The sequence below is a fragment of the Synechococcus sp. CBW1004 genome, from assembly GCF_015840715.1.
Classification (GTDB): Bacteria; Cyanobacteriota; Cyanobacteriia; order PCC-6307; family Cyanobiaceae; genus Cyanobium.
Genome location: NZ_CP060397.1, coordinates 1,912,493 through 1,969,921 on the forward strand (window position 1 = coordinate 1,912,493; position 57,429 = coordinate 1,969,921).

Here is a 57,429-nt window from a genome sequence, read left to right on the forward strand (position 1 = left end):
CTCCTCCAGCTGATCCGTACGGATTGGAAATGGGACGGCAACAACCCAAGGGACCGGATCGTGCTGTTCACCGGCCGGCGTGAAACCCAGCGCTTCCTCATAGAGCACCTGGCCTGCGACCTGGGCCTGCCCAAGGGCGCCGTGGTGGGCCTCGATGGCGCCATGCCCGATGTGGACCAGACGCGGGTGGTGGAGCAGTTCGCCCAGGAGAAGGAGGCGGTGCGCATCCTGGTGGCCACCGAGGTGGCATCAGAAGGCCTGAACCTGCACTACCTCAGCCACCGTTTGGTGCATGTCGACATCCCCTGGTCGCTGATGACGCTGCAGCAGCGCAACGGCCGGATCGACCGCTATGGCCAGCCGCAGCAACCCCAGATCCGCTACCTGCTCAGTTGCTCCCGCGCCGAAGGCATGGGCGATGCCGAGAAGGTGCTGCGGCTGCTCAAGCGCAAGGACGAGCAGGCCCAGCAGAACATCGGCGACCCCGCGGTGTTCCTCGGCGTCTACGACGCTGTTGGCGAGGAGGAGGAGATCAGCCGGGCGTTTGAGAGCGGCACGGTGGACGCGCTGGAGCAGCGCATGGAGGCCAACGCCCGCCCCTATCTGGAGCAGGGCAGTGGGGACAGTCTGTTTGAGGAACTGTTCGGCAGCGACCCATCAGGCGATGGCGGCCCCACCGCCGGAGCCGACGCCTCTTCTCCGACGCCCCTGCAGGTGCAACAGCGTCAGCCGTTCAGCCTGTTCCCCAGCCTCTGGAGCTACGTCGACACGGCCCTGGAAGGGGTGGCCGAGCTGATGGAGCGCCGTGGCGAGAAGCTGGATGTGCGGCTCTTCCCCGAGCAGCAGCGCCTGGAGATCACGCCGCCGAACGATCTCCAGCGTCGCTACGACCGCTACCCGCGCGAGCTGCAGCCAGCGCGGGGTCAGCGTCTGGCGCTCTCCACCGAAGTTGCCGCGCTGCAGCGGGCGCTGGAGCAGAGCCGAAGGCAGGACAGCAGCCGCCCAGAACTGGAATACCTCTGGGATCTGCATCCGCTGGTGGACTGGCTGGCGGATCGCGGCCAGATCACCTTCCCGCGGCACTGCGCACCGGTGCTGCAGCTCAGCGACGGCCTGGATCCCGGTGAGGTGGTGATGGTGTTTCAGGGCACGATCCCCAACCAGAAGGGGGTGCCGGTGGTGCAGGAGTGGGTCGCCGTGCGCTTCGCCGGCAGCGGCCTGAAGGTGGCAGGGGTGGAGCCGTTTGAGGCGGTGGCCGAGCGGTTGCAGCTGGGTCGGAGGCCCTACGCCAATCCCGATGCGGCGGTACCCACGCACCTGGCCCAGCAGCTGCCCACGGCGGTGGAGCAGGCTCATGCCTACCTGCGGTCGTGCGGTGACCGCTGGACCGCCCGCATGCAACCGGAGCTGGAGGCCCAGCGCGAGCGCCTGAAGCGATTGCGAGGCCGGCAGGAGGAGCAGCTGCAGCTGAGCTTCGCGGCCGACCAGCGGCCGCTGCAGATCAAGGAGAAGCGGCGGTTGGCCCGGCAGAAGGCGATCGACGGGCGCTTCGACGACCACGAACGCTTCGTGGCCGAGGTGATGACGATCGAACCCGCCCCCTACCTGAAGGTGGTGGCGGTGCTGCACCGGGAGGCTGCCTGAGATGGCGAATGCTTCAAGACACGGCAGCAAACACCTCATCCTCGTTGCGCCAGCCGGCCGCCTCGCCGAACGGCAGGGCCTGGCGCCGCAGCCCTTCAAAGCGCATCAGCCGGAGCTGCCTGCGGAGCGCGTCCCGCACGATCTCGCTGCGGCTGCGGCCGGTTTCAGCGCAGACGGCCTCCAACAGCTGCGCCGTGGGGTCATCCAATGGGATCTTGAGCGAGCGGCGTTTCATGGGAACCATTCTCCGGCAAGTAGCCAGCCCGCCGCCAGGATGAACGGCATGAAGCGCCTTGCAGGCAGGACGGCGCAGATGGGCCGGATCATGCCGATTCCGGATTAGGATCCGCCTGATCGATGGGAAAGGTTGAATGCTTCTCGCTACCCAATCTCAATCTCATTTTTTACAGCAACGATCACCTGCCAGCCCACTTTCATGTGATCGGCAGCAAGTGGGAGATCAAAGTCTACATAGAAACAACCACCAGGTCTTCGCTCCACTACAGCATTAAATGGTCACGTCTCAGACGAAAGACGCCAAGCGCCAAAAGCCTCAGGGCGATCGCCGCCAAGGTGTGCGATCACCGGCTGCAGTTGCTCGAGGAGTGGGAGAGGAAGGTGCTGTGCGAGCTCTGACAGTCTTTTATTCACCCAACGCGCTTGCCTCTCGCCAGAATCTCGAGAGCATCACTGGAGACTGGCGGCTCGTCTCACCGGAAAAAGGCCAGCAAGGATCAAGTCGTTCCAAAGGGTTTTATCTGACCACCATGGACGATCTGATCGCCGACCTGGTGGAACGGAATCTGTTGGCGCGAACAGGGCTCAACAAAGCCTATAAGGGCATTTTGATTCATTCATCCAAAGCAACTTCCGGGCAGAAAGATCGGCTGTTCTCGCTGTTGAGTTGCTCGCCAGGTAATGGACCCACCACGCCATGGCTTGCAAGCAACAGCATCCGGGTGATCCGCCGGGTGCTGGAGGCCCAGCGTCATGGTCATGGGGATGCAGTGATTGCCACAGCGTTTGTCGAAGGTCGGGTGCTCGTCGTACAGGACGCCAACCTGACCATGCATGTGATCGCTGCTGATGAGCATCCGCTGCTGAGGGAATTGAGCAGCGATCAACTCGCCGCTTTCACGATTGATTCCGCCGGCTCCGGCCTGCACTGGCCAGCGCTCGATCTGGATCTTGACCTGGACGGATTACGTGCTCGTCCCACAGAGGCGCAGGCTGTTCATCGCCGCCGGCGTGGGGTTGCCTTGCAGCAGTGGCTGGACATCCATCCCGAAGCCACGGCGCAGATGGGCAAGGAGCTGAGGCAGGCGGTCGATCAGGTCGTCGAAGGAAAGACTGACCTCAAGTCGCAGCTTGCTCGTGAACTGGCTGAGGCCTGCGCTCTGCCTCCATCGGAACTGCTCGATCAGCTGGCTGAACTGCAGCGCAACCCCTGACCCATGGCCCTCCCCGGCATCAGCAACGCCAACGAGTTCTATTCCGCGCACTACCTCGAGAGCGTGCTGACGAACGACATCAAGAAGGTGCGCGAGCGCTGGACCGAAGATGCCAGGGCCCAGCTGGAGGCCGATCCAACCGCCGAGGTGAGCACCCCCGATGCGGCCTTCAAGGCCCTGCGCAAACCCTGGCAGAAACTGCGGGAAGCGGAGCTGGGCATCAGCGCTGATCCCGCCGAGCGGTTGCGGCTGCAGCGGCAGCTGTTCTTCCAGCCGCTGTGCGAGGCCCTGGGCTACGCCTACGCCCCCAAGGCCGAGCCGGTGCTGATCGGCGGCGAGGCGTATCAGATTCCGCTGCTGGCGGAGGTGAACAACGCCAAGGGTGAACCCTGGCTGTGGGTGGTGGAGTGCTTCAACCCCGGCGATGAACCGGCTGATCCGCTGGAGCTCACGATTGCCACCGGCTGGGCCTGCCAGATCGACGATCCGTCGCTGGGCACGGTGCTCACCGACGCTGACGGGCAAGGCACCGAGAGCTGGGAGGAGCTGATCAGCGAGCGGATCTTCGCGCAGGACATCCCGCCGCGCTGGGTGCTGGCGGTGAGCCGCGACCAGTTGCTGCTGATCGACCGGCAGAAGTGGGCGGCCTCACGGCTGCTGCGCTTTGAGCTGAACACGCTGCTGGGTGAGATCAACCCCGATGCCCTGCTGGCGGCGGCCACCCTGTTGCACCGCGAGCACACCTGTCCCACGGGCGGCGGCACGCCGCTGCTCGATGAGCTGGATGAGAACAGTCACAAGCACGCCTATGAGGTGAGCGGCGACCTCAAATACGCCCTGCGCCGCTCGATCGAACTGCTGGGCAATGAGGTGGTGGCGTTCATCAAGGCCCAGAAGAAGGGCGTGTTTGAGGAGCGGCTGGATCCGGAGCAGCTGACGCTGGAGCTGCTGCGCTTCATGTACCGGCTGCTGTTCCTGTTCTTCATCGAAAGCCGCCACCAGGAGCTGGGCTACGCGCCGATGGGCAATGACGTTTTCCGGCTCGGCTACAGCCTCGAAAGCCTGCGCGATCTCGACACAGCCGAACTGGCCAGCGAGGAAGACCGCGAAGGCACCTACATCAGCGAGTCGCTGGATCGGCTGTTCCAGATGATCTGGGAAGGGTTCCCGAAGCAGGGCGATCTGGAGGCGGTGCAACCGCAGCTGGAGGGGGAGAAGCCCGAGTTCGACACCTTCCGGATCGTGCCGCTGCGCTCCCACCTGTTCGACCCCGAGCGGCTGCCGATCCTCAACGGCCTGCTGAAAGACGAGAAGGGCCGGCCGCGCTGGCCGAAGGTGCGCTTCCGCAATCAGGTGCTGCGCGAGGTGATCGAGCTGATGTCCCTCACCCGCGAGGGCAAGGGCAAACGGCGCGGCCGGGTGAGCTACGGGCAGCTGGGCATCAACCAGCTGGGGGCGGTGTATGAGGCGCTGCTCAGCTTCACCGGCTTCTTCGTGGAGGAGGAGAAAGGGCTCTATGAGGTGCAGCCCGCCCCGAAGAAGGCCAAAGCCACCGCCAGCGATGACGACGAGCAGGAGGCCGACGACAGCGACAACGAAGACGACGACACCACCGCTGCAGGTGGCCGTGCCACCGGCCAGCAGCACGACGAACTGGAGGTGGGCCACTTCGTGACCGCCGAGCAGCTCAAGGCCTACAAGGCCGAGGAGATCGTGCCCGATCCGGCCACCGGCAAACCGAAGCACTACGAGCGTGGCAGCTTCATCTATCGCCTGGCCGGCCGCAACCGGCAGAAGAGCGCCAGCTACTACACCCCGGAGGTGCTCACCAGCTGCCAGATCAAATACACGCTCAAGGAGGCGCTGGTGGGCAAGAGCGCGGCCGACATACTCCAGCTCAAGCTGCTGGAGATGGCGATGGGATCGGCCGCCTATCTCAATGAGCTGGTGAACCAGCTGGCCCAGGCCTACCTGGAGCGACGCCAGCAGGAAACCGGCAAGAGCATCCCCCATGAGCGCTACGCCACCGAACTGCAGAAGGTGAAGATGCGCCTGGCCGATCAGAACGTGTTCGGTGTGGACCTCAACCCGGTGGCGGTGGAGCTGGCCGAGGTGAGCCTCTGGCTCAACAGCATCTTTGCGCCGGAACAGGGGCGGGCGTTCGTGCCCTGGTTCAGCCAGCAGCTGCAGTGCGGCAACTCGCTGATCGGCGCCAGGCGGCAGATCTATCGCGTGAGCCAGCTGCCCACTGGCACGGGCCGCAAAGCCAAACCCACCAAGGGGCAGGGCCCCAAGCTCTGGCATGAACACGCCCCCGAGGAGCTGGCCTGGGATGCGCCGCTACCGGACGACGCGATCTTTCATTTCCTGCTGCCCGATCCGGGCATGGCGGCGTACTCCGACAAGGTGATCAAGGAGCTGGAGCCCGAGGCGATCGAGCGCTGCAAGCGCTGGAACAAGGCCTTCGTGGGCGAAGCCTTCACAGAAGCCCAGATCGACCACCTACTGCGGCTCAGCCGCCTGGTGGATTCGCTCTGGCAGGAGTGGGCCCAGCAACAGAGCCAGCTGCGCCAGCGCACCACCGATCCCTTGCCGGTGTGGCCAGACAGTGCGGCCGAGGGAGCGGAGGATGTTGCCTGGACTCCACTGCGCCTGAAAGACCGAATCCAGGAGCAAGAGGTGCTGGGCCAAGGCGTGGCCAACACCAATGCACGCCTGCGGCTCAAGTGGGCGATGGACTACTGGTGTGCCCTGTGGTTCTGGCCGATCCGCCAGGCCGAGTCGCTGCCCAGCCGCGACACCTGGCTGGTGGAACTGAGCATGATCCTGGGCGACCTGGAACAGGGGATCACACCGGAGCTGGGCCAGGGCAATCTGTTTGCCGACACCCAACCCAGGCAGCTGGCCGTGGATTTCTCCGACCGCCACGGCTTTGTGGATGTGGAGAAGCTCAAGGCGGAGTTCAAACGGCTGCGCCAGGTGGAAGCGGTGGCCGAGCGGATCCGGCCGCTGCACTGGGATCTGGAATTTGCTGATCTACTCAAAGGCGGCGGCTTCGATCTGATCGTGGGCAACCCGCCCTGGCTGAAGGTGGAGTGGGAGGAGAAGGGAGTGATCGGCGACGCCGACCCGATGGTGCTGATCCGCAAGGTGAGCGCCAGCGAACTGGCGAAGCGTCGCAGCGAGGCCTTCAGCCAACATCCGAAGTTGCAGGCGGCCTATCTCGAGGAATTTGAAGCCCAGAACGGCAGCCAGGCGTTTCTGAATGCGGTGCAGAACTATCCGCTGCTGAAGGGGAGCCAGACCAATCTGTTCAAGTGCTTCCTGCCCCAAGCCTGGCGGATTGCATCAGCCCAGGGTGTTCAGGGATTCCTTCATCCGGAGGGTGTTTACGACGATCCGAAGGGTGGGGCCCTGCGAGACATCCTGTATGGACGCTTGCGCAATCACTTCCAGTTTCAGAATGAGTTCCAGCTTTTTACCGGCACGAATGACCACGGGCGATTGAGGTTTGGCCTCAATATCTATGGAAGTATTCGAAACCCGAGCTTCATTCATGTCAGCAACTTATTCACTCCACTGACCGTTGATCGCTGCTTTGAGCATGATGGTTTGGGAATAGCAGGAGGCATTAAAAATGAAGAAGGCAAATGGAATGTTGCTGGCCACCGCCAGCGGCTAATTCCTATTGGAGAGCAAGCCCTTGGCTTGTTTGCACAGCTCTACGACGAACCTGGCACGCCCGCCCGCCAGGCCCGCTTGCCAGCACTGCATTCTCAGCAACTACAAAGCGTGCTGGAGAAGTTTGCGGCAGCACCAAAGCGGTTGGGTGATCTTCAGGGTGAGTACATCGCGCTGGAGATGTGGCACGAAACTAATGCTCAAAAAGACGGCACCATCCGCCGCGACACCAGCTTTCCGGCAGATCCCACCGAGCTGGTGCTATCAGGCCCCCACTTCTATGTGGGGCGGCCTTTTAACAAGACACCTCGAAGATCCTGCACTGCGAATAGTCATTACGACTGCCTCGATCTCACCACCCTGCGCGACGACTACCTACCCCGCACCAACTACCGGCCAGATGTATCGCCCTCCGAATACCGGGCTCGCACGCCACGGGTGCCGTGGGGGGAGAAGAAGCCGGTGACGGAAATCTATGGCCTGACAGGCAGGCGGATGTTGAGCCAGTCTGGAGAAAGGACACTAATTACAGCCCTTCAGCCAGCCGCCTCAGCACATATTAATACAGCTATTACATACTACCTGTCCAATGAGAAGCAACTCCTGTCTCTTGCAGCTTGTTGCAGCTCGATCCCTTTTGACTTCTTCATCAAGTCAACAGGTAAGGGCGATTTTTATGAGTCAACGGCAAGAGTCTTGCCATTGCTCGATCTACCCGTAGGTCCGACCCTACGAATCCTCGCCCTCAACTGCCTCACTACCCACTACGCCGATCTCTGGAGCGAGTGCTGGGACGAATCCTTCCAACAGCAACGCTGGGCCAAAGACGATCCCCACCTGCCCAACAGCTTCTTCCACAATCTCACCCCCACCTGGCAACGCGATTGCGCCCTGCGCACCGACTACGCCCGCCGCCAGGCTCTGGTGGAGATCGATGTGCTGGTGGCCCAGGCCCTCGGCCTCACCCTCGATGAACTGATCACCATCTACCGCGTGCAGTTCCCGGTGATGCAGCAATACGAACGCGACACCTGGTACGACCAGAACGGGCGGATTGTGTTCACCGCCAGCAAGGGGCTGACTGGCGTCGGCTTCCCGCGGAAGGGCACAGGCCGTGGCGCCAACAAGACCACCGGGTGGGAGGACATCCAGGGCATGCCCTCTGGCACGGTCAGCCGCACGATCGTGGATGACACGCTGCCCGGGGGCCCGGTGGAGCGCACGATCACCTATGAGGCGCCGTGGACGCTATGCGACAGGGTTCAGGATTATCGTGTTGCTTGGGAGTTCTTCGAAAACGAGGGCGAACGAGAATGATCATTGGATATACCCCTCAACAAGCTCACCAAAGTCTCACTTGCCTGCCATACAACCACAAGCACGGGTTGCTTAGGCGCAATTAGTTCTTGACATTCCCTTTTCGGGTCCCCGACTAGCGATGACGGGACTGTAAGGAGTGTTATAGATGCCTGCATTACGTGGGCCAATCCAATGCCGTATGCTCTAGTGCACTTTCGGGAGCTGTTTAAAAGTTGATAGATCTTCGCGTTGATGCGGTTACCTGCAATGGTCGGATGCCTGCTACGGAACAATGATCACAACAGCAAGCGGCCAGACCGCATAACGGATACCCTCTGCAATATCCTCATCAGAAGGCGTTCGGAGCTGTGATACAAGCTCACTTTCAATCAATGGAAGATCAGTGCGGATGGGCACTTGTTGTGGATCCTTCACCCTGCTGCAGGAATTCAATGCACGAATCAACTGGGCCTTCTTCGCTCCAAGCAGCTCAACTGGTGCAGTGTTGGCTCCCACAATGTAAAGCCTCAGCTCAACAGAATTCTCGGACCAGCGACCCGCCTGATTTCTAAGTTTCTGACGAAGCAGGACGAGACAGCTCACGACATCCAGGCCTGCAATATCAAGTTCAAGGTTTGGAGTGCGATTCACATAAGCGATTCCAACTGAGCGCTGAGGTGTAAGGGCTTCGCGTAAATTACGCTGTACCCATCCGAGATTTAAGCCGAGGTTGGCTGCCGCGACACCATCAGAGCCTGCGGCGGGTAATCCTCCAGTATCGCCACAGGCGTAGAGTGTGTCATGAGCAAAGATGGTGCCGACATCCTCTTCCACAGCAATAATCTCGTCGTTTGAGAATTCAAAGGAGGAGAATGTTGCACCAGGTCCATCTGTGGCGCCGCAGTATTTCACAAGAAACGCTCCCAGGTCGGCCCAATGAGCTTCACCAGGATTCGCAGATCGGATGAGCTCTGCTTGGCGGCGATACTTATCATCAAAGCTGCTCCATGTTTGGAATCCTTCGCTCACAAGCCTTCCGATTTCTTCGGCTCCGGGTGAGCCTGTATCAAGAGGCCCAGAAAGGTCACCTAAAATGGCTTCCAACTCCTTTGGGGGCACAAGAGACATAACTCGACTAAACAGTGTTTCAAACTGATCCGGATCAAGGTGACGGGCGACAATTGCCAACTTTTCTCTTGCAATACGATACATATCAATTTCCCGGCTACCAGCTGCAACAACAGTTTCTACGACAATCGTCTTGCGCGATCCAAATCGATGCACACGACCAATCCGCTGCTCCAGTTCCATTGGATTCCAGGGCACATCAAGATGGATGAGATGCCTGGCACGCTGCATATTGAGACCTTCACCACCAGCTTTGGAAGAGACAAGAAAACGCGGGCCACAATCTGACTGGAAGCGCGCAACCTGCGAGGTACGATCAGAATCAGTCTGGCTACCAATAATCATCGCTGGCTTGACTCCATAGCGCTTTTCCAGAAAGGACGCTACGACAGTCACTGTTTCAACTGGTTGTGCGAATAGCACAACCTTTTCTCCCTCAAAGCGATCAATTAGGTCACAGACCGCCTCCCACTTGGCCTGCGATGAGCCGCTTTGAATCAACTCAACCCCTTGATCAAGAAGTTGGGCCAAGAGCACGGGATCAGGCCGCCATTCGTCACAATCCCACTCCTCTTCATCCTCCTCGCTAATCTCATTGAGTACAGCATTGCCCACTTGCTTGACAAGTCGAGCGAACAACTCTGGTAGTGGCTCATCATTTGCGCCTCCTCTGTAGGGCCTGAGGACCTCAAGAGCAAGTGCCAGAGAAGGGGTCTCTAATGTCCAATGAAGCCGTCTGATGGCAAGCCTTACCAGAAAGCCAAGGCCTGCCTGGACGCTAGAGGCTGCCCATTGAAGCGCCTGACCCTTGGCCCATCCTGCAGCGCGTAGCCTTACGCCATTCAACCCATCAATGTCGTAGAGCTGCCCAACAAGCGAGTACCAATGCTCATATCGTTCACCCAGTTCAACGACTACAGGTTTACGGATATCGCGAGATGGGAAGAGTGGCGCTCCCCGCCAGTCGCGGACGCGGTCCTTGGTTCTGAAGATGATCCGGCCAGCTGCTCCTTGGACGTCTTTACCATCGTCAGAGAGGAGCCTCAGAATATTTCGGAATCTTGTTTCACTACCTTGATGAGGAGTGCCACTCATCAGAATAAGCCGACCTTCTTCAGGCTGAGCCTTCACGAGCTGGCTAACTAGCTTAAAGGATTGGTTTGGCTTCCCCCCAGATGGACTCCAGTCAGAAAGATGATGACACTCGTCAACGATCAACACATCCCAAGGTCCGCTTTTAACGACTTTTTCGAGGTTCTCCCCGAATACAGCCTTGTGTAGACTGGCAATCACAACTCGATCATCTTCAATCCGGGCATCAGATAAAGGACCAGACACCCACATGCGGGCATCGATCTCCAACTTGTCTCGGAACTCACGAGTGACATTGCTAACCAGACGTGCTGGAGCCAGATATAAGACTCTGCCATGAGAGTCTCTATCTAATAGCTGTCGGATAATCAGACCAGCCTCAATGGTCTTCCCGAGCCCCACCTCGTCACCAATGAGAACTTTCTTGAGATCTGGTCGGTTTAGAATGTGCTGGACCAGGCTCACCTGATGCATAAGTGTGGCGGCTTTTCTGGCTTCCAGTCGCCGCTGTGGATCTTCTGCTACAAGAAATGCTGCATAGACTCTGGCCAAGGTACGTGTGGAGAGTGACAACCAATTATCTCCTTCTGCCAGCTCCCGTCGTGATAATGCAGCAGCTGGCGTTGGGAGTGGCTTAACTCGACGTTTGTCAATATTTGTCTCCACCAGTCGGGGCTGTGAGTCGGCTTCACAGAGTCGTCTGGGAATGCCAACCAAGTCATAGGCAACAAAACCAAAATCATCTACTGTTCTCAACAGAGCTCGATGATGGCCGGAATACTCGAAAAGCATGGATCCCCCTATGCAGCTATTTGTTCTATTGCTCTATCACTCGACCTATCAGGAAAGCTATCGATGACCGCGCGAACCTCAGTCAACACTGTGCGACGCTTCTGCGAATCGGAACGACGGATGCGTGCCTCATGGCTCTCCACGATCAAGTCAGCGGTATCCTGTAAGGGGTCGCCACCCTTACTTAATTCTTGCTGGACTTCCTTGCGGACACGAGATGCATTCTCTTGAAGGATGCGAATGGCTGGTTCCTTTGCCGCCAACGTCGCTTCGCGAGCCAAATCTGAGAATAAGTCAAGAATCCGCATCTTTACTCCAGGTCCAATATCGTAACCCCTTTGGACGAACTGTTCGCATGAGTTCTTGATGGGCTCTCGTATTGTCTTGGATAACTCAGATTTGACAGTCTGACGCAATTCGTCGATCGCTTCTCTGCCGACTGTCTTGATCTGCTTGGCCAAAGCGGCGATACGATCCTGCTGTGCCTGTAGAAGTTGCTTTTTGATCGTTGCACCGCCATACTCACTGGCCCAGACACAAAGTTCCTGGACCAGTTGAACAGTGTCATTCGCAAGATCAGTCGTTCGGGATCGAATGCTACGCAACAGCTTCTGGCCCCATACTGCTGCCATTGGTTCAAGAAAGTAACCAGTAATATCATCGGGAAGGTTAAGGTTTCGACTTCCATAAAACGTCCCTCCCCTACGAACAGCAGCTCGCAAGGTACCCCAGTGCGCACCGCGCAGGCTATTTAGATAGGTGCTCACGTCCTTCTCTGCAGCCATCTGTGCCTCAAGAACTAATGCCTCGATTTTCGCCTGAACAGTCTCGTCAAGAAAGTTGCGAAAGGCAGCCGCGCGAGCGCGGTATTCCTCCTTCTTTGCGGTTAGGACAGGTGTAAGAGCTATTTCAAGTCTTTCAGCTTCCTCGGCCGCACGGTCCTCCTGCTGCCAACTAGCCTCGATCAGCTGCATTTCACTCATGAGAGTCGTCGTTAGCCGCTGCGTCAGATCTTCGATGGCGAGACTCCTTCTCTCTGCCTCTTGTTGTGCTAGCTTCTCCAGCGAGGCTTGGAGTTGTGGAATCCCAGTCTGCTCAGGAGTTGCGAGAAATGGGCGATCATCCTCGTCATCTAGCAATATCTTTCGGAGCTCAGGTGCGGAGACGGGATGAATCTCTAGTGACTCGATGATGCTATTCCGTGCTTGACTGCGTGCGGCATTGACTGACTCATTAGATGAATCTTCAATTCTGTCAAGCTGTTCCACAATCTGAGCCTTCATCCGAGGCTTAAACTCTTCCACAAGCTGTGTAAAGACCTCCTTCTTCCGCGGACGGCTTGCTCCCTCTTCTAGATTCGTAATTTGTTGTTGCCACTCTGATTGGGTGACATCGTCTACACGTGTCACAGCAATTAACATTGAGCAAGCGTCACTATCCGGATCGTCCGCCGCGCCGACCAACCGCTGCCAATAGCCACTGGTCCTAAGTAACTCCATTGTGGACTCCGTCGGGCCAGCTCGGTCTACAGTCACGATGACAGCTCGGGCCTTATCTCGCACATATGACTTGGTCACATCTCTGTAAGAGTCCTGGGCAATACCAATACCGGGCAGATCCACAAGGACGACACCAGACTTCAGCAGGTCCGAGGGCCAACCAACTTCAATGCGTTCAATCAATGGTGACAGGAAGCCAGCTGCATGCGCTGTCATATCCTCCTGAAAATCTCGTGAATCACTCCCTTCACTGCGTTCATAAGTTCGATCTTGACGTGATGGATCCATAATCAGTCGAATCCGGTCAATGCGCGCTCGATCTTCGGCATCGATCGCTGAGCCCCATTTGGGTTCGTAATCGCAGGCAAGCCTGAGAGCATCAACAAGATATTCCAGTTCACGACTAGAAAACTGATTGCCACAAATAATATTTTTGGCTTGCTTGATATAACCCTCAAGAGCGTCTACGGGTGCAGGCTCGCCCTCTCCGGTAGAGAGCTCCACGCCTGCTTGAGCCTGCTGACGAACTTCTTCAAGATCGTCTTTGGCCAGCTGCTCAGCCAGGTCAGAGACGGCAACATCTGATTCTTGTTCATTGACTTCATCTCTAGTTCGCTCTACATTTTTCTTGGCTGCACGCCGTTGGGATTGTAGGCGTGTCTCAAGCGCAAATGCAAGTCTCCAAAGATTTAGCTTGGGATGATAGGTTACATGGAAACGCTTTTCCTTGCTATAGCGAACTTCCGTCGCTTGGGCCGTTAGCGGGCCGATACCGCCTGCTGGCAGAATCTGGCTAGATCCAGCAGCAAGCGCATTGAGTAACGTGCTTTTGCCAACACCCGAGTTTCCAAGGAAGCACACAGTGACTTCTTCGTCTGATAGTAGCAATCGACTGAGTCGCTGCTGATCAGCTTGTACAGCTTCTAACCTTTCGGGTGCATGCTTCTGAAAAAACGGTCGTGCCGCTTCTTCGTACCATTTCAATAGCTCGTTTGGAGTCATACTTGCCTTGAAATCAGATTTGGTTTAAGGATGTCGGAGCGATTTGCAGCAATGTCTTATCAACCATTTAACAGCGTACCTTCTCATGGATCTCGTATTGCATGCTACCAACTAGTGCGCTGTTGCCTCGGCCGGTGCGCACCACCAAGAACAGGCGTCCAATCATCAGGCCTTCGTTCCTGGTGAGCCGTATCTGAGCGAGAGCATCAGCTAAAGCGGCTTTACAGCCCTGGGATGGCTCGGATTGGCCGAAGTTCAGAGGTCGGAAACGACTGGCACGATTGACCCAGGCGCAGGCTGTGAGCTGCGCATCGCAACCGGGCTTAACACTCCGACAATGATGCAGAAACTGCATAGCCAAGCATCCATGCCGCCCATCTCCCTGTCCCTAGCCTGAGCACGCAGTTCGGTAGCGGTCCTTGCTCCCCTCCGTTGTTGCCAGCGAGCTGGAGCAGGTGGCAGCCGACGCCATCCGCACCGCCTTTCACCCCACTACGCCAGGGTTCGCTGGGCTGATCGATCGCTTCCTGGCCGATCGCGAGCAGCTGCTCAAGGGGCCCTACGTGTCGGTTGCCCTGCCCTTTCACCAGGGAACAGGGCGCGACTGGTTCCCTCAGATCCCGCTGCCCTTCCCGCCCTACCGGCACCAGGAGAAGGCCTTTCAGCGGCTCATGCCCGGCAGCCCCGTCAACACCCTGGTGGCCACGGGCACCGGCTCCGGAAAAACCGAGGCCTTTCTCCTGCCCCTGCTGGAGCACTGCCGCCAGCAGCAGGCCCCTGGCACCCGCGGCATCAAGGCGATCCTCATCTACCCGATGAACGCCCTGGCCACCGACCAGGCCCGGCGCATCGCTGATCTGATCCACACCACTCCTGCTCTGGCCGGCCTGCGTGCTGGTCTCTACATCGGCTCCAGCGATGATGAGCAAACGGCGGCGATGACCGCCACCAGCGTGATCACCGATAAGGAGGCTCTGCAGAAGGCTCCGCCTGACATCCTGCTCACCAACTACAAGCAGCTCGACTACCTGCTGATCCAGCCCCATGTTCAGAGCTTGTGGGAGCACAACGGGCGTCTTCCGGATGGCAGCAGCACCCTCCGCTATCTGGTGGTGGATGAGTTCCACACCTTCGATGGCGCCCAGGGCACCGACCTCGCCTGCCTGATCCGCCGCCTCCGCGATCGCCTGCAATGCCCTGGTGAGGATCTGGTCTGCGTCGGCACCTCCGCCACCCTCGGCGGCCCCGAATCACGCGAGGCGATGCTCGACTACGCCGGCCAGATCTTCGCCAGCCGGTTTGAGTCCACCGCCTTGATCGAGGAAGAGCGCCTCAGCCCGGAGGAATTTTTCTCCGGCCACACCGCCTACGGCCAGGAGGGCCTGCGCGTCTTACCCCTGCCTGGTCTCGAGGCGATCGACCAGCTGGATCCTGATCCTGCCTCCACTGCAGAGGCCTACCTCACCGTCCAGGCGGCGCTCTGGCTTGGCGATGGCTTGGCCCCGCCACCGGATGGCAACGTCAACGACGACAAGTGGCGGCTGGCGCTGGGGCTGCAGCTCGGCACCCTGCCCGCTGTGCACAACCTGGTGCGCCAGGCCGAGGGCACCTGTTCGGTTGAGGAGCTGCTGGAGCGCTTCTCGCGCCAGCTCGGCCTGGGCGATCGGTATCCCCGCCGCTACCGCGTGCTGCTGCTCGAAAGCCTCCTGGCCTTGATCGCCCATGCCCGCCGCAGCACCACCAGGCTCGATGGCACCCCGGTGGTGGTGCCTTGGCTCAACCTGCGCGTGCAGCTCTGGCTGCGGGAGCTCAAACGCATGGTGGCCTCGGTGGAGGCCGAACCGCAGCTGCGCCATTCCGATGATCTGGCTGGCAGCGACGCGAGCCCCCACCTGCCGGTGGTGCACTGCCGCGATTGCGGCGCCACCGCCTGGACCTCCACCGTGCTCCATTCCGGCAGCAACCGGCTGGATCGGGCCAACAACCTGCAGAGCTTCTACAAGGCCTTCTTCTCCGGTGCCCCCGAGCTTCGTTTCCTGTTCCCCCAGGGCAAAGCGGCCGAGACGATCAGCCATCAGTTCTGCGCCTCCTGCCTGTCGTTCCACCCCGCCAAAGACCTGGCGAACGCCACACCTACCGGTGCTTCTCCGCTCTGCCCCGCCTGTCAGAGCCGCGAGCTGCTGCCGGTCGACATCCCCGATTGCTCCACCGTCGATGACAACAACCACCCGCGCGTCAGCCGCGACTGCCCCTACTGCAATGCCCAACAGGGCCTGCTGCTGATCGGTTCCTCCGCCGCCAACCTCTCCAGCACCTGGAGCGCCTCGCTGTTCGCCTCCGCCTTCAACAGCGACAAGAAGTTGCTGGCCTTCTCCGATTCGGTGCAGGACGCCGCTCATCGTGCCGGCTTCATTGCCGCCCGCGCCTACCGCACCACCTTCCGCACCGCCCTCACCCGCACGCTGCAGCAGGCGGGCGCTCCGCTTCCCCTCAATCAGCTGCAGGAGCGACTGATCAGCGACTGGCAGCAGCGCTTCCCCAACCCCGTCGACTTCGCCGCCACCTTCATCCCCCACGATCTGGAGTGGCTCAGGGAGTGGGATGCCCTGCAGCAGCAGCTCACCCCCAGCCTGGAGGCAGAAGGCACCTTGATGCGGTTCCTCGCCGATCGGCTGCGCTGGGAGGTGGCCAGCGAGTTCGGATATCGGGCCCGGCTGGGTTCCTCGGTGGAGCAGGCAGGTGCTCTGGCCGCCGCGATCGATCCCGCTGCCGTGAGCCGGTTGCTGCCGGGCCTGCTCCGTGGTTTGCAGAACGAGATCGAACCGCTGCGCGGTCTGCGTCTCCATCCACTCCAGCAGCTGGTGGTGGGGCTGCTCCAGCATCTGCGCCAGCGCGGTGGGCTGGCTCTCCCCGAGCTGGTGGGGCGGGAGGGCAAGACCAGCGAGTACCTCGAGAGTGGCGGGGAGAACACCTACCCCTTCAACCAGATCCCCTACCTGCCAGGCATCGGCCGCAATTCCACCCGGCCGATCTTTCTCACGAGCTTCCGCGGCAAGGGTCGCTTCGAGCAACTGGTGCGCGACAGCGGTAGGCCCACCTGGTGCCAGCACTGGCTGCAGCGCACCCTCTTCCCAGGCGCCGCTGCCGACAACGGGGCGTGGCTTGATGCCGAGCAGCAGAAAGAGACCCTCAACGCTGTTGTCGAGGCGTTGTGCGAGGCCGGCTTGCTGCAGCAGCTCAGCGGCGGGCGCGGGGAGCGCATCTGGGCCATTCCTCCTGCTGCCATCCACGTGAGCCATGAGGCCCACCCCGTGCGCTGCGAGCACTGCGGCGACATGCACAGCGTGCCCAGCGAGCAGCTCAGCCTCTGGGATGGCCTGCCATGCCAGGTGCGCCACTGCCCCGGCAGCTACCGCCACAATCCCGGCGATGGTTCGCCCCTCTGGGGTCTTCCTCTCTACCGACGCCTCTACAGGCGCGGCGACGTGCATCGCATCGTGGCGCGCGAGCACACCGGTCTCCTGGAGCGCCCGGATCGGGAACGGCTTGAAACCCAGTTCATCCGCGGGCAGTACCGCAGCGATCCCAACCTGCTGTCGGCCACCTCCACCCTGGAGATGGGCATCAACATCGGCGATCTCTCCTCGGTGTTGCTCGCCTCAGTGCCGCCGGAGCCGGCCAACTACCTGCAGCGCATCGGCCGTGCCGGTCGCCGCGACGGCAACGCCATCGTCGGCACCTTGGTCAACGGCACCGCCCACGACCTCTATTTCTTCTCCGATCCCCGAGCGATGCTGCAGGGGCAGGTGAATCCGCCCGGCTGCTATCTCGATGCGGCGTACATCCTGCGTCGACAGCTGCTGGCCTACAGCCTCGATCGCTGGGTCGCGAGCGGTCTCGATGCCCTGGCGCTGCCGCGCAAGCTGAAACCAGTGCTCGATGGGGTGGAGCAGGCTGCCGCCGGCCAGCCAGCGGACGTCTTCCCCACCACCTGGCTGGGTTGGGTGCAGGCCCACCAGAATGCGTTGGTCGAGCGATTCTGCGGACTGTTCGGCGAAGAACTGCTCCCGGCGACGCGCTCCGATCTGCGCGGCTTCCTGCTCAGCCCGGTGGATGCCGGCAGCGCCGAAGCCCTCACGGCTCCTTTCGCAGCGGAGTTGCTCGCCCGCTTGCGCGATCTGGTGGCGGAGCGCAAGCGGCTGCGCGCCCTCGCCACCCAGCTGCGCACGCGCTTCAACAAGCTCTGCGAGCGGCCTGAGGACGGTCTCACCCCCGATGAACGGGACGCCAAGGAGGCGATCTATCGCGAGATGCGCGCCTACAACCAGCTGCGCAAGGACCTCGACGGCCGCCCCCTACTGGCGATGCTCACCGATGAGGGCTTCCTGCCCAACTACGCCTTCCCGGAAGCCGGTGTCACGCTTAAGTCTGTGCTCTGGCGCAAACTGCCAGGCCGTTCCGGGGATGGCCGCCGCAGCGAGGAACTGCCAACCCTCTCCTACGAACGCCCCGCAAACGTGGCCATCCGCGAGCTGGTGCCCGACGGTCAGTTCTATGCCCAGGGGCGCCGCGTCAAGGTCGACCAGGTGGATCCGAACCTCAACAAACCGGAGCGCTGGCGCTTCTGCCCCGCCTGCTCCCACGCCAGCTGCGAGACCGACGACGATTTCAGCCGCAAGCAATGCCCCCGTTGCGGCAACAGCGGCTACAGCGACCAGGGGCAGGTGAAGGAGATGGCCAAGTTACGTCAGGTGCAGGCCACCACGGAAGATGCCCGCAGCCGTTTCGGCGATGACACCGACGAGCGCAATCCGCTGTTTTTCCACCGCGAGCTGCTGATCCTTCCCGATCACAGCCGCCGCGAAATCTCGCTGGCCATCGACGATGAGGAGTTCCCCTTCGGCGCCGAATACCTGGCGAGCACCACCTTCCGGGAGATCAACTTCGGTGAGCAGGCGGCCGTCGGTGCCACCCATGCGATCGCCGGCAAGGCGCTCAAGGTGAAGGGTTTTGAGCTCTGCCGCCACTGCGGCAAGGTGCAGCGGGGGCCCGTCAGCTCACGCAATCACACCTGGGGCTGCCGCTATCGCGACAAACCCGACGATGCCCAGCTGCGACAGCTGCTGTTCATGTACCGGGAGTTCAGCTCCGAGGCCCTGCGCTTCCTGCTCCCCGGCGCCAGCTTCTGGGATGAGGCGGGCCAGCCGTCGTTTGTGGGCGCCCTGCACCTGGGTCTGCGTCAGCGCTTCGGCGGCAAGGTGGATCACCTGCAGTCCGCCCTTGGCGAGGAACCCCAGCCCAGCAGCCAGCAGCGCAAGACCTTCCTCTACCTCTTTGATTCAGTGCCGGGAGGCACCGGCTACGTCCGTCAGCTGATCGAGGACGGCGGCCAGGATCTGCGGGCTGTGTTCGAGCAGTCCCTTAAGGCCCTGCAAGCCTGCTCCTGCAGCGACGGCTGCTACCGCTGCATTTTCATGTATCGGCAGCGCTTCGATCGCCAGCGCACAAGCAAGCGCCGTGCCATCGAGCAACTGCAGTCGATCCTGCGCCGCTGGCAGGATCTTCAGCCCAGTGAGCGCAGCCTCTCGGAGGTGGTGATCAACACCCGCGCCGAAAGCGAACTGGAACTGCGCTTCATCGAGAAACTGCGCGAGGGCAAAGGAGCGCCAGCGGGCGTCAGCGTGACCCTGCGCGATGACTTCATCAAGGGCAACAAGGGCTACCTGCTCACCTTCAGCCATGGCATGGGCCCCAACGGCAGCCCAGCCGTGGTGAGCTGGAAGGTGGAATTGCAGGTGCCGCTCGGAGAGGCCGAGGGGGTGCGCAGCTTCTCCCGCGCCGACTTCCTGCTCACCCCAACCGCCGGCGGTAAACCCATCGCCATCTACACCGATGGCTGGGAATTTCACCGCAGCCGGCTGGCCGCCGACGCGGAGCAACGCATGGCCCTGCAGCGCAGCGGCCGCTACCTGTTCTGGAGCCTCAGCTGGGATGACGTGGTGGAGGCGCCGCCGACGGCTCAGACGCCGCTGGAACCCAACAGCCTGGCCGTGGGGATGGTGCCTGCCTTCGCCACCAAGTCGGAAACCTTCCTGGCTTGCTGGTGGCCGCAGCAGCTGCTCGACAGCCTGGCAACCCCGCCGCTGCTGATGCCACGCCAGGCCCAGCTGGCCAGCAGCCTGGAGCTGCTGATGGCCTATCTGGCCAATCCCTCTGAACCCCTTTGGCAAGGGATGGCCCAGCAGTTCTGCCTGGCCCAGGCTTCCCCTCTGGCGATCGAGTCGCCTGAGCTCATGGCGGCTGCCGATACCCTCCAGCTCGGGGCCCATGTGCAGGAGTGGCAGGGCACAGGCTCATCGCGGCGGGTGGGTCAGCAGCTCACGCCCGCCCCCAGCCTCCAGATCCACAACCTGGTCGACATGGGCCTCCATGAGCGGCGCCATCCCGCCGCCAGCTTCCGGGCCGTTCATTTCGATCCCGGGGCAGGCGGCAGTGAGAAACAACAGCAGGCGGCCTGGCGGGAGTGGCTGCGTCAGGGCAACCTCTTCCAGTTCCTGCCCCATCTGCTGGTCTCCACCCCCGGCTGGGGCGGCAGCGAGGAGCCAGCTGTGGTGGACCCGCCACAGGTGTGGGTGGCACCTGATGCTTCATCGCCAGGCGAGGACATCTCAGGCATGGCAAGCCCTGCTGCCGAGGAACGTCATCGGGCCTGGCAGGAGCTGGGCCGCTTCGCACCTCCCGAACTGCAGCCGCTGCTGGAGGCCCTGGAAGCAGCCTGGGCCGATACCGATCGGCCCCTGCCTGAGCAGGCCTTTGAGCTGGAGGGCTCCCGCGGCGACGTGCTCGCCCAGGCGGAATTGGCCTGGGTCGATCAACGTCTGGCGGTCGTGTGCGATCCCGTTGATGCGGAAGCCTTCACAGCTGCGGGCTGGCGCTGCTGGTCGGTGCAGGATCCTCCTGCCGCCACAGCCGCTGCCCTGAGGGAGGCCCTTCCACTCTCCTGATCCACGTCCAACCCACTCAGCCACCGCCTGACCCGCCAGCCATCACCGCCAGTCTTCACCGCCTCCTCCCCGGACCTGACATGAGCGAGCCCTGCCTCACCGTTGCCCTCTCCAACGACTTCTTCAAGGCGTTCGGGCGGTTGCCGGAGAAGGCGCGCGGCAAGGTGGCCACCTTCATTTCCAAGTTCCGTGCCAATCCCCGCAGTCCGGGGCTCAACTACGAGCGCATCGAAGGCGGTAAGGATCCCTTCATCCGCTCGATCCGGGTGGATCAGGACATCCGCTGCATCGTGCGCGCGCCTGACGAAGGCGACACCTACGTGTTGCTCTGGATCGACAAGCACGACGACGCCTACCAATGGGCGCGCCGCCGCACCTGCCATGTGAACCGTGTCTCCGGTGCCCTGCAGGTGGTGGATGTGGAGGCCGCCGAAATGGCTGTTGGCGATGCCATTGCCGCCGCCGTCAGCGAGGCACTCGCCAATCAGACCCCGCCGTCTCAGGCCTCTGGCATAGCGACTCCCGTCACGACCCAGATCCAAGACAAGGCTCCATCGCTGTTCGCCCACTGCGACGACGACCAGTTGATGCTGCTGGGGGTTCCAGAAGCCCTACTGCCTGCCGTACGGGCTGTCAGCAGCGAAGAGGCTCTGACCCGCCTGATCGAGTGGGTGCCCCAGGACTGCGTCGATGGACTGATCCTGCTCGCAGACGGCAAGCCAATCGAGACCGTGATTGAGGAGCTGGAACGCCAGCGGCCGACAGCCATCGATCCCAGCGATGTGGCCGCGGCCCTCGACACCCCGGAGAGCAAGGCTGAATTTCTGGTCATCACCGATGACGACGTGCTGGAAGCGATGCTCTCGGCGCCGCTGGAGCGCTGGCGCGTGTTCCTCCATCCCAGTCAGCGCCGACTCGTCGAAAGGAACTGGAGTGGTGCAGTACGGGTGCTCGGTGGTGCTGGCACCGGCAAGACGGTGGTGGCCATGCACCGGGCCCGCTGGCTTGCTCAGCAACAGATTCGCTCGAGCACTCCCGGCCGGGTGTTGTTCACCACCTTCACCCGCAACCTGGCCACCGACATCCGCGCCAACCTCACCAAGATCTGCAGCCCCGAGGAACTTCAGCGCATCGAGGTGATTCACCTCGATGGCTGGGTGATGAACTTCCTCAAGAACCAGGGCCTGCAGGTGCGGGTGTTCAACGAGGAGGCTCGTGACAGCGCATGGAGCCTGGCTTTGGATGTGGCCGAAACGTCGCTGGGATTCGACAAGCGCTTCTACCAGGAAGAGTGGAAAGACGTGGTGCTCGCTCAGGGCTGCCGCAGCCGCGACGACTACCTGATGGCACGGCGGGTGGGCCGCGGCACCCGCCTGAATCGCCAGCAGCGCGCCCAGATCTGGCCCGTCTTCGATGCGCTGCGCGCCGAATTCCGCCAGCGAGGGCTGTGGGAGCCGGAGGAGGCCAAACAGATCGCCGCCGACCTGCTGAACCGCGGCGATCAGCCGCCGCTGTTTGCCGCCGTGGTGGTGGACGAAGCCCAGGATCTTGATCTGGCCTCCTTCTCGCTGCTCAGGGCCCTGGTGGGTGAGCCCCGCGCCAACGATCTGTTCATCGTCGGTGATCCCCACCAACGGATCTATGGCAAGCCGGTGGTGCTCAGCCGCTGCGGCATCGACATCCGCGGTCGCGCCAGGAAGCTGCGGATCAACTACCGCACCACGGAGGAAACCCGTGCCTGGGCCACAGCCGTCCTGCACGGCCTTGACTTCGATGACCTTGATGGCGGCAGCGATCCCAGCAGCGACTACCGCTCCCTGCTCTATGGCGATGCCCCGCTAGTGCGGGGATTCGAGGATCCCGCGGAAGAGCAGGGCTTCCTGGTGAGCACCCTGCGCCAGCTGCGGGAGGAGCAGCAATCTCTCGCCTCCACCTGCGTCTCAGCCCGAACCAACAAAGCGGTTGAGAAGCTCAATGGCCTGCTGCAGGCTGAGGGATTCGTCACCCGGGTGATCAACGCCGATGAGTCGGATGACCCCAGCGACCCGGCCCTGCGACTGGCCACGATGCACCGCGTCAAGGGCCTGGAGTTCGACCAGGTGTTCCTGCCAGGGCTGACGGCCGACCAGATCCCCCTCAGGCGCATCCTCGATGGCTGCCCAGACCAGCTCTCCAAGGAACTGTTCGAGCAGCAGGAACGCTCACTCCTGCACGTCGCCGCCACCCGTGCCAAGAAGCGGGTGGTGGTGAGCTTCAGCGGTCAGCCATCACCGTTCATCGGCGCCAGCTGATCCGCATCTCCACAGCCATGTCCTCAAGCTTGCCCCACTCCCCGGAAGTCGCCGCTGATGCAGCCCGCAGGATTGCCCTACAGATGCTCGAGGAGCGCGGCCGCGGCGCCGTGCTGGTGGGCGTGGCCCGCGTGGATGCAGCTCTGGAGCATCTGCTGCAGGCCGTGATGACCCCAGGCCCCCTCAAAGGCGATGGCCTGTTCCTGCCCGATCGCCCCTTGGGATCCCTTGGCGCCAAGGTGGCTCTGGCCTCCCGGCTGGGGCTGATCGATGCGCCTGTCGAGCAGGCCCTCTCCACCCTGCGCCGGCTCCGCAATGCCTTCGCGCACACAGCTGAATCGGCCTCACTCAGTGATCCGGTGCACAGCGCCCGCCTGGCCGAGATCTACACCGAAGCGCGAGCCAATTCGCTCTGGGCTCCTCTTGAGTCCGTGCTCAATGCCCAGGAACCTGCGCACCAGGGGCCCCTGGATCCGGCTCTGCGCGACTACATCCTGCTGATCACTGTCCTGGTTGCTTTCCTGGAGGCCGCGGCCCAGCAGCTGCAGCCCTATCGGCCGCCGGTGGTGATGGGATTTGCGGGTGTGCTGGCGGGTGATCGCGAGGATCGCGTCGACGACTGAGCGACTGGCGCTTCTACGCCCTCAATCCGACCTCGCGTGCGCGCGAGAACTGAATGCCGCATCCCTGACCCCTCACTCTTTCCCCCCTCTTTGGGGGACCCCCTTCAAAAAACCTCACCCCACCCCTTTTTCCGGGGGCCATGGTGAGCAGTCGCACCGCAGTCTCTGACTGCAAGAGCCGTCCATCGAGGCCCCTCTTTCCGGGGGCCTCGCTGTGGTGTCCACCATCCCCGTAGCCACCATGGCTTACACCCGCAAGAGCAGCTCCAAGGCCGCGGCCACTCAGGCCCACTCCCGCTCCGCTGAGCCGGCGTTCCACCCGCTGGGCGCCATTTTTGAGACGAGCAGCGACAGCACGCCCTTCGTCGGCAAGGCCGACGCCAACCTCCTGGAGGCCTTCAACCTGGCCGCCCCCGAGGGCATGGAGTGGAAGATCTTCGTGCGCTCCAGAACCAGCAAGGCCGGCAATCCCTACCTCAGCGTCTACCTCGGCCTGAGCGACCTGCGTCGCTGATGGGCACGAGTGAGCACCGCCACTGAGGTCACCCCTGCGCCCCCACAGGCTTCGCCTGATCGGGGGCGCTTTCTTGTTCCCCCCCCTTCTTGCTTCTCATTTCCGCCGGCCGCGGCACCTGCCTGCCCCCCGGAGTCTCTCGCACCGAGTGCCGGGGGCCACGGACGCTGCCTCCATGTGCTCATAACGACATGCGCATACGCGTTATTTACGCATACGCGCTCGAGCGCTACAGGCCCCGGCGTTGCAGCACGACAGGCGGCGCCCTCGCGGATCACCCCCGAGCCCCCTGGCCGCCAAGGCATTTCATCATCCCGCACCCAGGCGATGCCCGCGACTGCATCAGTGCGCGCCAGGATCCATCATCACGGTCAAACCGATTGGCAACACAAGCTTTTCGGTGCAACTGGCACACTCCCACGGGGCGATTTCTGGATGCGGTTCTGCATTGGGAATCCACCTCTAAACCCTCTCTACCGCTGAGGTCTGCCCCACCTCCGGTGCAGAGCTGCCTGTGTATGCCAACTGCTCCATCACAGGCGCCCACTCTCGATCGCGCCCGGGCGCATCCTTTCCCTGCTGATTCTGCTCAGGTCTGCGTGCAACATCATCGGCTCAGGTACAGGCCCATGCAGGCAGCGGCAGGGTCGCAAATCGAGTCCTCCCCCACCAGAACCTCTACACAGGCTCTTTGCCCTCATCGTCTCTTTCCGGGGGCCTTGATGGGGTGTTCTTCATCATGGAAACCCCATGCCTGAAACCATCCACGCCTCCCAGCACCCTGCGGCGAGTCCCTCCGCTGAGTCAATCCCCGTCAGCGGCGAGGGGGAGCAGCACCAGGCGGTGCCTCAGCAGCAGCGTCTGCCCCACCCCATCCAGGAGCGCTCCAACCATCGCCTGCTCGAGCACGCCAAGGATCTCCACAACCAGGCCCGTGAGGACAGTCGCAGCTACGCCGAGGGCGGCTGCTTCTATGCCAGCAGCACCCCCATCGCCAACGCCCTCGGCGCGGAGCTGGGCATCGTCACCCGCGATGCGCAATCCGGCGCCGTTCAACGCACCGGGCTTGGCTTCTACATCCGCAGTGATCATCTCTGCAATCACACCTACGACGGCAACGTTCCTGTCGCCTGAGGCCTCACACCAGCCAGCGCTCCCTCCAACAGGGGGCGCTTTCCCCATCTGCAGTGCCGCCAGCGCCGCCTGCGGCCCTCACCCCTCCATCTGGGTCTGCTGCTGAGCCCTCCACCAGTCATGGGCTTCCATCGCCGCGGCCGTTCCCAGCGCACCAGCACCGATCGCCGCGCCGTAAGCCAGCGCCGGATGGCCCGCCAGCGTGCTGATCGCATGGCCGAGCTCCGTCCGCTGATTCCGCGGGGTCTGCAGTTCAGCTGCGATGCCCATCAAAGTCTCTCGAGGGATTCCCGCCTCCGCGATGTAGCGGCTGGCGGCCTGGCCCACGTAACTCGAGCCCCCACCCTCATGCTCCGCCAGCAACTGGTTCGCCAGGGCGCGATCGATCGGCGCTCCCTTCAGGCGCTCCAGCAACACCAGATCCTCATCGGACAGCTGGGCACCGCGGTGGCGCTTGGCAGCCAGATCGCTGATCAGGTGCCGCAGCTCCTCGTCACTGGCCAGTTGCCGCTCCACCCAGTTCACACCCCGGCCCACGGAATCCGCCCAGCCGCGCGTCAGCGCGTTGTCCTCCAGAAACGCCGCCACCTGTAGGACGAGCCCCGGATCTGCTGCCTTACGCATCTGCCTCTGACGCTGTGCCCGGAGGGTATGGGGCAGAGGCAATGCAGAGATTTGCCCTGTTCTCTTTTGGCGCGCCATCGGCGCTGCAGTCCCCTTTCCGGGGGCCTTGTTGGGGTGTGCCACCGGCCCTGATGACGCTGCATGCCAGTGGCTGTGGCACCCCAACACTTCCCCACTCCTGTCACCGATGTCAACCATTCCTTCCCTACCCATCACGCTCTGCAGCCTCCGCATCGCTGCACGTTGGTGCAACGCTGCAGCCGGCAAGCTGCTCACGGCCGCGGCCATCCTTGGCTGCCTCAACGCTCTGGCCATCGCCATCGAGCACACCCACCTCAGCGGGCAAGCCTGCGGCCGTCTGCTCAAGCCCCGTCTCCATCACCTCTGGACGTTGATCGATTGGCGCGATGTCGCCGCCATCGTCATCACCGGCCTCCTCGTGATGGCCATCGGCAGCTGGCAGCTGCTGCGCTGGAGCCATCGCACCCTCGTGGCCCTGAGCGAACAGCTCGGGCAACACGCCAGCGCGTTGGTGCTGCGCCAGAGCCAACCTGACATCGGCGCAGCCGATCCACAACTGAGCCCACCCGCAATAACAGAAGCCTCCGCAACTCAGTCCACCATCGAGCCCCAAACGCCCCGGCCGTACCGACGCCGCACCGCGGTAGTCGCGGCCAAGCCGGCCAGGCAACCACAGGCCTCCCGCACCAAGGCAAGGGGCGTGCAGGCCCCGCGCGGTTTTGCTGTCTCCACTCGCTGATTCATCGGCCCCTTTCCCTCTTTGCCCCTCAACCTCTGGCCCCTTTCCGGGGGCCTGGTTCTGGCGCCTGTGTTGTGCACCCCTACCGGCACAGGTGTTCCACCTACCCATCGCCAGAACCATGGGCTTCTTCCGATTCACCAACCCCTCCCCCGCCAACACGCAAGGCGAGGACCTTCGCCCGATCGTGCTCCAGCTCAACGAGGAGGAGATCCGCATCCCTGCCTCCGAGGCGGCCGGCAAGTCGATCGAGCAGCTGTTCGACGAACACGCCGCAGATCTCGGTGACACCAACCGGATCAGCAGGTTCGTTGCTGCAGGCCAGATCGTCTCCGGCCATGACGCCGCCAAACCCGGCACCATCTACCGAGGCGCCATCAACTCCGAAACGAAAGGCGCCTGAGATGGACGACTTCATCCGTACCCCACGGAACGGATGCTTTCGGGTGCGCAGCAATACCTGGGGCCAGTTCCTGGCCCCTTGTCCCGATCCGCAAGCCACCGCCGTTCTCGAGCCCGGAGCGCTCGATTCCTTCCAGCTGCACGACTCCATCCACCGCATCCCGGCGGATCTCTGGAGCCGCTGGGTGCAGCTCTGCTTTCACTTCGCCCACCTCCGCCAGGGCGATCTGGAAGTCAGCTGCCGGCTGCTCCGCCACGAGGAGGACCGCAGCCAGTGGCGCCTCCTCATCCCCCATCAGGAGGTGAGCGGTGCCTCCGTGCGCATCGACTCCTTTGATGCGGCGATCGACATCGCGACCGGCGAGCTGGTGGAGCTTTATCCACCCGAGGGCTGGGTGCCGGCCGGCAGTAGCCACAGCCACAACACGATGACGCTCGATCGCTTCTCGTCCATCGACGACGCATCGGAACTCGGCTGTCCGGGCCTGCACATCGTCCTTTCCCACATCAACACAACCCGGCGCACCTACCTCGCCACCGCCTCGATCACCGCCAACCACCGCCGCTTCTACCTCCCAGACGCCGCAGCCGTCATCGACCTCACGCCCATCGCCGCCACCTTCCATCCGGCTGTGCTCGAGGTGATCCAGCCGCAGCGGCCCTCCCGTGGCTGGCTCCTCCCGGTCCCATCACCAACGCGTCAAAGCCGCAGTGCCTGCCGGACTGAAAGGCCAGCTCATCTCTCACCCTCCTTCACCCACGAGGCAGCACGGGAGCCAGACAGCTGGCCGACCAGCGAGGCCCAGGAGGACCTCGACTGGGCCCTGCATGCGGTGTGGGAGGCCATACAAGAAGCCTTCCTCTGTGCTGAGGCCTATCAACTCGATCGAGACGACGTGCTGGCGGAAGTGATCGACGCCATTCGCCATAGCTACGCCCAGCACTCCACCCTCCTCGACAACCCACTCACCTGGCTTGATGACCATGACCTTGATCACCCCAGTGACGGCACCGACCGTCCTGTTCCATCCACTCCCCAGGGATTACCGATTAGCGAGTGGTAGATCCCTGAACCTCTCAGGCCGCAGCGTCTTCGTGCTCAGCGCCTGGCTGCCGGATGGCCACGGCCATCTCACCTATGCAGGCAGCTGCGACAGCGATGACTGCCTTGATGCGTTCTTTGAGGAGACGTGCAAGGGCTGCGACTTCTACTTCCAGGACTACAGCGACAGTGACATCGACTACGAGGACGGCAACGGCAACCCCGCCACCTCCATCACCTACAAGTCCCGCTGCCGCTGCTACGAGGACGGCATCAACTGGGTGTCCTTCCCCTGCCCCGCAGGCCACGACGACCCCCAGGACATGTCGGCACCGGATGTCATCGACGGCCCGCTGCCGCCGATGGTCTATGCCATCCAGCTCGATCCAATCCGCGGCCGCAGGCTCAGCGACCAGGCCGCGATGCAGGCTGTCGACCCCAGCAGCCGCTGGCTGTCAGCGCTCTACGAGAGCCTCAACGTCTTCTCCCACGGGGCGATCTGCTGGGGGCAGAACGACGAGCTGCCCGAAAGCCTGCCGGAGATCGTCGACACCTACGCCGCCACGCCGGCCAATGGCGATCTGCTCAAGCCGAGCGACTACCTCGCCAACTGCCGGAACGTCAGGAGCAGCCGCTGCACCAACCCCATCGGCGGCTGCGTGATCGACGCCGGCTTTGACGCCGCTCTGCTGGTGTCCAGTCAGCACCAGCCGGCGGCCTATCTGCTGCTGCGCGGCAGCGGCTTCCCCGCTGAGGACGGCGTCATCGCCGTCGGCCTGCACCGCCACGTCCTCCTCGAGCAGGACGGCCAGCAGCTCGCTGGCTTCCTCACGGCCGCCAGCGATGGCCGCTGCTGGTTTGTCCTCCCCCATCCCGATCACACCGGCGACACGCGTCTGCAGTTCCAGGCGCTGCTGCTTGCCCAGATCCCTGATCCCCATTCCCTCCCATGTTCGTTGACTCCACCATCGTCATCGGTGCTGGCGGCACTGGCGGCCAGCTGATCCCTTCCCTGGCACGGCTGCTGGCCTACCACCCCAATGCCGCGGCCCATCTCCTGATCGCCGATGGCGATGTCTTTGAGGATCACAACCAGGCCCGTCAGCTGTGCGGGCCCGATCAACTCGGACGCAACAAGGCCGATGTCCTGGCTCACCACTGCCAGGAGATCGGCCTTTGCGCTGTCCGCAGCCACCCCGACTTCCTCGACAAAGCCGTCCTCAGGCGCCTGCTTCCCGGAAGCACCTGTCCGCTGATCGTCAGCGCCGTCGACAACGACGCCACCCGCAAGTCCGTCATCGACGTGCTGCAAGAACACCAGGGCGACTGGCTGCATGTCACCACCGGCAACGCCGACGACAGTGACGGCCGCGGCCGCATCGCCACCAGCACCCACTGGCATGGCGTCATTGGCGGCCAGCCGATTGGCCTGTCGCCCGCCCTGCTCTTCGGCAACATCGCTCGCCCCATCGACGCCATCCCGGCTCATGGCACCTGCGCGGCTCACGCCCCCTCTGCCCCGCAGTTGATCAGCGCCAATGCGCTCTCCGCCGCCATGGCCCTGCTCGTCATCCAGAACCTCCTTGATGGCGTCATGCCCACTTCCCACAACTCGGCCTTTGCCAACGGCCGGACTTTTCAGCTCACCCTCTCCTGATCACCCCATGTCCACCACCATCGACGTTCAAGGCAACACCGTCAACGCAGGCGACATCCTGCTGCGCCTCGATGCCCTCGCTGACGGCTACCACGAGGTGCTTCAGACAGCCAGGGCACAGCTGGAAGCCTTCGAGATCACCGAGGGCGACTGGGCCCGGCTGGCCGAGAAGCTCACCCGCAACATCGACTATCCAGCGATTGCCCGGGCCTTCCAGCGGCAGCTCGATGCCGCCTGCATCGCCAGCCTCTATCCCATGCCGGAGTCCCATCTCCTGCCAACCCTCAGCGACGACGATCGGCAGTTCGTCCAGATGCTGAACCGCATTGCTGATCGCGTGCTCCGCAAAGTCGAGGACGACCGCATCAAGGATCTCGTGCGCCAGGAGATCAGCGCCCAGATCACTCCACTTCATGGCGAGCTCAGCGCCATGGCCGAGGCCGCGGCCGAGCGGACGTTCGCCAACCTCGAGCATGAGGTGATCTCTCGCTGCCGCGAACAGGAGCATCACTTCCAGCGTTTCCTGCAGGCTGCCCTTGGCCACGACCTCCATGCCGTCATTCGCACGGCAATACAGGAAGCACAGGCGTCAGGTACGGCCAACGACGCCGGCGACTGAACCCTTGGTTCCAGCGCATCGCTCTGACCCTTTGGGCCCTGGCTCCCTTTCCGGGGGCCTTGGGCTTCCTGCCCTTCTGGGCAGTCCTTGCCCCAGGCCCATGCCAGATCCCTTCCACCCCGTCACCATCACCACCTCCTCCACCCGCCGACGTGACGGAGAAGAGCCAACCACCACGATCCTCCGCGAAACGACCTACAGCATCGAGGCCACCGACCAGCTGGTGCTCAACCTTGCCGGCGTGCTGCTGGAGCGCGGCGGCTACGGCGATCCCTATCGCGAGACGCTGCGGATTGAGAGTTTCACCGATGACGTCGTCGCCGATGCCGTCATCGCCCTGCTGCACCACTCCCGCCAGCAGCTGCTGGATGTCAGCAATGGCGAGCTGTACCGGGCCCGCTGCCGACGCTTCCTCAGGCGGGCCGCCGAGGCGCTGCCAGATGAGCTGCGCCACGAGCTCGGCAGCCTCACCACCCCAGTGGAGGGTTGAGCCATGAGCCATCCCGTCACCGGTACCGGCCTGCTGTCGCTGATCCGCGACTTCGAGGGGCGCCCCAAAGCCGACATTGCCCTCGCCGCCGGCTACCGGCGCGACAACGGCAACCCCGCCTTCACGGCCTTCTACGAGGCGGTGCTCAAGGCCAAGGGCCAATGGCCCCCGCCGCCAGCACCGCCCTTGCCGCCCGGCGGAATCGAACGCCGTTGCGGCGATGGCCCGGCGATCTATGTCGCCTGCCTCGCCTCCTACAACGCGGGCCGTCTGTTCGGCAGCTGGCTGGATCTCTCTGACGGCCCCGACGCCGACGACATCCGCACCGCCATCGCGGCAGTGATCCAGGAGTCACCGGCACCGGATGCCGAGGAGTACGCCATCCACGACAACCAGCTCCTCCCCACCTTCCTCGCCAGAACGGAATGGCCGGACATCGATGAGCTGGTGGCCTACTGCCAGATCGTCAGTGAACTCGATGCCGACGACGCCACCGTCTACCGCATCCTCTGCAGCGATGCCGGCCAGGTGCTCGAGCCCGACGCCTGGCGTGACGGCTTCCACGGCCTCTACGAGCGCCCCGAGGACTTCGCCCATGACTGGATGGAGGAACGCGGGCTACTCGATCAGGTCCCCGACGAACTCCGCTGTCACATCGACTGGGCGGGCGTCTGGCGTGACCTCGATGCCGAGGGCTTCTGCGCCACCTATTCCCCGCAGCAGGGCCACCGCTACCTGATCACCTCTGACATCTGAGCCCAAGTCCCACTCAACAGGCCCCCGCGTTGCCGGGGGCCCTTCTTGCCTGCCTCTGCACCCCAGCTGAGGCATTCACGCAAGACCACCATGCCTCGCAACGCCACACCCCCCGTCTCCACCGACCCCGCGCAGGAGCCCATCACCCTCTCGGCGCCCATCGCTGATCTGGCCGCGGCCAACACCCTCGGCGCGCTCACCAGCACCGGCGAGCTGCCCGATCCCAGCCTCCCTGCCATCAACCCCTCCGAGCCGGCGGTGAGCTTCAAGATTGACTTCGCCGACAAGTCGCAGTGGTTCGCCAGCCATGACGGCGGCGCCACGAAAACCGGCACCGGCAACCCGATGCTGATCGGCCGACCCATCGATCTCGCCCTGCAGCTCAGCCAGGCCCGCTGGGGCGATGACTACGACCAGCGCCTGCGCCTTGCCTTCCTCCTCCATGACGGCAGCGTCGGCGAGCTGAACCTCAATGCCGTCAACCGCGATGCCGCCAACGATCCCTACATCACCTCGCCGGTGCGCAGCCTGGCCGGTGGCCTGCTGGCCATCAGCGAGGCCCAGGACGACATCGTCGCCTTCTGCCGCATGGCCCGCTTCTCGATCCGCCCGGGCCGCGGCCGCGGCGTTTTCATCGACGTCGATGTCGCCTCCGGCCGGCACTGGGTGGCGATGAGCTCGGCCCCACGCACCAACCTGATCAGCAAGGAACCATCTGTATTCCACGCCCAGCTGGCGCTGATCAAGCAGCGCTTCCGCTCCTGCGGCCTCCTCCTCACCGCCGGAGCCGTCGTCGGTGACATCCCCGGCTACGACCGCCAGCAACGCCTCCTGAGCGCAGGAGCAACCCTCGAGCACCAGCCCTGAGCCACACCTGCCGGACTCCGCCCGCATTCCCACTGGCGGAGTCCCCCCATCCCTGTCATGCCTCCGTGCCAGGCCTTGCCCTGCTGGCTCCTCTGGCCCTAAGTTGCCGCTGCTCAGTACTGCTCCGCCGGGCCCAGCGGACGCCACAGCGGGATCACCGGCGCGGAACACCCGGCCCCGAATGCTGAGACCACGGCCATCCATCCCAGGGCTTGTCCCCTGCATCACCACTGGCTCCAGCAGCCCAGTCGTGCTGCGCAGCACTTCGCATCGGCATTCATGATCTATTCCACTCTCGATGGCGTCGCTGACGGCATCACCAAGGCGGTGAACTGCGCCATCCTTCTCACCACCACCTCCGCTCAGACGGCCTCCTGTTTCCTTGACGGCACCCCCAAGATCGTGGTGACGTTCTGGGAAGGCGATCCCTTCGCGGGCACCCAGAAGGATTTCGACCACCAGCGAGGCGACGGCCGGGTGCAGATCATCCCACTCGGTGGCGAGGGCGATCTCCTGCCGCCTAACCGGGATCTCCGCCATCCCGACAGCAACATCCGCGCCGGGGTGCCGATGTGGCTGCTCAAAAGCGCCGACGCTTACCAGGACCATCCCTATGTCCTGGGCATCGGCGCTCTCCATCCACGCTGGAGCTCCGCGACCCTCGACCTCTACTGCCCATCCACCCGGCAGAGGCTGTGCCGCACTTACTTCGGGGATCCACGCCGCGACTTCAACCAGCCGCAGCCGGACTGGCCGAGCTTCCAGGAGCAGAAGACCCAGATCAGAGAAGCGGGCGGCATGCCGGACCGTGGGCCAGACATGGCACCAGACCACCCGGGCATTGAGGACATCTAAGGCCTCCTCGCCGTCGTGTGCAGCTGCTGTTGCTGAGCAGCAGCTGCCACGCGACAGCCCCGATCCCCCCACCCTGGCTGCCGCTCAGACCAGGGAAACGGGGAAGCGACGTGCGGGGACGCCGCTGGCCATGCGAAAGGCACTCGTGACCAAGCGTGCGGCTTGGGGCTACGCGAGAACTGCCCCTTAGGCCGCGTATTGGAGCCGCTGTTCGCCAGTTCCGGTGCGACAAGAGTCTTCGTGGAAGAGGCGAATTCATCATTTTTTTTGACGGCACCATGCCACCCCGCCTGGTCCTGAAGCGAATCGCGATGTACATCGCAGTGCACTCAAGCTGCCTGATGCCCACTTTGGTGCACCTCAGTGCACTGAGGTGCATGGCCATGACCCACCTCTCAACCCCAGATTTGTGAGGTCCATACCCTCCCGCCGTCACCCCGCATCGGAGGGCCAGCCATGGACTTTCAGGCACACGTTGCCGTACATGAACATCATCACAACAAGACTCCCAAAGAGAGATTCGGTTCCGTCGAGCAGAGCGGCAGCTGGGATTGCCGCGACCTCTCCCCACAGGAATTGGCTCAATGGATCCAACAGGGAAAGTCCTGGGTGGGCTGTCACCTCTACGGTGGCCAGCGCGATCAGGACCACGCCGGAGCCTGCAACCTGCTGGTGCTCGACATTGATGGCGACCTGACGCTGGAGGCCTTCTGGGCCAACCCCCTGGTGCGCCGCCACTGCCTGTTCACAGCCACCAGCTGCAGCCACTCCGACGCCGAGCACCGGTTCCGGGCCGTGTTCCGCTGCGACGAGCACGACGACCCCGATCTGCACCGCGCCATCTACCACCAGTGGCTGGAGCGCCTTGGCCTCAAGCTCAAGGACAACAGCGGCGAGAAGCCCGAGCGGCACTGGTTTGGCAACGACGCCGCCCTGCTTGAGTTCGGCGAAGGGGATCCGATCCCCTGGGAGGTGACCGAGAACGCCCGCGAAGCCCTGACGGCGCAGCGGCAGGCCCTCAGCCAGCGCCGCACCGTCAGCCAGAACGGCGGAGGCGACGAGCTGGAGCTGGACCTGCAGCGCGCCGTCATCTGTCTGGAGCAGCTGCTGCGCCCCAGTGCCGATGGCGACTTCAGCGGTGGCTACTGGGTCTCGATGCTCAACGCGGCCGCGGCCACCGGCGACGAGCGGATCGAGCAGGCCTTCCTGCAGTGGCATCACCGCGGCCACCACAGCAAGACCCAGGGCAACATCAAGCGCCGGCTGGCCCGCGCCGGCACACGCATGACCCCAGGCCAGGGGGCGGGCGCCATTCTGGCCGCGGCCAAGGAGCAGCACGGTGCCCAGTGGTGGAAACTGTTGCCGCCGGAGTTGCAGTACGGCGGTGGCGGCGGTGTCGTCATTCCGTCGTCACTGATGCGTTCACGCGCCAGCAGTGACACAAGGAGCCCCAGCTCCCAGGCGCCGGACATGGTGCCATCAATGCAGGAACTGGAACGCCTGTCGGCCGCGGCCCAGCCCACCTCCCTGATGGCCAGCCGTGGCCCAGCTGATGATCCATCGCCGAAACACGGTCAACCAGCAGAACCGGCCGACCAAAGCCAACAGATCGAAATACTGCTGGCTCAGCTCTACACCATCGAGACAGAACGCAAGCTCATCACAGAAGAGGGCGAGCAACAACTGACTCCCCAGGAAGCCCGATACAGGGCCGATCAGATTGAATCGGAGCTTCAATCCTTTCCCGTCTTTCGACTGAGCCCCCAACGAATCCGTACTCGTTTGCTGGAAATCTTCTGCGACTGCAACCAGATCTCCCAGCGAGATGACTTCTCGGTTCCAGATGAACCTCTTGTCTCCGATCAAGAAGCGCCGAATGAATACCTCGTTGATGGCCTGTTGGTACGCGGAGCGTCCTATCTGATCTATTCCCTGCCAGGTGTCGGCAAGACCCTGATTGGCCTGATGCTGGCGCGAGCCGCCCTTGGAGCCCCAGGTCACACCAGCTTTCTCGGCTTCAAGGTGACACCACCGTCTCAGTTCTCACAGTCGCGCGTTCTCTACATCGCCTCCGACGGTGGCCTGTTCGCCAAGGGTGACATTAAGCGCTACCTCAAGCGCTACGGGGAGGACAGGCAAGAGTGGGTCAATTACACCAGGACCTTTGCCGCTCATCGCGACAACACCGCGCTGCCCTGGCGGATGAACCTACGGGGTCTTCACCGGCTGATCACCACCTTCAATTACTACGAAGCCCAGGGAACGCCAATCACCCTCCTGGTGATTGACTCGCTCAAGGCTTGCATGCCGGAAGGCATCCTGATTGGCGACCAGGCTCTGGCCCGCTACCTCGAAGTGATCGAGGGTATCTGTGGACCCAGGAACATCACGACCATCTACCTCACTCACCAATCGAAGGAGAGTGAAACCCCGCAGGGGATTGCCGCCCTGACTGAGATGGTGCATGGCTATTTTCGCCTTCGGGTGGAAGAGGGCCAGCACTACTTTTGTATCTCCAAGCTGCGTGATGGCAAAGGAGCACACACCGAGATTCCATACAAGATGAATCCCGATGGACGCCTGTGCATCTCTGGTGATGGAAATGGCGAGGAAGTTAGCAGCGAACGCGGACTGATCAGGGCCTTTGCTGATCACTACAACCGCCATCTTGCCAGGACGAAGCACCTGCAGGAGGGCGATCCCGCCAGCTACTACCGAGGCATCCAGCGATCCGACATCCCGCTGCTACTGAACCAGGCCGGCATCAGGAACCCCTCCTGGCGCAACCCCAAGAATCTCGACCGGACCATTGCTGCCCTGGTCAAAGCCGGTGACCTGCAGAAGGTGGCCCGCGGCCATTACGCCATCGGCCACGCCGAACAGGCCGACGCGATCCAGCAGCGGGGTCTCGACCTGAATGCCGGCTCAGATGAACCCGACCTGGACGGACCTGACGTCGTGCCTGGCTGGGACGACCTGGGCTGAGCCGCCTGTGGAAAACTTCGCATCGTTTTCCACAGAAAGCCCTTGATGCCGATACCACGTCAGCGTGATGCCGTCGCTTCCAGCTGGTAATCCGGCGAGAGGCGATTGTTTATACCGAAGCCACCCCTCACCCCCTCTCTCCTGCTGATTCTTAGCTTCTATAAATACACCTTCCCCCTTCCCTTATTTCCTTACGGGCTTGGGACCACCGATTGCAAGACCATACACCCAGGTGCCGTTTCCCGCCATCCACCCAGGTTCCCCCTGAGATCCCTTGCCGCCACTGGATGTGCATTCGTTTCCACGCCTTCGGCCGGGTGTGTGGAAATGACTTCCCCTGCGGCCGTGTGGATCTCGGGGCGTTTCCACCGTTTCCACGCTTTCCACGGGGAACGTCCCCCACGGGAAACCGCCGTTTTCCACAGTTTCGTTTTCCACAGGCTGCACTTGCTTCGGCGGGCGTCTCAATGCGTCCGCGCCACGCGAGGGCGCCAAGGCTGATTGGAGTTTAGGGGAAGCCTGTTTAGCAGCGCACGAAAGCCTGACGTGTTCAGCAGGGGGGGCAATCATCACAGGGGAGCCCCGGTGAGCCGTCTTGAAGCCGCAGTCTCCAAGTTGTCCCTGGGCGGTCAGGCCGCCGGCAACTACCATCCCCGGCCTGATCACCCATCAGCACTTGCCAGCTCTCGGGCAAGCCTCTGGATGCCTCTCTGCACTGAGGTATCAACAACCTCATCATCAACCCATGCGCCGTAGTGCGCGTGATGGGTCTGAAGGCTGTGTCGCATTAGCGCTGCCGTCACTCGGGGAGTGAGGTCGTACAGCTCATGGGCCCGCAGGGCATAGCCGTGGCGGAAGCTGTACGCGCTCAGCTTCCCTCCCTGCGCGGCAACCTCGGATTTCAGGGATTGCCAGACGGGCCGGCGGCTCAAATAAGTGCGCACCGACTGGGCTGCATCGCCATCAATCAGCCCCAGCGGCGGTAGATCCACCAGCCCGGACTCAAGCAATCTCAGAAGCCGCAGGCTCTCACCCTGCAGGCCCTCGGGGTCGAGGCCGATGACATCCCCCGGCTTTGTGTTGCCCCGTGCCGTGCGCTTGCGGTAGGCAACGTGCAGCTTGTCACCATTGACTCGGATGTGGCCCAGCTCTACGGGGCGTAGGCCGAAGCATGCCATCAATCCCACTGCCAGTCGCCATCGAGGATCCGGGATGCCCTCCAGGAGCCGCATGAGTTGGTGATCCTTGATCGGTGTGGCCCCTTGTTGGGCCACCTCCTGTGTGGCCTGACCCACAAACGGACCCAGGTCTTGTGGAGGCAACCAGCGCTCTGGCGCCCCGAGCTCGTTGACCGCGTACAGCAGCAGTTGGCTGGTGTACTGCATGCGCAGCTTCCGGCCTCGGCTCCCCGGTTCACCGCCGTAGCGATCACGTAAGGCGGCCAACAGCGCCCGCCCATCCCTTGGCACAGGTCTGGTGGCCATGGCCTTCAGGACCTGGCTCATCACGGGGCCATACATGGCGTCCCAGGTGCGCGATTTCACCGCCCCGGTATCGGCGACCTTGTGCTTCTGGAAGCGAACTACCAGCAGTTGCCAGTCGAGACGCCCCGCCCGGCTGCGATCAGTCCCACGCAGGAGGGCGTAGGCCTCGGCCAGCCCCAGGCGCTGGCTCTCCATGCGGCTGCGGATCTCCGGCAGCAGGCCCAGCACCTCGGAGATCGCCTCTGGGTTCCAGGGGCAGTCGAGGGTGATGCTGCTGCGGCTGCCGTCTTCGTAGCGATGGGTGAGCTGCACCTTGCCGCTCTTCTCGCGGACGCTCCAGCCGAAGCCGTGTTCCTGCTTGATCGCCTCACGGAGTGTCAGAACCCACCGTGGCGCCCGTTCTGCGCCCTTCCTTTCCCCTGCTGCTGCAAGGGATCTGGCCACTTTCGGGGCAGGTTCTGCGCCCGATGGGGCCTTGGAGCCCGACGCTTGAGCCATGGTGCCTCCCAGGCAGGCAGACGGTTTTCAGCCGTTTCCGGCCGCTCCAGTCTGCGTGTCCTGGGCGCAGAAATGGGCGCAGAATCGCCACAACGTGCTCCGTCATGCTGATGCGTCCTCTGGGGCGCAACGCCAAAACCCTTGTCCTGGCTTGGTTTTTTGAGATGCCCGCTGCCGGGTTCGAACCAGCGACATCCTGCTTGTAAGGCAGGCGCTCTACCGCTGAGCTAAGCGGGCGGTGCGGGCATTCTGACGGGCGATGGTTGTTCTGCGGGCGATGGCAGTGCCGTGGTGCTGCTCTGTCGTGGAGCCGTCCTGCCCGGGATCTTCACGTCTGAGAGGGGCAACAGCGCCAGGAGCCATGGCCTGGTGGGCACTGGCGTTCCCCTGCAGGCCCACCGCGGGCCCACTGCAGCCGTCACACTCGCTGCAGCCGCCGCCGCCGCATGGCCTCCGGGCGCTCCCACGACCGTGCCACCTGGCTGCTGGCCCTGCCCTTCGGCGCCCTGTGGTGGCCGTGGCTGGGCCTCACGGGCATGGCGGTGGCCAGCGTCAGCTTTCTGGTGGGAGGCCTGCTGCTCTCGCCCGATCTCGACACCCGCTCCAATCCCGCGCACCGCTGGGGCCCGCTGCGGTGGCTGTGGTGGCCCTACCGCAGCCTCTTGTCGCATCGCTCCCTGGTCTCCCACACGCCGCTGATCGGCACCGCCGGCCGGCTTCTGTATCTGGGCCTGGTGCTTCTGGGTCTGTGCCTGATCGGCCGCCCGCTGGGCACCCCGCCTCCCGGCCGCCTGCTTGCGGCCCTGCAGGCGCTCTGGATCGCTCAGCCAGCCCTGCTGATCACGGCCCTGGTGGGCGTGGAGGCCAGCGCCTGGCTGCATCTGATTCAGGACGGCGACCCGCTGCCGCGCACTCCGCGCCTGCTGCGGCCCCTGCTGCGCCGCCCTGGACGTCACCGGCGGCGGCGGTGAGAAGGTGGGCCCCAGTCCCGTTGCGTGGCGGTCGCCATGTCCCAGCCCCAGCCCCAGGGCGGCGTTTCCTCCGTCTCGGCTGAGCAGGCAGCGCCGGCCAGTCTCGCGGCTCTGGCCGAGCTGATTGCGGTGGTCGACCGCCTGCGTGATCCCGACGGCGGCTGCCCCTGGGATCTGGAGCAGACGCATGCCTCGCTGGTGCCCTATGTGCTCGAGGAGGCCCACGAGGTGGCCGACGCGATCCGCCATGGCGATGACCGGCACCTGGCCGAGGAGCTGGGAGACCTGTTGCTGCAGGTGGTGCTGCATGCCCGCATCGCCAGCGAGGAGGGGCGCTTCGATCTGGAGACGATCGCCGCCGGCATCACAGGCAAGCTGATCCGCCGCCATCCCCATGTGTTCGCCGGTGCCGAGGCCGCGGACAGCGCAGCGGTGCGGCGCAGCTGGGAGGCGATCAAGGCCGCCGAGCGGTCGGAGCGGACCGCCGGCTCCGACCCGGCGGGCAGCAGCGGCGGCGAGGGCTCCTCGGAGGGGGGCTCGCCCGGGACTGTCAGCACGCCCCCCGCCAGCGCGCTCAGTGATCAGCTGGCCCGCAAGGTGCGCGGCCAGCCCCCGCTGGCCGGTGCCATGACCATCTCCCGCAAGGCCGCTGCCGCCGGCTTCGAGTGGGACGCCATGGCCGGCGTCTGGCAGAAGGTGCACGAGGAGCTCGATGAGCTCAAGGAGGCGGTGGCCAGCGGCGATCGGGCCCACGCCCAGGAGGAGCTCGGCGATGTGCTGTTCACCCTGGTGAACGTCGCCCGCTGGTGCGGCATCGATCCGGAGGAGGGCCTGGCGGGCACCAACCGTCGCTTCCTCGCTCGCTTCTCCCGCGTCGAGGCGGCCCTGGGCGGCGACCTGCAGGGCCGCAGCATCCGCGAACTGGAGGGGCTGTGGCAGCAGGCCAAGGCCGCGATCCGGGCGGAGGCGGCATCCGGCGTTGGCAGCCCGGCGGGGGAGGCACCAGGGGCATGAGCCGGATGGGAGGGGCGTGGATCCGCCTATCCCTACAGGATCCGCACCCGGCCGCTGCCCAGGTCCAGCGCGGCGGCTTCGATCCGCAGCTGACCTGCCGTCACGGCTCCGGCCAGCAGGGCGCTCTCCTGCGGCAGGGCGGCGGCGCAGGCCCTGGCGTTGGCCTCGATCGCCGCCTGCAGATCCATCCCCGGCTTCAGGCAGGCCCGGATCGGCTCCACCAGTTCCTGCAGCAGCGGCGTCAGCGGCCCGTCGCCCATCGCCGCGGTGACGGCACCGCAACCGCTGTGGCCCAGCACCAGGATCAGCGGCACATCCAGCTCCGCCACGGCGTACTCCAGCGAGGCGATGCCGGCGTGGAAGGCGGTGTTGCCGGCGCTGCGCACATCGAACAGTTCTCCCGGGCCCACATCGAACAGCCACTCGGGGGAGACGCGTGAATCGGCGCAGGTGAGCACCGCCGCCCAGGGCCTCTGACCGCGCGCCAGGGCGGCCGGATCGCTCTGGCAGTTGCGGCGCCACAGGGCCGCGAAGCGCCCCATCCGCGCCCGCGGATCGAGGTTGCCGCTGGTGCTTTGCCACACCTGGGCGAAACGTGCGTTGCCCGCCAGCAGGGCCTGCAGCGGATCGCCGCCCGGGTGGCAGGCGCTCAGGCTCCTGGCCAGCTGCTCGGCCTCCGCTTCAGAGGTCTGCGCAGTGGTCTCCGCCGCATCGGCCTCCCCCACGGCGCCGCCCAGGGTGAGGGCTGTCAGGCCCAGTCCGGCGACGCCCTCCAGCAGCAGGCGTCGGGAGAGGGGATGGGGCATCGGTGGCCCTCCGCGCCGGGGGCGTCCAGGGTGGTGCTCCCGGTCTAGACAGGCCAGCGCCCCAGCACACGGGGCAGGCCGTGACCACCGAATGGCGTGATGGCATTGAACCGCCTCATCGATGCGATGACGACGCTGATGCTGGCGGAGCACGACGCCGAGACACGCTTCCGCCTGCGCGCTGCGCGCGGGGCGGGGCGCCGGCAGCGGGCCCTGGAGGTGCTCGATCAGGCCGCCCAGGGTGGCGATCAGTCTTCTGTTCAGTCCTCAGGTGGCTGAATCCGACCGCCGCGCTGGCGTTTCACCTCGCCCCGCTGCTTCTTGGCCGCCAGGCGCCGCTGCACGGAGCCGCGAGTGGGCCGGGTCGCCCGTCTTGGCGGTGGGGGCGGTTTCAGTGCCTCCTGCAGCAGGGCCACCAGGCGCCGCTGGGCGGCGACGCGGTTCTGCCACTGGGAGCGGTGCTCGCTGGCGGTGATCACCACGCAGCCCTCCAGCAGCTGCCCCTCCAGGCGTGCCAGCGCCCGTGCCCTGTGCAGCGGCGAGAGGGCCTCGCTGGCGGCCAGATCGAAGATCAGCTCGACCCGCGAGTCGGTGGTGTTGACGTTCTGGCCGCCGGGGCCCGAGGAGCGCGAGAAGCGCCAGCGCAGCTCCGCCGCCGGCAGGCGCACGGGCGATCGCCCCGCCACCGGCACCTGCAGATCCGCTGGAGACGCGCCATCGGCCATGGCCTGAGCCTGTCACGGCCAGGCCCAGCCGCCGTGACGGAGCGCACACCGGCCATGCGCAAATCTGGAGGCAGCAACCGCCGCGCCCGATGGCCGACAGCAGCAAGCCCGCCCCCACCCCTGGTTGGATCGATGAGGTCTTCGACGGCGTGCGCTACGGCCTGGCCGGCCGCGTCATCGCCGAGGCCGATTCACCCTTCCAGCGGGTGACGATCATCGAGAGCGAGCGCTACGGCAAGGGCCTGCTGCTCGACGGCTGCTGGATGACCGCCGAGCGCCAGGAGCGGCACTACCACGAGGCGATCGTGCATCCGGCCCTGTGCGGCGCCGCGAACATCGAGCGGGTGCTGGTGATCGGCGGCGGCGACGGCGGCACCGCCCGCGAGTGCCTGCGCCACAGCGGCGTGACGCACCTCGACATGGTGGAGATCGATGGCCTGGTGGTGGAGTGGAGCCAGCAGCACCTGCCCGCGATCGGCGGCGGTTGCTGGAGCGATCCGCGCTTCCATCTGACGGTGGGCGACGGCATCGCCTGGGCGGCCGAGGCGGTGACGGCCAGCTACGACGTGGTGATCGTGGACGGCTCCGATCCGGCGGGGCCGGCCGAGGGCCTGTTCAACCGCGCCTTCTTCGAGAACTGCCGGCGCATCCTGCGGCCGGGCGGGGTGTTCGCCACCCAGAGCGAATCGCCCGAGGCCTTCCGCCAGGTGCACCTCGACACCGTGACGCTGCTGCGCGAGGTGTTCGGCCACGCCGATCCGCTCTACGGCTGGGTGCCGATGTATCCCAGCGGCTGGTGGAGCTGGACCTTCGCCTCTGTCGACGGTCCCCGCTATCTGAAGCCCGACCCTGACCGGGCCGATGCGGTGGCCGGCGGCTGCGAGATCTGGAGCCCCCGCTGGCAGCGAGGCGCCTTCGACGCCATCCCCGCCGCGATCGAGCGCGCCCTGGGCTGAGCGCGGGCCTGCAGCCCTCGCCGGCACGCCGCCCGTCATCGCCGTCGTCGCCAGCGGGCAGATTGGAGGGATGAGCAACACCTCCAGCCCGGTCGCCGGCCCCCTCGACAGTGACCTGTTCGACACCGACGGCGCCATCTACATGGGCAGCCGCCGCGATCCGGCGGGCTGCACGGTCGGCCTGTTCGGCGTGCCCTACGACGGCACTACCTCCTTCCGCCCCGGCACGCGCTTCGGGCCGCAGGCGATCCGCGAGGTGAGCAGCGGCCTGGAGACCTACTGCCCTCAGCTGGATCTCGATCTGGAGGATCTGGCCTTCGCCGACCTGGGTGCCGTCGACATCCCCTTCGGAGCGCCCGAGCCGGTGCTCAGCGCGGTGCGGCGGGCCACGGCCTCGGTGCTGGCCCTGGGGCTGCGTCCGCTGATGCTGGGGGGGGAGCACTCGATCAGTTCCGGTGCCGTCGGCGCGGTGGCTGAGCGCTGGCCGGATCTGGTGCTGGTGCAGCTCGATGCCCATGCCGACCTCCGTGAGGAATGGCTGGGGGCCCGCCACAGCCACGCCTGCGCCATGCGCCGCTGCCTGGAGGTGCTGCCCAGCCAGCGGCTGCTGCAGATCGCCATCCGCAGCGGCACCCGGCCGGAGTTCACGGAGCTGCGCAGCACGGGCCGGCTGGTGGCGATCGAGCAGATGGCCGAGGCGCTGAGGCCCCTGCGCGGCCAGCCCCTGTATCTCACCGTTGATCTCGACTGGTTCGACCCGGCCGTGATGCCCGGTACCGGCACCCCCGAACCCGGGGGCTTCCTCTGGCGTGATTTCGCCGTGCTGGTGGATGAGCTGCGCCACCACCACCTGGTGGGCGCTGACGTGGTGGAGCTGGCGCCGCAGCTCGATCCCACGGGCGTCAGTTCCGTGCTGGCCGCCAAGGTGACCCGCAGCCTGTTGCTGCTGCTGGGCCACGGCGCCTGAGCGCCGGCTCAGTAGCAGCAGGTGCCGCTGGTGCGCTGTTCGCGCAGGCGCTCGTGCTGCTGGCCGATCAGCAGGATCGCCAGGGTGGGGTGGTTGTGCACCAGGTTGAGGAAGCGCAGGCGATCGAGCCGCAGCACCTCCACCGGCGTGAGGGCGACGGCGTCGCTGTGATGCATGCCCTGGTGCCAGACGATGTCCCGGAAGCTGAACAGCTCGCCGGGGCGGTAGCAGGTCTTCACGTCCTGATCGCCCTGGAGCTCGACGATCCCCCGTCTGACGCCGTAGATGGCGCTGGCCAGGGCGCCGCGCTGAAACACCCGGGCGCCGGTGGGCAGGGTGAAGGTCTCGCAGTCAGCCTGTGCCGCCATCAGCTCGATGGGGGCGGTCATCGTCGGGGTCGCAACCAAGATCCGTCACCTCCCTGGGTCAACAGCCGCTCTGAGGGCTGGGGCTGCAAGCTATACAACCGGACAGGCCCGTCTGCCTGTCAGAAAAGGCAAAGACGGGCCGATGGTCACGAATTCTAGATTGGCTTCAGATTTCCGGCAGGACGGCCGAGAGGCTGAGCTGCTGATTGGAGGGAGGGTTGGCCTCCAGGCTGGCCCGACCTCCAGGGCCGACCAGCGGCAGCCGGGGCTGCCGGGCCATCCAGTGATGGCACCAGAGATCGCCCGCCAGTTCCGGATGCATCGCCAGCTGACGCAGCTGGCACCAGCCCGACTGGGTCCCGTTCGGGGGGACGCAGTGGCGGCAGCTGCGGCAGCAGGGGCGGTTCGGCATCCCGGGGCAGAGGTCTCCCAGATCAAGGTGCAGGAACCGTAGACAGGCGGAACCGTTGTGAGAAGTGTGGTTGCCGAATCTGCGGGCTTTCTTCCCCCATCCGCAGGGAATCGGTAGGCGCCTGGGGCCTCCCGGCCCGGCTAGATCGCCATCGGGCCGTATCGGTCCGCATCGGGCCGGGCGGATCCAGGCCCCTTCGCGGCGACGGCGGTCGCCATCGGCCGTCGCGACGCGGCTGGGGTCCACGTCGGGCTGCGATCCCCTCGTCCCATCCGCCGTGTCGGGCTGCCGGAGCGTGCTGCCGTACCGCCGCAACGCCCCTTCCCTTCCTGGCGTCCGGCTGTGGAGGGGCGCCAGGACATCAGGTGCCAGCGTGCGTGCGGGGAAGGCGGCCGGCCGCGGCCGTCGGGCGTTCCCTGGCTGGGGCTCCATAGGATCCGCCCACCCACGCTCCAAGGCGCCATGGCCGATCCGTCCACCGGTGCGTCCAGCGCCCTGCTGCGCACCCCGCTGACGGAGGCGGCGCGGCTGGCCGGCGGCCGGCTGGTGCCCTTCGCGGGCTGGGAGATGCCCGTCCAGTTCGCCGGCCTGGTGCAGGAGCACCAGGCGGTGCGGCAGCGCTGCGGTGTCTTCGACATCTCCCACATGGGGGTGCTGCGTCTGCGCGGGCAGGCGGTGAAGGATGCTCTGCAGGCGCTGGTGCCCAGCGACCTGTTCCGCATCGGCCCCGGCGAGGCCTGCTACACGGTGCTGCTCAACGACCAGGGCGGCATCCGCGACGACCTGATCGTTTACGACCGCGGCCGCATCGAGGCGCCGCTGGGCCCCTGCGACGAGGTGCTGCTGGTGATCAACGCCGCCTGCGCCGAGGCCGACACCGCCTGGTTGCGCAGCCAGCTGGAGCCGGCTGGCATCACGGTCGACGACCGTAAAGAGGATGGTGTGCTGCTGGCCCTGCAGGGCCCGGAGGCCGCCGCCCAGCTGCAGGCGCTCAGCGGCGCCGATCTGGCCGGCCTGCCTCGCTTCGGCCACCGCGATCTGGTGCTGGCCGGTGAGGCCACAGGAGCCGCCGCCGGAGCCACCGCCTTCGTGGCGCGCACCGGCTACACCGGTGAGGACGGCTTCGAGCTGCTGCTCAAGCGCGACGCCGGCCTGGCGCTGTGGCAGCAGCTGCTGGAGCGGGGCGTGGAAGCCTGCGGTCTCGGCGCCCGCGACACCCTGCGGCTGGAGGCGGCGATGCACCTCTACGGCCAGGACATGGACAGCGCCACCACACCGCTGGAGGCGGGCCTGGGCTGGCTGGTGCACCTGGAGATGCCGGTCGATTTCATCGGCCGCGACGTGCTGGAGCGGCAGACCGCAGGCGGCGTGCAGAAACGTCTGGTGGGCCTGAAGCTGCAGGGGCGCGCCATCGCCCGCCACGGCTATCCGGTGCTGCATGGCGGAGCCGTGGTGGGCGAGATCACCAGCGGCACCTGGTCGCCGACGCTGGCCGAGGCCATCGCCCTGGCCTATGTGCCGGCGCCACTGGCGAAGCTGGGCACCGAGCTGGCGGTGCAGATCCGCGGCCGCGAGGAGCCGGCCGTGGTGGTGAAGCGGCCCTTCTACCGGCGAGGCTGAGGCCAGCCACGGCGCGTGACCGTCGCGGCTGAGGGGCAGGCTGCGCGTCCTCCGGGCTCCCCCCTGCTCCGCTGACGTCCCGATCGGGGCTGTGGGGCGCGCGAGTGGGTCCGCCTTGAGCAGGGATCCGCTCCCCGCAGGGGGCTGCCGGTCCGCCTCGCCTTCCGGGATGGCCGCGGCGGATCGTCAGCCGGTCGGTGGCCTGCCGCGCAGGTCGCCGTCAGCGGGTCGCTGACGCTGGCTGAGCCGATCGCCCCGGTCTGCGTGCCGGTGGTGCAGGCCAGCGCGTCGCGACTCCTGGCTGGTGCGGATCGCTCGCACCGGGCTCTCCAGCAACGCGCTCCGCCACGTGGACGTCTCGTCCTGTCCCAGCGTCGTGGCGTGCAGCCGGTGCCGACCCTGCCGGGAGCGAGGGAGGCGCCAGACTCAGGTCCCACAGGGCCTGTCCTGCCGGGACCATGGCCCGATCAGATCGCGCGGGTGTGGCTGGGCCGCCATCCCTGCCCTGCCTCCTGCGTCGCCGGGTGCTGCTGCGGCGCCATGGGAAAATCCGCGGTTCCCCAGAGAGTTCACGATGCGCAGCCACGGGTGCGGCGACCTGCGAGCCGACCATGCCGGCCAGGAGGTGCAGCTCTGCGGCTGGGTGGACCGGCGCCGCGACCACGGCGGCGTGATCTTCATCGACCTGCGCGACCGCAGCGGCACGGTGCAGATCACCGTCGATCCCGACCTGGGGGCCGAGGCCTTCGCGGTGGCCGAGCACCTGCGCAATGAGACGGTGCTGCAGGTGAGCGGCAAGGTGCGGCCGAGACCGCCGGAATCGCTGAATGAGCGGCTGGCCACCGGCGCCATCGAGGTGCTGGCCGCCGGGATCACCGTGCTCAACGAGGTGAAGGCCAACCTGCCCTTCCCGGTGTCGGTGCACGACGAGGAGAACACCCGCGAGGAGCTGCGCCTCCGCTACCGCTACCTCGACCTGCGCCGCGAGCGCATGGCCCGCAACCTGCGCCTGCGCCACGCCGCCGTGCGCGCGATCCGCTCGGTGCTCGAAAGCGAGGGCTTCCTGGAGGTGGAAACCCCCGTGCTCACCCGCTCCACCCCCGAAGGCGCCCGGGACTATCTGGTGCCCAGCCGGGTGTGCGGTGGCGAATGGTTCGCCCTGCCCCAGTCGCCCCAGCTGTTCAAGCAGCTGCTGATGGTGGGCGGCATCGAGCGCTATTACCAGATCGCCCGCTGCTTCCGTGACGAAGACCTCAGGGCCGATCGCCAGCCGGAGTTCACCCAGCTGGACATGGAGATGAGCTTCCTGGATCAGGAGCAGATCCTGGCCCTCAACGAGAAGCTCATCAGCGCCGTGTGGCAGCAGGTGAAGGGCGTCACGCTGCCCACCCCCTTCCCGCGCATCACCTGGCATGACGCCATGGAGCGCTACGGCACCGACCGGCCCGACACCCGCTACGGCATGGAGCTGGTGAACGTGTCGGACCTGGTGGCCGACATGGGCTTCAAGGTGTTCTCCGGCGCCGTGGCGGCGGGCGGTTCGGTGAAGGTGCTGCCGGTGCCCGGCGGCAACGAGGCGCTGAGCAATGTGCGCATCAAGCCCGGCGGTGATGTGTTCGGTGAGGCCCAGAAGGCGGGGGCCGGCGGCCTGGCCTTCATCCGCGTGCGCGAGAACGGCGAGATCGACACGATCGGTGCCATCAAGGACAACCTCTCCGAGGAGAAGAAGGCGGAGCTGCTGCAGCGCACCGGCGCGGTACCCGGCACCCTGCTGCTGTTCGGCGCCGGCGACACCGCCACGGTGAACAAGGCGCTCGATCGGGTGCGTCAGTTCCTGGCCCGTGAGCTCGGCCTGGTGCCGGCCGATCGCGACAACGACATCTGGAACTTCCTCTGGGTGGTCGATTTCCCGATGTTCGAGTTCAACGCCGACGAGAACCGCCTCGAGGCGCTGCATCACCCCTTCTGCGCCCCCAACACCGGCGATCTCGGCGACGACCCCGAGCGCTGGGCCGAGACCCTGCCCACGGCCCGCGCCCAGGCCTACGACCTGGTGCTCAACGGTCTGGAGCTCGGCGGCGGTTCGCTGCGCATTCACGATTCGGCCCTGCAGCGCCAGGTGCTGCAGACGATCGGCCTGCCCCTGGAGGAGGCCAACGCCCAGTTCGGCTTCCTGATGGAGGCCCTCGATCTGGGAGCGCCGCCCCACGGCGGCATCGCCTACGGCCTCGATCGCATGGTGATGCTGCTCTCCGGCGAGGAGTCGATCCGCGACACGATCGCCTTCCCCAAGACCCAGCAGGCCCGCTGCCTGCTCACCGGCGCCCCCGGTGGGGTCTCAGGCAAGCAGCTCGAGGAGCTGCATGTGGCCAGCACCTGGAAGGACGAGGAGGAGGGCTGAGGGGGGACACCTCGCTTCGTCTCGCCTGGGGCTGCGATCGCCCTGTGCGGCCGTCCTCGCTTGCTGTGCGATCAGCCCGAGCAGCGGAGCCTGTCGTCAACGCCCCCGGACGTGGGGCTCATGGTGACCGTTGACGCCTCGGCGCGGGATGGTGCGGATTGTCTTCAGCTTCCGCCCCCGGCACGCCCTCGGCAAGGGCTGATCCCGTGCTGGTCGCGGCCGTGCAGGTCAGTCGCGCCTGGAATCCGGAAGCAAACCCCGCGATCACGCCGCCCTGGGTTGCAGCAGTCTCAGGCTTGGATTGATCGCCGCCGAGGCCCCGTGTCGCATTCCCCCTCCACCGACCCGGTTCGCCTGTATCTGCAGGACATCGGCCGGGTGGAGCGCCTCAGCGAGGAGGAGGAGCTCACCCTGGCGCGGCTGGTGCAGGGGCGTGAACGGCTGCTGGCCCTGCGCCCCCCGCTGGCGAACGGGGCCCAGGCGCAGGACCGGGATCGCTGGGCGGAAGCGGCAGGTCTGAGCCCCGCCGCCCTGCGGCTGGCGCTGCACCGCGGCCGCCGCGCCAAGGAGCGGATGATCCAGGCCAACCTGCGGCTGGTGGTGGCGGTGGCCAAGAAGTACCAGCAGCGCGGCCTGGAGCTGCTGGATCTGGTGCAGGAGGGCACCCTGGGCCTGGAGAAGGGGGTGGAGCGCTTCGATCCCACCCGCGGTTTCCGCTTCAGCACCTATGCCTACTGGTGGATCCGCCAGGGCATCACCCGCGCCCTGGCCAGCCAGAGCCGCACCATCCGCCTGCCGGTGCATGTCACCGAGAAGCTCAACCGCATCCGCCGCCTGCAGCGGGAGCTCTCCCATCAGCTCGGCCGCAGCCCCACCGTCGCCGAGGTGGCGGCGGGGCTCGGCCTCAGCGAGGAGGCGGTGCGCCAGACCCTGCAGCGACAGCCGCGGCCGGTGTCGCTGGATGCACGCGTCGGCCGCGGCCAGGACACCGACCTGGGGGATCTGCTGGAGGATCCCCACGCCACGCCGGAGCAGTGCCTGACGCGTGAGCAGCTGCATGAGGATCTCCAGCAGCTGCTGGATGAGCTCAGCGGCCGTGAGGCGCTGGTGATCCGACAGCGCTTCGGCCTCGAGGACGACATCCCGCGCACCCTCACCGAGATCGGTGAACGGCTGCATCTATCGCGCGAACGGGTGCGTCAGATTGAGTCGCGCGCCCTGCTGAAGCTGCGCCAGCCCCGTCACCGCAGCCGCGTGCGGGATTATCTGTTCAGCGGCGATTGAGAGGAGCGATTGAAGGGGTGATCCGTAACGGCGTCAGGTCACGGTAGAGGGTGCTGGAGGGGAAGAGGGCTTCGCTGTTGTTGCGATTGGCTCGGCTGCTTCCCTGCACTGGAAGTTAACTTGCGCCGAGACTGGCGAGAATCTTGCGTGCAAGCGGTTCCTTGATTTCATTATGCCTGGGAACCGCTTCCTTCGATCCGCAGGGGCATGCGCACGGCATCCGGTGGCAGGCCGCGGCTGATGTCAGCTTCACGATCTTCAAGCAGAAGTTCGATCGCAGCCTGAAGATCCTGCCTGGCTTCCTCGATCGATTCCCCCTGACCGTTGGCACCGGGAATTTCCAGGCAGATAGCCCAGAAGCCACCCTCCGGAGCAGGCTCGATCACGGCTGTCAATTCCCCCTTCATCACATTCGCTCCTTTTGTCTTGATGTGATCTTAGGTGTCATTCGCGTCATGGGCATGCGCGGCGGGGAACTCCTCCAGATAGAGCGTGGTTGCCTCGCGCAGGTTGGAGAGGGCTTCCTCAATGGTGTCGCCTTGGCTCGCGGTGCCGACCTCCGGGCACTCCGCCACGTAGACCTCGTCTTCCCGGTAGAGGATCGCCGTGAGGCGCTGGGGGGTGGCGGTCGTCATGGTCGCCGGGCTGGTAAGCCCACCAGTCTGGCGGGTCTCACACCGCCAACGCCACGTGTTGCCCAGCAACAGCCCATGCCAGGCAACAGCGTGACAGCCACGCCGCCGGAATCGCCCGCTCCAGCCGCCAGCGAATCGCCACGGTCCGACGAATAAGACCCGCTCGCGCGGTGGCACTCGTAGCTGGTCAACACCAGACACTCAAACGGCTCCGTAATCCCTGCAGATCGCTTCCCTCCTTGCGGTGACCAGCTGCATGGAAGCCTGCGGCTTCGCGCACAAACACCAGCACTTGGGAGCCGCGGCAGGCGTGGTGGATGGTGTGCTGCCGGTGGCGGAGGCGGCGCGGTTGTTGGCCTGGCCCCCAGTGGAACAGCCAGGGGCCCAGAGCCAGGTGGCGGTGGTTACGGGGGCGCCGTTGGCATCCAGCGCCGCGAGTGCGGCCAGGACATCGGCGCGGCTGTAGCGCCCGCCCATGCACCCGAAGCGGCACCGGCAGCGCCCAGGGCAGCGGCAGCAGGCGTCTCTCGCAGCGCTCGGCCAGCAGTGCCAGCAGGCGGCGATGATGGAACCATGGCCAAGGCGCCCCTCGTGACACAGGAAGCCATCAAGGCGTTCACTGATCGCCTGGTGGAGGCGTTTGCCCCGGAGCGGGTGATTCTGTTCGGCTCGATGGCTCGTGGAGACGCGCGATGGGATTCGGATGCGGACATCCTGGTGGTGATGCCCTTTGAGGGACGCCACCTGGCCAAGATCCGTGAAATCAGGCGCATCTGCCAGGTGCAGTTTCCCCTGGATCTTCTGGTTCGGCGGCCGGAGGAGATGGCGATTCGCTACCGGGGGGGCGATCCGGTCGTGCGCGAAGCGATGGACCATGGCGAGGTGCTGTATGGATGAAGGCTGGTCGGCCGTTCCGGAGTGGATCGCCAAGGCGGAAGGTGATTGGGAAGCTCTGGAGATCCTGTTGACGAGGAACAGCCCAGGCTTGCGTGATGCGGTCGTGTTTCACGCTCAGCAATGTGTGGAGAAACTGCTCAAAGCCAGGTTGATCCAGCTCGGGCAGACGGTGGACAAAATCCATGATCTGGCTGCGCTCTCTCGCCAGCTGAAGGCCGTGGATGACCAATGGAGCTGGGACGATGCGAATCTGGCTGATCTCTCCTCAGGAGCGGTCCTTGCTCGCTACCCGGGTTTTGAGACCTCAGCCGAGGAACAAGTCGAACTGGTGGAGTCGGCCAGCAAGGTAAGGCAGGCACTGAGGATCCTGCTTGATTTCGAAAAGCCTGGAGCGTGAACAAGACGACCTGTGGATTTGGCCCTCAAACCGCCAAGGCCACTGTCATGCCAAGCAACAGCCTGGCAGCCAGGCCGCCGGGATCGGAACCTCCCGCTGCCAGCGGATCGCCATCGGCCGTTCCCCTTCATGGCCTTCGTAGGTGGCGAAGCCGAGACAGCGGAATGGCTCGGTGATGCCACCGGAGCGTCCCCCCTCGCGGCGTTGTTCCCGCACAAACAGCAGCACCCGCGAGCCACGCGCCTGATGGTGGATGGTGCGCTGTCCGGTGGATGAGGAGGCGGTGGTGATGCTCTGGCTCTCCCAGTGGAACAGCGACGGGCCCAGGGCCAGGTCGCGGTAGCGGGTGGAGGGGGAGAACAAGGTCTCGCTCTTGTTGAGCGTGATGAACAGCAGATCGCACTGGGACGGCTCATGCCAGAGCACGCCTTCGCGATGAATCCAGGGCGAGGTGTCCGTGAGGATGCCAAAGGCGGCTTCGATCTCGGCGCGGCTGTAGCGGCCATGCACCCGCAACGGCACCGGCAGGGCCCAGGGCAGCGGCTGCAGGCGGCTGTGTTACTCCAGGCCAGTGCTCACATGCGGAGGGGGCCGTCGTTGACGCCAATTCTGCATTGCCGCCTTGGGCTTGATGGTTCGCACTCTGATCCCTGTGGTCAGAGGGCCCACCGATGGGACATCATTGAGAGGACTTGACGTCTGATGCTGCTGACGCGATGGCCGATGATCCTTTGGAGAGCAGTTTGATCAGCACCGATGCTGCGGCTGGGATCCAGTCTGTCGTGGCGTGCAAGGGAATCCGCTCCACTAGCGACTTCCCCAGAGATCTCAAGGGTTTGAGTGCTGAGCAGATTGAGCATCACTACACGGCGATGCGAAACAGTCATGCCTCCCTCACCCGCTCGCGGGGGCAGCTGCTGCGTCGCTCTCGTGAGTTCAGCGAAGCGCGGGAGCGTTTCCTGGCCACGTTGCGCAGCTATGAGGAAAGGCTGGTGTTGATCGGTCAGGAAAAGGCCGAGGCGATGCGCCTGGCCAAGGACATGCACCAGGAGTTGGAGGCATTTGAGAGTAAACAGCAACAGCTGGACAGGCTCCTCGGCGAGCTGGATGAGGCCAAGCAGGAGGCAGGATTCTGGTCCGTCTTTCAGATCAATCAGCTGATTGAGCGTATGCGTGCACTTCTGCGTGGGGGAGATAAGCGCGATGGGTGAACTCAGTGATCGCTTCGCCGAGCTGATGGCTCGCATGGCGAAGAGTGATGCGGAGCTGTTCCGGACCATCGGTCAGCAGAATGCCAGTGTCCGCCAGATGGTCGATGAGCTGACTGTCATCGACGCTCCACCAGCGGCATCAGAGAGTGCTGTGTTGTTGCCTGCGGCGGGATTGCTCCCTCCGGATCAGTGTGAGCTCAAAGCTCTGAAGGCCCGCTTCGGCAAGCTGGCCGACGCCCAGTCCTGGCTGGAAGCACAGATCGGCCAGGCACCGAAGAAGCCCACCTGGGCCGTGATTGAGCAGACCTTTCGCCAGGGATCCTGGCCTGTGGCAGCCCATGGCAGGTCCGTGAGCCCCAAGGCCCTGACGGCGGCGGAGGTCGATGAGAGGTTGGCAGGACTGGAGCAGCGGTTGCAGATGCGCTTGCAGTCCTTGGAGAGCCTGTTGCGTCTGATTGCGGAGGCAGTGGTTCAGGATCGTTGAGGGGTGCTGCAACGGTGCTGTGCAGCGCTTGAAGGGCGGCTCGTTGAGACAGCGGTGGCACTGATGAAGAGCACCTCGCTCCCTCGCCTTGGCCACTCGTGCTGTCGTCAGCTTCAGCGGCTTCCCCGAGCAGCCTCCGCAACAGACCTGCTGCTATCTGTATCTCCACCACGATGGCTTTCCTACCGGGGCGGCCTGGCGCTTTGCCGCAAGCCTGCGCCATGGTGGTGCAGTTGAGGGCTTCCTGGCAGGGTTCCGCCACAGCCAGCCCGAGGCCGTTGAGCTGGCCAGCGTGGCCGAGGCGGCCGATGCCGACTATCGCTACTCCCTGCGCCTACAGGCTGGCGTGCACCCGTCGATCGAGGTGCAGTGCTGGCGGCGCCATCCCGCCACCAGCAGCTGGCATCTGCGCTGCGGGCCGCTGCCGCTGGATGTGTTCATCCAGCGCTTCCTGCCTGGTGCGCCTGCAGACCGGTCTGAGCTCAGCGACGCAGGGCTTGCCGATGGGTGGCCAGAAACGCCTCCTGCTCGCGGTTGAATGGCCGCACCTGGTTGGCACCGGCGATGCCCCAGCAGTGCAAGGCTTCTCCAGCGGCGTCGTGTTGCCAGATCAGCTGGCCGTCTGCGTCGAAGCTGATCCAGTGGCGGGCGAACAGCTTGTCGATGTGGGGGGAGAGCAGCAGGCCGTTGCAGCCACTTAGTCGTTCGCGGTTGTCGCACGCGCGCCAGGGCTTGATGTGGCTGGCCACCAGAAACTCCTGCCGCGCCAGGCCGGTTACGCGGCAGATCGGCTCCAGCTCAGCCACCCGCTGGCGGAACAGGCCCTGCCCCAGCCGCGCCCGGGTGAGCGCATCGCGCTCGGTGCTCAGGGGCACCTGCTGAAGCTGCTGCATGTCGTCGAGCAGGGCGGCGGTGTATTCGCCCTCCTCTGCCAGCACCACCAGGTGCACGCGCACAGCCGGGTCGGCATGCTCCTCAATCAGTTGCAGCAGCAGGAGGCCAAGCGGGTCACTGAGACCCGCCAGGTAGATCCCCTGGTTGCCTCGCCCTGAGGTCGTGCTGATGGGGCTGTGGCGCTCCGGCAGCAGGGGCTGGATGAGATCAAAAAAAGTCTGCGGCACCAGGGCCTGGCGCAGGGGCTGCCAGTTCACCCGCACCAGCCAGCCCTCCTGGTTCCAGTTGTCACCCGCCGAGCCGAACTCCGGCGGCTTCGGAGCAGTGACAGCTGCAGCCTCCACCCAGCCGATCTGGTTGATCCGTCCGCCCGCATAGCTGAACAACACATCCCCCCGCACGCAGCGGGTGAGGTTGTCGTAGCTCACGTTGCGCGCGCCGTTGGCATTGGCCTTCGGCGACCAGACGTAGCCGCCTTCGGTCTCCTGCCGGTAGGTCTGCTTGTGGTTGACCCACCAGTAGGCCATTGGGGCGTAGGGAGGGGATAGCTCTTGGATAGCAGCGATCTGGGGGTAATGGCTCTGGCATTGCTTGGCTGCAGCTCTTGCTGATCAGGTGCGTGAGGGCTTGCAGGGCCGAATCGGGCCAGCAAGTTGAAGGTACGGTGGTCGGTGGCGCCGAGGTACACGGTGCTGAGCACCCGCAGTTCACCGCCGGCCTGCAGGTAGGCGTTGAGCACCGGCTGCAACAGCCGCAGGCCACTCCACTTGATGAAGGCACAGAGCAGATCGATCCGATCCGCCGAAGGAATCACCGCCTGCAACGCCAGCCCCACACTCGGTTCATTGGGCGCATTCACCAGCAGAGCGCCATCCGCCAGGGGAATCAACGGCCGCTGCAACGGCGCCTGCTCCTGCAACAAGGCCACCAACCCATTCACCAACGCCAGCTGCCGCTGCTGCTTTTCGGCCTCCGGCATTGTGGCCAGGGCGATCTCGCTGAGCTGCCGCAGGTACCGGGTCAGCCGCTGGGGGGCTTCGGCGGGGTCCAGGGCCGAGAGCTGGTGCAACTCCGCCGGAAGCTGGGCAAGGGCCTGGTGGGTGGACTCGCTGAGGGGGTGGTCGTAGAGGCCTGGGGGTAGGTCCTGCGGGGGGATGGGTGGACAAGGCAGGGCCTGGCTTCAGTGGTAGCCATCCATCTACACGAGCGCCGCGAGGGAATACTCCCCCCAGCCGGATCCGATGCATTGACGAAAGACGCGAAGCCCCCAGGCCTGATCCAGCGTTATCGCGAAGAACTGCAGGTTCGGCACTATGCCCGCCGCACCGTCAAGACTTATGAGCAGTGGCTGCGGAGGTTTCTGCAGTTTCATGCCATGCGCCATCCGCGGACGATGGGCAGTGCGGAGGTGAATGCCTTCCTCAGCCATCTGGCGGTGGATCTACAGGTGAGCCCCTCGACCCAGAACCAGGCGCTGGCGGCGCTGCTGTTCCTGTATCGGGAACTCCTGGAGATGGATCTTGAGCTGGAGGGTGTGGTCCGAGCGCGGAAGCACAGACGGCTGCCGGTGGTGCTGAGCCAGGAGGAGGTGCGGGAGGTGCTGAGGCGGTTGAATGGCGGTGAAGCGCTGGTGGCGGGGCTCCTGTACGGCAGCGGCCTTCGCTTGATGGAGGCCTTGCGTCTGAGGGTCCAGGATCTCGACTTCGCCCGCAACACCATCACCGTGCGGGACGGCAAGGGAGGTAAAGACAGGAGAACCCTGCTGCCGAGGCGCCTGGCAGAGGAGCTCCGGCAGCATCTGCAAGCGGTTCGACGGGTGCATCAGCAGGACCTTGCCGATGGATACGGCCGGGTGGAGTTGCCCCATGCGCTGGCCCGCAAGTACCGGTCAGCGCCTATGGAATGGGGATGGCAATGGGTGTTTCCGCAGCACCACCGCTGGCGGGATGCCAGCAGCGGAGCTCAGGGCCGCCACCATCTCGACCCCAGCGTCATTCAGAAGGCGATGCGGCATGCCGTGCTTGCGGCAGGAATCCAGAAACCGGCCACCCCCCATACCTTGCGCCATTCATTCGCCACCCATCTGCTGGAGCGCGGCCAGGACATCCGCACAATTCAGGAACTCCTGGGCCACCGAGACCTGAATACGACCATGATCTACACGCATGTGATCAACCGTGGTCCATTGGGCGTCAGCAGTCCCGCTGACCTTCTGTAGCCTGATGAACCGTGTTATGCGGACCCTGGTAAGTAGGGGGGGACCCAGTCTGCTGCCTCCCAGACCCCCTGCCCTGCATCGGCTGTCGTGCCCGTGGTCGCAGATGGCTCTAGGCTTATCAAGCGTTGCGCAGCCCCACGACGCTGTTCAGGGGGTCGGTCCATTCAGCGTTAGGGAAGCTCTGATCAAGACCGGGAATTGAGCGCAAGCGTGTCTCATTCTCGCCAATGAGACACAAGTGGGGTATTTTGTCCTTGGCTACTCGCCAGGTACTCCAATCCAGGGCCTGACTGGCTTATTTCTCGTGAGTTCCCCGATCATTTTTGGCTGCTCACCCTCAAGATGGCACACTTATTCTGTCATTTACGCTGTAGAAGGACAACGTTCGCGCACCATCCAGAGATTGGCGAGGGCAAACAGCATCGTCAGCTTGAGGTTGTTCTTGCGGATGCCTCGGTAGAAGACCTTCCGAAATCCAAACTGGCACTTGATGATCCGAAATGGATGCTCCACCTTTGCCCTGACATGTGCTTTCGCCGCCTCCATCAGATCCAGCAGTCTTCCCTCTGGGGTGTCCGGTAGAACTCGGCGCTGTCCGGGCTTCATGGCGATGCGCATCTCTGCTTCGCAGTCCTTGAACGCCTCACGCTTTTCGATGCCGATGTGGCCAGAGTCGCCGTAGATCACGCGTTCCTCGCCATGGACGCGATCGGGTGCCGTGTTCAGCTCATGGACGTTGGCAGCCGTGCTCACCACGGAATGGACCAGACCCGAGGCTGCATCCACACCGATGTGGCACCGCATCCCAAAGAACCACTGGTTGCCTTTGGCCACCGAGTGCATTTCAGGATCCCGCTCGCCCGTCTTGTTCTTGGTTGAACTGGGAGCGTTGATGATTGTGGCATCGAGGATCGTACCCTCCTTAAGCATCACGCCCTTCTCCCGCAGGCTCTGGTTCACCGTCTCCAGGATCTGC

At 64.6% G+C, this 57,429-nt stretch carries 48 protein-coding genes, 1 tRNA gene and 2 pseudogenes (2 of these 51 only partly in view); 34 read left to right on the forward strand and 17 right to left on the reverse strand.

The annotated features are described in order from the left end of the window. Positions 1-1,644 carry the 3' portion of a DEAD/DEAH box helicase gene (locus H8F25_RS09175; protein WP_197210153.1) on the forward strand. It extends 1,296 nt beyond the left edge of the window, so only the last 1,644 of its 2,940 coding nucleotides appear in the window; its start codon lies off the left edge, out of view; it ends in the stop codon at positions 1,642-1,644. Between the two features lie 13 nt (positions 1,645-1,657). Here H8F25_RS09175 and H8F25_RS09180 read toward each other — a convergent pair whose 3' ends face one another. Then, positions 1,658-1,879 carry a ribbon-helix-helix protein, CopG family gene (locus H8F25_RS09180; protein WP_197210154.1) on the reverse strand — a complete coding sequence of 74 codons (222 nt, stop codon included), beginning with the start codon at positions 1,877-1,879 and terminating at the stop codon, positions 1,658-1,660. Positions 1,880-2,001: 122 nt separating this feature from the next. Between H8F25_RS09180 and H8F25_RS09185 the strand changes: the two genes are divergently transcribed. From H8F25_RS09185 to H8F25_RS09195, 3 genes are all read left to right on the forward strand, one after another. Beyond that, complete coding sequence (locus H8F25_RS09185; protein ID WP_197210155.1) at positions 2,002-2,280, forward strand: DUF4160 domain-containing protein; 279 nt, start codon at positions 2,002-2,004, stop codon at positions 2,278-2,280. A 131-nt stretch (positions 2,281-2,411) separates the two neighbouring features. Next, positions 2,412-3,095 carry a DUF2442 domain-containing protein gene (locus H8F25_RS09190; RefSeq protein WP_197210156.1) on the forward strand — a complete coding sequence of 228 codons (684 nt, stop codon included), beginning with the start codon at positions 2,412-2,414 and terminating at the stop codon, positions 3,093-3,095. 3 nt (positions 3,096-3,098) lie between these two features. Beyond that, positions 3,099-8,093, forward strand: coding sequence for a class I SAM-dependent DNA methyltransferase (locus tag H8F25_RS09195; RefSeq protein ID WP_197210157.1), 4,995 nt, complete (start codon positions 3,099-3,101; stop codon positions 8,091-8,093). Positions 8,094-8,357: 264 nt separating this feature from the next. On the opposite strand, the gene H8F25_RS09200 is transcribed toward H8F25_RS09195, so the two are convergent. After that, positions 8,358-11,087: a DEAD/DEAH box helicase gene (locus H8F25_RS09200; protein ID WP_197210158.1), complete on the reverse strand. Its 2,730-nt coding sequence runs from the start codon at positions 11,085-11,087 to the stop codon at positions 8,358-8,360. Between the two features lie 8 nt (positions 11,088-11,095). Continuing rightward, on the reverse strand, positions 11,096-13,588 hold the full coding sequence (locus H8F25_RS09205) for a dynamin family protein (RefSeq protein WP_197210159.1): 2,493 nt from the start codon (positions 13,586-13,588) through the stop codon (positions 11,096-11,098). A 419-nt stretch (positions 13,589-14,007) separates the two neighbouring features. Between H8F25_RS09205 and H8F25_RS09210 the strand changes: the two genes are divergently transcribed. The 5 genes from H8F25_RS09210 (at position 14,008) to H8F25_RS09230 (ending at position 25,154) form a co-directional block, all read left to right on the forward strand. Next, positions 14,008-20,592, forward strand: coding sequence for a DEAD/DEAH box helicase (locus H8F25_RS09210; RefSeq protein WP_197210160.1), 6,585 nt, complete (start codon positions 14,008-14,010; stop codon positions 20,590-20,592). An 80-nt stretch (positions 20,593-20,672) separates the two neighbouring features. Continuing rightward, positions 20,673-22,883 (forward strand): UvrD-helicase domain-containing protein, encoded by a 2,211-nt coding sequence (locus H8F25_RS09215; protein ID WP_197210161.1) that lies wholly within the window; start codon positions 20,673-20,675, stop codon positions 22,881-22,883. 17 nt (positions 22,884-22,900) lie between these two features. Further along, positions 22,901-23,506, forward strand: coding sequence for a hypothetical protein (locus tag H8F25_RS09220; protein WP_197210162.1), 606 nt, complete (start codon positions 22,901-22,903; stop codon positions 23,504-23,506). 241 nt (positions 23,507-23,747) lie between these two features. Continuing rightward, a complete protein-coding gene (locus H8F25_RS09225) occupies positions 23,748-24,020 on the forward strand; it encodes a hypothetical protein (RefSeq protein ID WP_197210163.1) in 273 nt (90 codons plus the stop codon). Positions 24,021-24,770: 750 nt separating this feature from the next. After that, positions 24,771-25,154: a hypothetical protein gene (locus H8F25_RS09230; protein ID WP_197210164.1), complete on the forward strand. Its 384-nt coding sequence runs from the start codon at positions 24,771-24,773 to the stop codon at positions 25,152-25,154. A 78-nt stretch (positions 25,155-25,232) separates the two neighbouring features. Here H8F25_RS09230 and H8F25_RS09235 read toward each other — a convergent pair whose 3' ends face one another. Beyond that, the gene (locus H8F25_RS09235; protein ID WP_197210165.1) at positions 25,233-25,778 is read right to left on the reverse strand and encodes a hypothetical protein; all 546 of its coding nucleotides are present in this window, start codon (positions 25,776-25,778) and stop codon (positions 25,233-25,235) included. Positions 25,779-25,965: 187 nt separating this feature from the next. Here H8F25_RS09235 and H8F25_RS09240 point away from each other — a divergent pair, with 187 nt between their 5' ends. The 10 genes from H8F25_RS09240 to H8F25_RS09285 all read left to right on the forward strand — a co-directional run bounded on the left by H8F25_RS09240 (position 25,966) and on the right by H8F25_RS09285 (position 33,226). Beyond that, positions 25,966-26,538, forward strand: coding sequence for a hypothetical protein (locus tag H8F25_RS09240; protein ID WP_197210166.1), 573 nt, complete (start codon positions 25,966-25,968; stop codon positions 26,536-26,538). A gap of 121 nt (positions 26,539-26,659) precedes the next feature. Then, positions 26,660-26,941, forward strand: a complete 282-nt coding sequence (locus tag H8F25_RS09245; protein ID WP_197210167.1) for a hypothetical protein — start codon at positions 26,660-26,662, stop codon at positions 26,939-26,941. A gap of 43 nt (positions 26,942-26,984) precedes the next feature. Further along, entirely contained in the window at positions 26,985-28,004 is a 1,020-nt protein-coding gene (locus H8F25_RS09250; protein ID WP_197210168.1) for a hypothetical protein, read from the forward strand. A gap of 31 nt (positions 28,005-28,035) precedes the next feature. Beyond that, complete coding sequence (locus tag H8F25_RS09255; RefSeq protein WP_197210169.1) at positions 28,036-28,986, forward strand: hypothetical protein; 951 nt, start codon at positions 28,036-28,038, stop codon at positions 28,984-28,986. Continuing rightward, on the forward strand, positions 28,932-29,639 hold the full coding sequence (locus H8F25_RS09260; RefSeq protein WP_197210170.1) for a ThiF family adenylyltransferase: 708 nt from the start codon (positions 28,932-28,934) through the stop codon (positions 29,637-29,639). Before H8F25_RS09255 ends, H8F25_RS09260 begins: the two co-directional genes overlap by 55 nt. 7 nt (positions 29,640-29,646) lie before the next feature. Beyond that, the gene (locus H8F25_RS09265) at positions 29,647-30,258 is read left to right on the forward strand and encodes a hypothetical protein (RefSeq protein WP_197210171.1); all 612 of its coding nucleotides are present in this window, start codon (positions 29,647-29,649) and stop codon (positions 30,256-30,258) included. A 100-nt stretch (positions 30,259-30,358) separates the two neighbouring features. After that, entirely contained in the window at positions 30,359-30,748 is a 390-nt protein-coding gene (locus tag H8F25_RS09270; RefSeq protein WP_197210172.1) for a hypothetical protein, read from the forward strand. 3 nt (positions 30,749-30,751) lie between these two features. Then, complete coding sequence (locus tag H8F25_RS09275) at positions 30,752-31,504, forward strand: antirestriction protein ArdA (protein ID WP_197210173.1); 753 nt, start codon at positions 30,752-30,754, stop codon at positions 31,502-31,504. A 90-nt stretch (positions 31,505-31,594) separates the two neighbouring features. Next, the gene (locus H8F25_RS09280; RefSeq protein WP_197210174.1) at positions 31,595-32,371 is read left to right on the forward strand and encodes a hypothetical protein; all 777 of its coding nucleotides are present in this window, start codon (positions 31,595-31,597) and stop codon (positions 32,369-32,371) included. Positions 32,372-32,650: 279 nt separating this feature from the next. Beyond that, positions 32,651-33,226: a hypothetical protein gene (locus tag H8F25_RS09285; RefSeq protein ID WP_197210175.1), complete on the forward strand. Its 576-nt coding sequence runs from the start codon at positions 32,651-32,653 to the stop codon at positions 33,224-33,226. 432 nt (positions 33,227-33,658) lie between these two features. On the opposite strand, the gene H8F25_RS09290 is transcribed toward H8F25_RS09285, so the two are convergent. Then, on the reverse strand, positions 33,659-34,444 hold the full coding sequence (locus tag H8F25_RS09290; RefSeq protein ID WP_197210176.1) for a hypothetical protein: 786 nt from the start codon (positions 34,442-34,444) through the stop codon (positions 33,659-33,661). Between H8F25_RS09290 and H8F25_RS09295 the strand changes: the two genes are divergently transcribed. Next, the gene (locus H8F25_RS09295) at positions 34,382-36,211 is read left to right on the forward strand and encodes an AAA family ATPase (RefSeq protein ID WP_197210177.1); all 1,830 of its coding nucleotides are present in this window, start codon (positions 34,382-34,384) and stop codon (positions 36,209-36,211) included. The two genes, H8F25_RS09290 and H8F25_RS09295, sit on opposite strands and share 63 nt — an antisense overlap. Positions 36,212-36,873: 662 nt before the next feature. Here H8F25_RS09295 and H8F25_RS09300 read toward each other — a convergent pair. Continuing rightward, entirely contained in the window at positions 36,874-38,139 is a 1,266-nt protein-coding gene (locus H8F25_RS09300; RefSeq protein ID WP_197210178.1) for a hypothetical protein, read from the reverse strand. A gap of 219 nt (positions 38,140-38,358) precedes the next feature. Further along, positions 38,359-38,430 (reverse strand) — tRNA-Val (locus H8F25_RS09305). A gap of 209 nt (positions 38,431-38,639) precedes the next feature. Between H8F25_RS09305 and H8F25_RS09310 the strand changes: the two genes are divergently transcribed. Continuing rightward, positions 38,640-39,164, forward strand: coding sequence for a metal-binding protein (locus tag H8F25_RS09310; RefSeq protein ID WP_197210179.1), 525 nt, complete (start codon positions 38,640-38,642; stop codon positions 39,162-39,164). Between the two features lie 36 nt (positions 39,165-39,200). Beyond that, positions 39,201-40,178 carry a nucleoside triphosphate pyrophosphohydrolase gene (mazG, locus tag H8F25_RS09315; protein ID WP_197210180.1) on the forward strand — a complete coding sequence of 326 codons (978 nt, stop codon included), beginning with the start codon at positions 39,201-39,203 and terminating at the stop codon, positions 40,176-40,178. A 32-nt stretch (positions 40,179-40,210) separates the two neighbouring features. On the opposite strand, the gene H8F25_RS09320 is transcribed toward mazG, so the two are convergent. Continuing rightward, positions 40,211-40,984, reverse strand: coding sequence for a carbonic anhydrase (locus H8F25_RS09320; RefSeq protein ID WP_197210181.1), 774 nt, complete (start codon positions 40,982-40,984; stop codon positions 40,211-40,213). A 99-nt stretch (positions 40,985-41,083) separates the two neighbouring features. On the opposite strand from H8F25_RS09320, the gene H8F25_RS09325 reads away from it, so the two are divergent. Next, positions 41,084-41,263: a hypothetical protein gene (locus tag H8F25_RS09325; protein WP_197210182.1), complete on the forward strand. Its 180-nt coding sequence runs from the start codon at positions 41,084-41,086 to the stop codon at positions 41,261-41,263. Here H8F25_RS09325 and arfB read toward each other — a convergent pair. Then, complete coding sequence (gene arfB, locus H8F25_RS09330; protein WP_197210183.1) at positions 41,245-41,709, reverse strand: alternative ribosome rescue aminoacyl-tRNA hydrolase ArfB; 465 nt, start codon at positions 41,707-41,709, stop codon at positions 41,245-41,247. The two genes, H8F25_RS09325 and arfB, sit on opposite strands and share 19 nt — an antisense overlap. A gap of 89 nt (positions 41,710-41,798) precedes the next feature. Here arfB and speE point away from each other — a divergent pair, with 89 nt between their 5' ends. Next, a complete protein-coding gene (gene speE, locus H8F25_RS09335; RefSeq protein WP_197210184.1) occupies positions 41,799-42,665 on the forward strand; it encodes a polyamine aminopropyltransferase in 867 nt (288 codons plus the stop codon). A gap of 70 nt (positions 42,666-42,735) precedes the next feature. Continuing rightward, entirely contained in the window at positions 42,736-43,632 is an 897-nt protein-coding gene (gene speB, locus H8F25_RS09340) for an agmatinase (protein WP_197210185.1), read from the forward strand. Positions 43,633-43,640: 8 nt separating this feature from the next. Here speB and H8F25_RS09345 read toward each other — a convergent pair whose 3' ends face one another. Continuing rightward, positions 43,641-44,021 carry a Crp/Fnr family transcriptional regulator gene (locus H8F25_RS09345; RefSeq protein WP_231596723.1) on the reverse strand — a complete coding sequence of 127 codons (381 nt, stop codon included), beginning with the start codon at positions 44,019-44,021 and terminating at the stop codon, positions 43,641-43,643. Between the two features lie 145 nt (positions 44,022-44,166). Then, entirely contained in the window at positions 44,167-44,412 is a 246-nt protein-coding gene (locus H8F25_RS09350) for a hypothetical protein (RefSeq protein ID WP_197210186.1), read from the reverse strand. A 462-nt stretch (positions 44,413-44,874) separates the two neighbouring features. On the opposite strand from H8F25_RS09350, the gene gcvT reads away from it, so the two are divergent. The 3 genes from gcvT to H8F25_RS09365 all read left to right on the forward strand — a co-directional run bounded on the left by gcvT (position 44,875) and on the right by H8F25_RS09365 (position 49,717). Continuing rightward, positions 44,875-46,032 (forward strand): glycine cleavage system aminomethyltransferase GcvT, encoded by a 1,158-nt coding sequence (gene gcvT, locus H8F25_RS09355; RefSeq protein ID WP_197210187.1) that lies wholly within the window; start codon positions 44,875-44,877, stop codon positions 46,030-46,032. 574 nt (positions 46,033-46,606) lie between these two features. After that, positions 46,607-48,433: an aspartate--tRNA ligase gene (aspS, locus tag H8F25_RS09360; RefSeq protein ID WP_197210188.1), complete on the forward strand. Its 1,827-nt coding sequence runs from the start codon at positions 46,607-46,609 to the stop codon at positions 48,431-48,433. A gap of 321 nt (positions 48,434-48,754) precedes the next feature. Continuing rightward, on the forward strand, positions 48,755-49,717 hold the full coding sequence (locus H8F25_RS09365; protein ID WP_231596724.1) for an RNA polymerase sigma factor, RpoD/SigA family: 963 nt from the start codon (positions 48,755-48,757) through the stop codon (positions 49,715-49,717). Between the two features lie 170 nt (positions 49,718-49,887). Here the strand turns inward: H8F25_RS09365 and H8F25_RS09370 are convergent, their stop codons facing one another. Next, positions 49,888-50,124 carry a type II toxin-antitoxin system HicB family antitoxin gene (locus H8F25_RS09370; protein WP_197210190.1) on the reverse strand — a complete coding sequence of 79 codons (237 nt, stop codon included), beginning with the start codon at positions 50,122-50,124 and terminating at the stop codon, positions 49,888-49,890. 30 nt (positions 50,125-50,154) lie between these two features. Then, complete coding sequence (locus H8F25_RS09375; RefSeq protein WP_197210191.1) at positions 50,155-50,352, reverse strand: type II toxin-antitoxin system HicB family antitoxin; 198 nt, start codon at positions 50,350-50,352, stop codon at positions 50,155-50,157. Positions 50,353-50,925: 573 nt separating this feature from the next. On the opposite strand from H8F25_RS09375, the gene H8F25_RS09385 reads away from it, so the two are divergent. Continuing rightward, positions 50,926-51,249 (forward strand): nucleotidyltransferase domain-containing protein, encoded by a 324-nt coding sequence (locus tag H8F25_RS09385; protein WP_197210193.1) that lies wholly within the window; start codon positions 50,926-50,928, stop codon positions 51,247-51,249. Further along, on the forward strand, positions 51,242-51,646 hold the full coding sequence (locus H8F25_RS09390; RefSeq protein WP_197210194.1) for a HEPN domain-containing protein: 405 nt from the start codon (positions 51,242-51,244) through the stop codon (positions 51,644-51,646). The genes H8F25_RS09385 and H8F25_RS09390 overlap by 8 nt, the downstream gene beginning before the upstream one ends. 45 nt (positions 51,647-51,691) lie before the next feature. Here the strand turns inward: H8F25_RS09390 and H8F25_RS09395 are convergent. Further along, positions 51,692-52,198, reverse strand: a pseudogene (locus tag H8F25_RS09395) (DUF3427 domain-containing protein); the annotation flags it as partial. 164 nt (positions 52,199-52,362) lie between these two features. Between H8F25_RS09395 and H8F25_RS09400 the strand changes: the two are divergent. From H8F25_RS09400 to H8F25_RS09410, 3 genes are all read left to right on the forward strand, one after another. Continuing rightward, positions 52,363-52,857 carry a hypothetical protein gene (locus H8F25_RS09400; protein ID WP_231596727.1) on the forward strand — a complete coding sequence of 165 codons (495 nt, stop codon included), beginning with the start codon at positions 52,363-52,365 and terminating at the stop codon, positions 52,855-52,857. Continuing rightward, complete coding sequence (locus tag H8F25_RS09405; RefSeq protein ID WP_197210196.1) at positions 52,820-53,341, forward strand: hypothetical protein; 522 nt, start codon at positions 52,820-52,822, stop codon at positions 53,339-53,341. Before H8F25_RS09400 ends, H8F25_RS09405 begins: the two co-directional genes overlap by 38 nt. Before the next feature lie 88 nt (positions 53,342-53,429). After that, complete coding sequence (locus tag H8F25_RS09410) at positions 53,430-53,879, forward strand: hypothetical protein (RefSeq protein WP_197210197.1); 450 nt, start codon at positions 53,430-53,432, stop codon at positions 53,877-53,879. Here the strand turns inward: H8F25_RS09410 and H8F25_RS09415 are convergent. Together H8F25_RS09415 and H8F25_RS18035 are read right to left on the reverse strand one after the other, a co-directional pair. Next, positions 53,824-54,762 carry an HNH endonuclease gene (locus tag H8F25_RS09415; protein ID WP_197210198.1) on the reverse strand — a complete coding sequence of 313 codons (939 nt, stop codon included), beginning with the start codon at positions 54,760-54,762 and terminating at the stop codon, positions 53,824-53,826. The genes H8F25_RS09410 and H8F25_RS09415 overlap by 56 nt on opposite strands. A 107-nt stretch (positions 54,763-54,869) precedes the next feature. Then, positions 54,870-55,391: pseudogene (locus tag H8F25_RS18035) on the reverse strand (DUF3427 domain-containing protein); the annotation flags it as partial. 90 nt (positions 55,392-55,481) lie between these two features. On the opposite strand from H8F25_RS18035, the gene H8F25_RS09425 reads away from it, so the two are divergent. Further along, positions 55,482-56,453 carry an integron integrase gene (locus H8F25_RS09425; protein ID WP_197210199.1) on the forward strand — a complete coding sequence of 324 codons (972 nt, stop codon included), beginning with the start codon at positions 55,482-55,484 and terminating at the stop codon, positions 56,451-56,453. Positions 56,454-56,816: 363 nt separating this feature from the next. Here H8F25_RS09425 and H8F25_RS09430 read toward each other — a convergent pair whose 3' ends face one another. Further along, positions 56,817-57,429, reverse strand: the 3' portion of a protein-coding gene (locus H8F25_RS09430) for an IS5 family transposase (RefSeq protein WP_197210200.1). It continues 371 nt past the right edge of the window; the window shows 613 of its 984 coding nt (coding positions 372-984); its start codon lies beyond the right edge, outside the window — the gene reads right to left on this strand; the stop codon is at positions 56,817-56,819.

What these genes read in the sequence shown, in the direction of transcription:
- H8F25_RS09270 (WP_197210172.1), top strand. Translation starts at nt 30,359, where the DNA reads ATGCCAGATCCCTTCCACCCCGTCACCATCACCACCTCCTCCACCCGC.
- gcvT (WP_197210187.1), top strand. Translation starts at nt 44,875, where the DNA reads ATGGCCGATCCGTCCACCGGTGCGTCCAGCGCCCTGCTGCGCACCCCG.
- H8F25_RS09375 (WP_197210191.1), bottom strand. Translation starts at nt 50,352, where the DNA reads ATGACGACCGCCACCCCCCAGCGCCTCACGGCGATCCTCTACCGGGAA.
- H8F25_RS09350 (WP_197210186.1), bottom strand. Translation starts at nt 44,412, where the DNA reads ATGCCGAACCGCCCCTGCTGCCGCAGCTGCCGCCACTGCGTCCCCCCG.
- H8F25_RS09345 (WP_231596723.1), bottom strand. Translation starts at nt 44,021, where the DNA reads ATGACCGCCCCCATCGAGCTGATGGCGGCACAGGCTGACTGCGAGACC.
- speE (WP_197210184.1), top strand. Translation starts at nt 41,799, where the DNA reads ATGGCCGACAGCAGCAAGCCCGCCCCCACCCCTGGTTGGATCGATGAG.
- mazG (WP_197210180.1), top strand. Translation starts at nt 39,201, where the DNA reads ATGTCCCAGCCCCAGCCCCAGGGCGGCGTTTCCTCCGTCTCGGCTGAG.
- aspS (WP_197210188.1), top strand. Translation starts at nt 46,607, where the DNA reads ATGCGCAGCCACGGGTGCGGCGACCTGCGAGCCGACCATGCCGGCCAG.
- H8F25_RS09295 (WP_197210177.1), top strand. Translation starts at nt 34,382, where the DNA reads ATGCTCAACGCGGCCGCGGCCACCGGCGACGAGCGGATCGAGCAGGCC.
- H8F25_RS09215 (WP_197210161.1), top strand. Translation starts at nt 20,673, where the DNA reads ATGAGCGAGCCCTGCCTCACCGTTGCCCTCTCCAACGACTTCTTCAAG.
- H8F25_RS09205 (WP_197210159.1), bottom strand. Translation starts at nt 13,588, where the DNA reads ATGACTCCAAACGAGCTATTGAAATGGTACGAAGAAGCGGCACGACCG.
- H8F25_RS09390 (WP_197210194.1), top strand. Translation starts at nt 51,242, where the DNA reads ATGGATGAAGGCTGGTCGGCCGTTCCGGAGTGGATCGCCAAGGCGGAA.
- H8F25_RS09325 (WP_197210182.1), top strand. Translation starts at nt 41,084, where the DNA reads ATGGCATTGAACCGCCTCATCGATGCGATGACGACGCTGATGCTGGCG.
- H8F25_RS09240 (WP_197210166.1), top strand. Translation starts at nt 25,966, where the DNA reads ATGTCAACCATTCCTTCCCTACCCATCACGCTCTGCAGCCTCCGCATC.
- H8F25_RS09310 (WP_197210179.1), top strand. Translation starts at nt 38,640, where the DNA reads ATGGCCTCCGGGCGCTCCCACGACCGTGCCACCTGGCTGCTGGCCCTG.
- H8F25_RS09200 (WP_197210158.1), bottom strand. Translation starts at nt 11,087, where the DNA reads ATGCTTTTCGAGTATTCCGGCCATCATCGAGCTCTGTTGAGAACAGTA.
- H8F25_RS09280 (WP_197210174.1), top strand. Translation starts at nt 31,595, where the DNA reads ATGCCTCGCAACGCCACACCCCCCGTCTCCACCGACCCCGCGCAGGAG.
- H8F25_RS09385 (WP_197210193.1), top strand. Translation starts at nt 50,926, where the DNA reads ATGGCCAAGGCGCCCCTCGTGACACAGGAAGCCATCAAGGCGTTCACT.
- speB (WP_197210185.1), top strand. Translation starts at nt 42,736, where the DNA reads ATGAGCAACACCTCCAGCCCGGTCGCCGGCCCCCTCGACAGTGACCTG.
- H8F25_RS09220 (WP_197210162.1), top strand. Translation starts at nt 22,901, where the DNA reads ATGTCCTCAAGCTTGCCCCACTCCCCGGAAGTCGCCGCTGATGCAGCC.
- H8F25_RS09320 (WP_197210181.1), bottom strand. Translation starts at nt 40,984, where the DNA reads ATGCCCCATCCCCTCTCCCGACGCCTGCTGCTGGAGGGCGTCGCCGGA.
- H8F25_RS09370 (WP_197210190.1), bottom strand. Translation starts at nt 50,124, where the DNA reads ATGAAGGGGGAATTGACAGCCGTGATCGAGCCTGCTCCGGAGGGTGGC.
- arfB (WP_197210183.1), bottom strand. Translation starts at nt 41,709, where the DNA reads ATGGCCGATGGCGCGTCTCCAGCGGATCTGCAGGTGCCGGTGGCGGGG.
- H8F25_RS09285 (WP_197210175.1), top strand. Translation starts at nt 32,651, where the DNA reads ATGATCTATTCCACTCTCGATGGCGTCGCTGACGGCATCACCAAGGCG.
- H8F25_RS09245 (WP_197210167.1), top strand. Translation starts at nt 26,660, where the DNA reads ATGGGCTTCTTCCGATTCACCAACCCCTCCCCCGCCAACACGCAAGGC.
- H8F25_RS09260 (WP_197210170.1), top strand. Translation starts at nt 28,932, where the DNA reads ATGTTCGTTGACTCCACCATCGTCATCGGTGCTGGCGGCACTGGCGGC.
- H8F25_RS09230 (WP_197210164.1), top strand. Translation starts at nt 24,771, where the DNA reads ATGCCTGAAACCATCCACGCCTCCCAGCACCCTGCGGCGAGTCCCTCC.
- H8F25_RS09265 (WP_197210171.1), top strand. Translation starts at nt 29,647, where the DNA reads ATGTCCACCACCATCGACGTTCAAGGCAACACCGTCAACGCAGGCGAC.
- H8F25_RS09185 (WP_197210155.1), top strand. Translation starts at nt 2,002, where the DNA reads ATGGGAAAGGTTGAATGCTTCTCGCTACCCAATCTCAATCTCATTTTT.
- H8F25_RS09190 (WP_197210156.1), top strand. Translation starts at nt 2,412, where the DNA reads ATGGACGATCTGATCGCCGACCTGGTGGAACGGAATCTGTTGGCGCGA.
- H8F25_RS09235 (WP_197210165.1), bottom strand. Translation starts at nt 25,778, where the DNA reads ATGCGTAAGGCAGCAGATCCGGGGCTCGTCCTACAGGTGGCGGCGTTT.
- H8F25_RS09195 (WP_197210157.1), top strand. Translation starts at nt 3,099, where the DNA reads ATGGCCCTCCCCGGCATCAGCAACGCCAACGAGTTCTATTCCGCGCAC.
- H8F25_RS09225 (WP_197210163.1), top strand. Translation starts at nt 23,748, where the DNA reads ATGGCTTACACCCGCAAGAGCAGCTCCAAGGCCGCGGCCACTCAGGCC.
- H8F25_RS09290 (WP_197210176.1), bottom strand. Translation starts at nt 34,444, where the DNA reads ATGCCACTGCAGGAAGGCCTGCTCGATCCGCTCGTCGCCGGTGGCCGC.
- H8F25_RS09400 (WP_231596727.1), top strand. Translation starts at nt 52,363, where the DNA reads ATGGCCGATGATCCTTTGGAGAGCAGTTTGATCAGCACCGATGCTGCG.
- H8F25_RS09180 (WP_197210154.1), bottom strand. Translation starts at nt 1,879, where the DNA reads ATGAAACGCCGCTCGCTCAAGATCCCATTGGATGACCCCACGGCGCAG.
- H8F25_RS09415 (WP_197210198.1), bottom strand. Translation starts at nt 54,762, where the DNA reads ATGGCCTACTGGTGGGTCAACCACAAGCAGACCTACCGGCAGGAGACC.
- H8F25_RS09275 (WP_197210173.1), top strand. Translation starts at nt 30,752, where the DNA reads ATGAGCCATCCCGTCACCGGTACCGGCCTGCTGTCGCTGATCCGCGAC.